Consider the following 55,054-nt stretch of genomic DNA (forward strand, 5'->3'; position numbering starts at 1 on the left):
CAACAACAGCACCAAGATCGAACCGGCGTCCACCGTGGCAGACACCTCCATGATCTGCCGAAACCACCATCCGGGGCCAGAGCCTGGGGCGAGGTGAGGGATCGCTTTCTCCCACCACGGCGCGACAGCGACGCTGAACCGCTAGCCTGAAGGAAGCAGGGCGGCGCAGCCGCCTGCCCTATTCCAGGAGGCATACGGTGGAATCGGCCAAGACAAGCATCATCGCGGGCATCGTCCTGATGGCGATGGGCCTGCTGTTCCTGCTGGACCGGCTCGGCGTGGTGGACAGCGGCGTCTACGTGCCTGCCCTCATGTTCGCCGCGGTGGGCGCGGTGTTCCTGGCGCTCTTCGTCCGCCGCCGGGACTTCTGGTGGGCTGCGATCCCCGGCTCCGTGTTCCTGGGCCTGGCCGCGGTCATCACGGCCACGCAGGTGGCGCCCGGCAGTGCGGCCGGCGCCTTCCTGTTCCTGTTCATGGCAGCCGGATTCGCCGCGGTCTACCTGCGCCAGACGGCCAACTGGTGGGCGGTCATTCCGTGCGGGGTGCTGTTCACTCTGGCCGTCATTGTGGCACTCCCGGCCCTGCAGGGCATGGCCGTGGCCGCTGTCCTGTTCCTCGGGCTGGCGGCCACCTTCGTTGTGCTGTCGGCTGTTCCGGTCCGGACCCCCGGTCGCAACGTTCCGATGAAGTGGCCCCTGATTCCGGCTGCCGTCCTCGGCGTCATGGGGCTGATCTTCGCGCTGCAGGCCACGGCGCTGCTCGTTCCCCTGGAGTTCGCCGTCCCCACCGTCATGATCCTGGCGGGGATCGCCCTGCTGGTCTACGCCTACCGCGCCCGGGGCCACGGACCGCGGACACACTAGCGCGTATCCACGTCCTCGAACACCAGGAACGTCTGGGTGTCCAGGACGCCGGGCATGGACTGCAGCTGGTCGAAGATCACCCGGCGGAGGTCGGTGTTGTCGATGGCGCGCACCAGCAGGATGACGTCGAAGTCCCCGCCCACCAGGGCAATGTGGTGGACCTCCGGGATGGCCTTGAGCTCTTCCCGGAGCTCCCGCCAGGAGTGCTGGCTGACTTTGAGGGTGACGTAGGCGGAGGACTTGAGCCCGGCCTTGATGGGGTCCACCAGGGCGGTGAACTTGGTCAGCACCCCTTCGCCGGTGAGCCGCGCGATCCGGGTGTAGGCGTGGGCCCTGGAGATGTGGACGTTCTGCGCCACCTGGGTGACGGACATCCGGCCGTCGCGGGTCAGCTCGGCGATGATGTGGCGGTCCACGTCGTCCAGCGGCGCCGGTTCGGCCTGGTCTGGTGTGCCTGCCAATCTGTCCACAGCTCCCTGCCATAGTGCTGCCCGTGCTTACGATTCGTCTTCCAGAATAGCCATCCTGCCCTGACTTCTCCATGATTCGGCTCAGGTCTGGATACGAAAGTTCGGTTAGGTCAATACTGGGAAGGAATAGTGGCTACAGAAGGACTGACCAATGACGATCTCCGCGGACCACACTGCGCCCCGAACTGACCCGGGCTCTGCGCCCGGCTCTGCGCCGGACCAGCCCCAACGCCGGCCTGCTGAAAATGCCGTGACCGAAGCCGTGCGCAAGTTCGGCATCACGGTTGAGGACTACATGCTCCCGGCCCGGCACCAGATCCAGATGGTGGACCCGGAGGGACGGCTCCTCGCCGAAGGCGAGCAGGGCACCGAACCCGGCCACGAGTACCCGTTGCCCGGCGATGAGGAACTGCTGGCAGCGTACGAGCAGCTCGTCGTCGGACGCCGCGTCAACGACCAGAACTCGGCACTCGTCCGGCAGGGGCGCATGGCCGTGTACCCGTCCAGCCACGGGCAGGAAGCCTGCCAGGTGGCCGCGGCGCTCTGCCTCGCCAAGGGCGACTGGCTGTTCCCCACCTACCGGGACGCCGTGGCGGTCATGACCCGCGGCGTTGATCCCGTGCAGACCATGACCATCTTCCGCGGCGACTGGCACAGCGGCTACGACCCCGCCAAGCACAAGGTGGGCATCCAGTGCACGCCGCTGACCACGCAGCTGCTGCACGCCGTCGGGGTGGCGCACGCCGCCAAGCTCCGCGGCGAGGACACCGTGGTCATGGCGATGTGCGGCGACGGCGCCACCAGCGAAGGCGACTTCCACGAAGCCCTGAACTTCGCCGCCGTCTTTCACCTGCCGGTCATCTTCTTCGTCCAGAACAACAAGTACGCCATCTCCGTTCCGCTGGCACACCAGTCCGTGGCCCCTTCCCTGGCGCACAAGGCTGTTGGCTACGGCATGGCCGGCGAACGCGTGGACGGCAACGATGTGGTGGCCCTCCTCGCCGTGCTGGACCGGGCCGTTGCGCTCGCCCGCGGCGGCTCGGGCCCGCTCCTGGTGGAGGCGAACACCTACCGGATGCAGGCGCACACCAACGCCGACGACGCCACCCGCTACCGGCAGGACAGCGAAGTTGCCGAATGGCTGGCCAAGGATCCGATCAGCCGGATGAAGACGTACCTCACCGGTCGTGGACTGCTGGACGACGACGGCGCCGCCAGGATCGCCGCGCATGCTGAGGACGTTGCCACTCAGCTTCGTGAAGGGCTGGGTGAGGACGTTCCCGTGGACCCCCAGGAGCTGTTCCGGCACGTGTTCTCCGAACCCACCCCCCAACTGAAGGAGCAGGCCGCCATGCTGGCCGACGAACTTGCCCGCGACGCGGCCTCCGGGGAGGCCTCCAAATGAGCCCGACAGTGACCACGTCCTCCGAAGCGAACGCCAACGTCAGTGCAGCCACCGCCCGGGCCGCCGCATCCGCCGCTTCCGCGGCTGAGGCTTCCGGCCCGCAGCCCATCACCATGGCCAAGGCCCTCAACACGGCCCTGGCCGACGCCATGCACGCCGACCCCTCCGTCCTGGTCTTCGGCGAGGACGTGGGCCAGCTGGGCGGGGTCTTCCGCATCACCGACGGCCTCACCCGCACGTTCGGCGAGCAGCGCTGCTTCGACACGCCCCTGGCCGAGTCCGGCATTGTGGGCATGGCCGTGGGCATGGCCATGAACGGGATGCGCCCCGTGGTGGAGATGCAGTTCGATGCCTTCGCCTACCCGGCGTTCCAGCAGATCGTCAGCCATGTGGCCAAGATGCACAACCGCACCAAGGGAGCCCTGAAGCTGCCCATGGTGATCCGGGTTCCGTACGCCGGCGGGATCGGGGGAGTGGAGCACCACTGCGACTCCTCCGAGTCGTACTACGCCCACACCGCCGGCCTGAAGGTCTTCACGCCCGCCACCGTGGCCGACGCCTACCGGATGCTGCGGGAGGCCATCGACTCGGACGATCCGGTCATGTTCATGGAGCCCAAGAAGATGTACTGGTCCAAGGACATGGTGGACCTGGCGGACCTGCGGGCTGCTCACGATGCGAATCTCAAGGCGGGGACGTCCTCTGAAGGCCGCGCCGCCGTCGCGCGTTCCGGCACTGACGCAACGCTCATCGCCTACGGGCCGTCGGTCCCCACCGCGCTCGCCGCGGCCGCCGCCTCGGCGGAAGAGGGCCGCTCGCTGGAAGTCATTGACGTCCGCTCCATCGTCCCGTTCGACGACGAGACCGTGTGCGCGTCCGTCCGCAAGACCGGCCGGGCCGTGGTGATCGCCGAGGCGCACGGCTTCGCGTCCGTGTCCTCCGAGATCGTGGCGCGGGTCCAGGAACGCTGCTTCCACCACCTCGCCGCGCCGATCCGCCGCGTGACCGGTTTCGACGTCCCGTACCCGGCGCCGAAGCTCGAGCACTACTACCTGCCCGGCGTGGACCGCATCCTCGACGCCGTTGACAACCTCCAGTGGGAAGACTGACCAATGAGCTCTGCACTGCAAGTATTTATGCTGCCCGACCTCGGCGAAGGCCTCACCGAAGCCGAACTGATCAACTGGCTCGTTTCCGTGGGCGACGAGATCCGCGTGGACCAGCCGATCGCCGAAGTGGAGACGGCCAAGGCCGTGGTGGAAGTGCCGTCGCCCTATGCCGGCACTGTGGCTCAGTTGCACGGCGAGCCCGGGCAGACGCTGGACGTGGGGAAGCCTTTGATCTCGGTGGCTCCTGTTGGTGCTGCGGTTCCGGGGGCCGGCGCGGATGATGCCGCCCCCGCCCCTTCGCCGGACGTTATTGCTGAGGAGCCGGTGGTTGAAGCTGCTGCAGCGAACGCTTACCGCGAGGAGGAGAAGGCCGGGTCCGGCAACGTCTTGATCGGCTACGGAACTCCCGGCGGTGCCGGACAGGTGCGGCGTACCCGGGCCCCGCGGAAGCTTTCGGTGGTTGAGCCTGCTGAAACCGATCCTGTGGAAACTCCGGATCTGGACCTCTCGCTGCTCCGCACCCGGGTGCCCGGGAAGCTTGGGGCTGTGATTTCGCCGCTGGTCCGGCGGATGGCCCGGGAACACGGCGTCGACCTGGGCGACGTCAGCGGGTCCGGCGACAGCGGGCTGATCATGCGCCGGGATGTTGAGGCGGCCATCAGTAGCCCCATCGCTGAGCCGAGCCCTGTGGTTGAGCCGAAGCGGGTGGTTGAGCCTGTTGAAGCCCAGGGCGGAGCCGATTCCCGCACCGGCCTGGGCATTTCCGCCCGGACGCCGGTCAAGGGTGTCCGCAAAGTCGTCGCCGCGAACATGACCCGGAGCCGGCAGGAGATTCCGGAGGCCACGGTCTGGGTTGACGTTGATGCCACTGCCCTGGTGGAGCTTCGGGCCGGGCTCAAGAAGTCCGATGCGCACGCCACGCCTGGCCTTCTCGCCTTCATCGCCCGTTTTGTCACGGCCGGGTTAAAACGATTCCCGGAGCTGAACACCCGCATCGAAACCACCGCGGACGGCGCCCAGGAGATCGTGGCCTTCGACGGGATCAACCTCGGCTTCGCGGCCCAGACGGACCGCGGACTGACGGTGCCCTCCATCCGCAACGCCGAGAAACTCAGCGCCCGCGAACTGGACGTGGAGATCCGCCGGCTCACCGCCGTCGTACGCGAGGGAAAGGGGACGCCCGAGCAGCTGGGCAGCGGCACCTTCACGCTGAACAACTACGGCGTGTTCGGCGTGGACGGATCCGCGGCCATCATCAACCACCCCGAGGTGGCGATCCTCGGCGTGGGGCGCATCATGGACAAGCCGTGGGTGGTGAATGGTGAACTCGCCGTCCGCAAGGTCACCGAACTGACGCTCACCTTCGATCACCGCGTGTGCGACGGCGGCACGGCAGCCGGGTTCCTCCGGTTCGTGGCGGATGCGATTGAGAACCCGGACAGCGTCCTGGCCGACATCTGAGACCATGAAGGCTGTGGTGGTGGGTGCGGGCATTGCGGGTCTTGTGGCGGCCCGCCAACTCGGCCTGGCCGGCTGGGACGTGGAGCTCCTCGAGAAATCCGCCGCTCCGCGCCCTGACGGCTACATGATGGACTTCTTCGGTCCCGGAGTGGAGGCCGCGGAGCGGATCGGCCTCTACCCGCGGCTCGCAGAGGTGGCCTACCACGTGGAGGCAGCGGAGTATGTTGACGCCGCCGGGCGCCCCACGTCCAGCCTCGACTACGACCGGTTCGCCAGGCTTGCCGGCGGGAAGGTCCTGAGCCTGCTGCGGCCGGACATGGAACGTGCCGCCCTCGCTGCCCTGGAGGACGTGCCCCCGGGCCGGGTGCGCGTCCGCTACGGGGCGCCGGTGTCCCGGATCTGGGGTGATGACGACGGCGTGCGGGTCGCGGTGGACGGCTCACCGGACGTGACGGTGGCCGCGGACGTCCTGGTAGGTGCTGACGGCGTCCACTCCGCCGTGCGGGCCCGGGTCTTCGGCCCCGAGCCGGAGTACCTGCGCCCCGTGGGCATGCGTGCCGCCGCGTTCATCGTGACCGACCCCATCCTGAATGCCCGTTTCCGGAACCGGTTCGTCCTCACCGACAGCATCAACCGGATGGCCGGTCTCTACAGCCTCCGCTCCGACGAAGTGGCGGCCTTCATGGTCTACCGGGATGCCACCGGCATGCCGGGGCACCAGCGGTCCGGGAGCCCGCGGGAGCGGCTGCGCCGGGAGTTCGCCGGACTCGGCCCCGCGGTGGACCGGCTGCTGGAACTGTGCCCCGAACATCCGTACGACGATCTGGTGGCACAGATTGTCATGCCGCACTGGCAGCGGGGACGGACCGTTCTGGTGGGGGACGCCTGCGGCGCCGTCTCACTCCTCGCCGGGCAAGGCGGCTCGCTCGCGATCGCCGGCGCCGCGCTGCTCGGGGACGTCCTGGGACCCGTGGCCTCACCGGCGGACATCGGTCCAGCGCTCGCCGAGTTCGAGCGACGCTGGCGCCCCACGGTCCAGGAGGCCCAGGCCGCCGGGCGACGCACAGCATCATCGTTCCTCCCCGCCAACCGGACCCAGCGCCTCCTGCGGCAGTGGATCATCCGGGCCACCCATCTGCCCGGAATCGACCGGCTGGTTGCCCGGCAGATCGTGGGACGAATCGCGAAGTAGGCGGGGAATCAGGCACCGCTCCTGGGCCGGACAACCAGCACGGGACATGGTGCATGGTGCATCACCTGGCTGGAGATTGATCCGAGCCGCAGCCCTGCGAACCCGCCATGGCCCCGGGATCCCACAACCAGCAGGTCCGCATCTTTGCTGGCTTCCAGCAAAGCGGTGGCAGCCAGGTCACGGACGAGTATTCCCTCGATGTCCACGCCGTCAGCAGCGACGGCCTTCAGTGCGTCGGCCTGGAGACGCTCAGCGGAGTGAAAGGAGTCGTTACTGCCGCTGTCCTCTACCGTTGACGGCACTGGAGGGTAGTGCCACGCGGTAACGGCACGGACCTTGCCGTGCCGGAGACGGGCTTCATCCACGGCCCACCGAAGAGCGGCCAGAGACTGCTCGGAACCGTCGACACCGGCCACGATGAGGAACCTGCCGCTAGCGTCCATTTCTTCTGCCCTTCCACCCGCCGACTCACTGCCACCGCCCGGCAGTGCCAGTCTGTGCCCGTCGCCCGAACGGGTCAAGGCCACGCGGCTAACCTCCACGGACCCTTCCCGCTAGGGCCAAGGAAGCCGGACTAGAATCCGTTCATGCGTCTGGCGATCATTGGAGCGGTACTGCTGGCGGCCGGCGCGGTGGCGGCGGTCACCGGGACGCTGCCCGCGGCTGACCTGGCCGCGCTGGTTGACCGGGTGGCGCCCATCCTGTTGTTCGTCGTCGCCATGACCGTGGTGACCGAGCTGGCCAGCGAGGCCGGCATCTTCCTGTGGATTGCGCGCCGGTTCCGGCACTGGGGCCGCGGCTACAGCTTCCTGCTCTGGCTGTTCCTGGCGGTGTTCGCCACGCTGAGCACCATCTTCCTTTCGCTGGACACCACGGCGGTGCTGCTGACCCCGGTGGTGGTTAGCGTGACCCGGCAGGCCGGCCTGCCGCCGCTGCCGTTTGCCCTGATGACCGTATGGCTGGCGAACACCGCGAGCCTGCTGCTGCCCATCTCCAACCTGACCAACCTGCTGGCGCAGCACAGCCTGGGCGGGATCAGCCCGGCCGGCTTCGCGGCCCTGATGTGGGCGCCGTCCCTCGCCGCGGTGCTGGTGCCGCTGGTGTTCATTGCCCTCGTTTTCCGCCGCGACCTGAGCAAACGCTATTCGCGGATCCCCGTGGGACGGGTCCGGCCGGATGCGGAAACCGGAAGCCCGACGGCGGCCTCCACGGACCGCGTCCTGCTCGGCGGTACCGCCGTCGTCCTGGCGCTGCTGCTGCCGGCTTTGGTGTCCGGCGTTCCGGTCTGGATCCCCGCCGTGGCTGCCGCGCTTGTGCTGGGCCTGATGTTCGCGCTCCGGCGGCCCCGGGTCCTCACGGTGCAGCTGGTGCCGTGGTCCCTGCTGCTGTTCGCCTCCGGACTCTTCCTGGTGATGGAAACCGCCCGCCACCTGGGCGCCTCGGCCTTCGTGGGCCAGCTCGCCGGGCAAGGCCAGAGCTTCCCTGAACTGCTTCGGCTCGCCGCGACGGGCGCGTTCGGTTCCAATATGCTGAACAACCTGCCCGCCTACCTGCTGGCCGAACCTCTCGCCCAGACGCCGCAGCGCATGGCGGCCCTGCTGATCGGGGTCAACGCCGGTCCGCTCATCACGCCGTGGGCGTCGCTGGCGACGCTGCTCTGGCACGACCGGCTGGTGCGGATGAACGTCCTGATCAGCTGGCGCGGCTACGCGCTCTTCGGCCTGATCGTTGCGCCCGTGACTGTGTTCGCGGCGGTCCTGGCACTGGCCGCCACGGGGTAACTTAGTCCAGACAGGAGGGAACGCCGTGAATCCAGCTAAAGATGAGATTGTGTCCGGATACAGCCGCGTGCGGCAGGAACTCGATGCCTGGCTGGCCGGCGCCAGCACGGAGGATCTTCGCCGCCGGAGCGACGGCACCAAGTGGACCAACGAGGAACTGCTCTTCCACATGGTCTTCGGGTACATGGTGGTCCGGGCCCTGCTTCCCCTGGTCCGCCTGGTCAGCCGACTGCCTGCCCCGGCAGGTAAGGCGTTCGCGGCGGTACTCAACGCGGGAACCCGGCCCTTCGACGTCGTGAACTATTGGGGCTCCCGCGCGGCGGCGACGGTCTTCAACCACCGGCGGATGGCGCGGAAACTCGGGAAGACCATCGCATCCCTGTCACGGCAGCTGGACCGCGAGACTCCCGGCAGCCTGTCCCGCTCCATGCCGTTCCCTGACAGATGGGACCCGTTCTTCGCACCCCTGATGAGCCTGAACGATGTCTACGCCTACCCCACCGTGCATTTCGACTTTCACGCCAAGCAGCTGAGCCTTCCGCCCGTGTAACGCGTTGCGGGGACAGAATAAAGCCAGGCCCCCATTTGCCGGACCACTTCACTCACCAGAAGGAGCGCCCCATGCTCAGCCTGCAGGACATCGATAACATCGTCCTCAACGGAGGCATCGTGGTGGACGCGGACGGGGAGAAGATCGGCTCCGTGGAACAGATCTTCACCAGCGGCGATTCCGGCGAGCCGGCCTTCGTCACCGTACGGACCGGCCTGTTCGGCATGTCCGAATCCTTCGCCCCGCTCACGGGCGCCAGCCTCGAGGAATCCGTGATCAGGGTGGCGTTCACGAAGGACACGGTGAAGAACGGCCCGCGGATCGAGAGCGACCGCGGCGCCATCACGGAGACGCAGGAACAGGAACTCTACAGCTACTACGGGCTTACTGCGCCGACGCAAACTGCGGCCGCAGCCGCGGTTACTGACGGAGGGAACGACGACGACGGCGAACGGCCCGCGGGGCAGGCACCACCGCACCCGCTGCCTCACGGTGGCCCGCCACCCGCGCCGCCGCACCTTCACAAACACGTGCCCCCGCACGCGCACCCGGGTCCGCACCCGCATCCCGGTCCGCACCCGCCGTCGGGTCCCCACTGATGAGAACGGAAGCGGCCATTTGGGCGGAGCGTGTATCGAAATCCCTTGGCGGGTTCCCTGTGCTGGACGACGTAACCCTTCGCGTGGGGCGGTCGGAAATCCACGCCTTAGTCGGGCTGAACGGAGCAGGGAAGACGACGTTGATGCGGATCCTGCTTGGCATGCTCAAACCGGACAGGGGTTCGGCTCACCTGGCGGGACTTCCGGTCTCCGGCGCAGGAGCGCAAGTGTGGTCACGGGTCGGGCAGATGCTGGAGACCCCGTTCGCGTATCCGGAGCTGACCGCTCACGAGAATGTGTACTGTTCCGCCCGCCTGCACGGATTGAGGAAGGACGCCGCCAGTTCCGCCGCGGGACGGGCATTGTCTGACCTGGGTCTGGACGAATATGCGGACCGGCGCGCCGGGACGCTGTCGCTGGGGAACCGGCAGCGCGTCGGTTTGGCAGCCGCCCTGGTCAAGAGACCGGACGTGCTTGTCCTGGACGAACCGACCAACGCATTGGACCCGCGCGGTGTCATCGTTCTTCGGCGGTTGCTCCAGGAAGCACGTACGGATAGGGGCGCGGCGATCCTGGTCTCCAGCCACCACCTTGACGAGGTTGCACGGATGGCTGACAGGATCAGCGTGCTTCACCGCGGAAGGATCATCGGCACGCTGCAGCCCGGGGCCGTGGACCTCGAACGTAGCTTCTTTGACTTGGTCCTGCAGTCCGACCTGAACGAGCAGGAGTAACGGTGGGCGCTTCCGGAACGGCCCGGGAGTTCGAGGCACTCAAGTTCCGCCGGGCACCGGTGGTTTGGACGGTCTCGGCCCTGATCGGCATTGCCCTGCCGGTGCTCGCAGCGGCCTTCATGGTCGCGGCCACCACCGACGGGTCCAGCCAGATCGGCCTCAAAGCCGCCGCCATGCTGACTGGTACGGGTTGGGCCGGGTATCTGGCAATGGTGGGAATGCTGCTGTCCGTCGGGGCGCTGATGGGTATCGGCTTCGTAGTGTGCTGGTGCTTCGGCCGCGAGTTCACCGAAAAAACCGAGGCGTGCCTGTTTGCCCTGCCGGTCACCCGGCGGCGGCTTGCCTACGCGAAGTTCACGGTGATTCTTCTCTGGTCCCTGCTGCTGTGCCTGGTCAGCGTCGCGGTTGCCTTTCTCGCCGGCGCGGTCATCGGCCTCGGCCTGCCCGGCACGGAAGTTCTGGTGGCCGCCGGCAAGGCATGGTGCGGCGGCGCCCTGGCGGCCATGCTCGCGTGCCCGCTCGCCGTAGTGGCCAGCGTGGCACACGGCTATCTTCCCGGCGTCGGCGCCCTGGTCCTGCTGGTGGTCACCACCCAGGTGGTGACGGCATTTGGCGCCGGAGCCTGGTTTCCCTACGCGGCACCCGGGCTGTGGATGGGCATGGGCGGCGCGGCGGCCGCCGAAACGGTCAGCCCTCTGCAGCTCTTCCTGTGCGTCCCGGTCTCCGCGCTCGGCATCGCCGCAACGGGCCAGTGGTGGAAGAACATGCAAATCAGCTCCGGCTGAGGTCAGGTCACGGGCGGTGACCTTCCTCGTAAACGTCCGGGACGCCGTCGTGGTCTGTGTCGATGGCCTCTTCCGCCTCCACGGCGCGGTATTGGCGGTTGCGGGTGACCAGCACTGCCGACGCCAGGAGGGCGGCCAGCAGCGACGCGGCCAGGATCCCCACCTTGGCGTGGTCATCATGGATGCTGCCCTGTCCGAAGCTCAGCTCCGCGACGAGAAGCGAAACCGTGAAGCCGATCCCGGCCAGGAGGGACACCCCGAACACGTCAATCCACTTCAAGGACTTGTCCAGCGACGCCCGGGTGGCCTTGGTGAGGAGCCAGGTTGTGCCCAGGATCCCGGCCGGTTTGCCCAGCACCAGTGCCACGATGATGCCGATGGCCACGGGGTCGGTCACGGCCGCGATCAGGCCGTCCCAGCCGCCCACGGCCACGCCGGCGGAGAAGAACGCAAAGACCGGGACCGCGATGCCGGCGGAAATAGGCCGAAACCGGTGTTCGAAGATCTCGGCGAGGCCGGGACCCGCAGCGGGGCCGCCGCTGGCAGCGGACCGGATCACCGGGATGGCGAACCCCAGCAGGACGCCGGCGACGGTCGCGTGGATACCGGAGGCGTGCACCAACGCCCAGGTGAGCACGCCCAGGGGGAGAAGGATTACCCATGCCGCGGCGGGTCTGGCGCCGAAGAACCGGCGGTATTTCCGGGCCAGGAAGGCATAGACCGCCAGTGGAATGAGGGCCAGCAGCAGCGGGCCGGCCTGGATGTTGCTGGAATAGAACACCGCAATGATGCTGATGGCCAGCAGATCGTCCACTGCGGCCAGCGTCAGCAGGAAGATCCGCAAAGCACTGGGCAGGTGGGAACCGATGATCGCCAGCACAGCCACGGCGAAGGCGATGTCCGTCGCCGTCGGGATGGCCCAGCCCCGCAAAGTCCCGGGACTGCTGAGATTGACCAAGGCATAGACAACGGCAGGGACCGCCACACCTCCGACGGCGGCGGCGATGGGCACCACGGACTTGCTGAACTGGCGAAGGTCGCCGGCCACGAACTCACGTTTGAGCTCCAGCCCCACGAGGAAAAAGAAGACCGCCAGCAACCCGTCGGCGGCCCAGGCCCCCAGGCTGAGGTCCAGATGCCACGGCTCGTACCCGACGCGGAAGTCGCGCAACGCGAAGTAACTCTCGGAAGCCGGCGAATTGGCCCAGATCAGGGCAATGACCGCTGCGGCGACCAGCAGGATGCCGCCAACGGTTTCCTTCCGCAGGATCTCGCCGATGCGCAGCACTTCGCGGTAGCTACCCCGGCCCAAGACGGAGGAACGCGGAGGGGTGGACGGATTCTTAGCCATGAAGGTGTCCTAAACAATGGGTCGACAAAGTACATGCCGACCAGACTTCCCGGCTCACCTCCAGCCAGTTTACCCGCCCGCATCTGCCGGTGTCCGGCAGCCATGGTGCTGCGGCCCGGACAACGGTGCGTAGTGGGGGCTGTAGAACTTGAGTACTGGTTACTCGTGCATCGCGCCGGCCAATTCGATTTACTTAAGCTGCCGGCGGGATTTAGGGTTGGTGCCCGCTACGGTCGCCGCCGGCGCCATTGACGCTTTTCCCTGAATCAATCAAAGCGCCGGCCTGTTGCGACGTGGCCAAGAGCGGGAGGGTCACATGCGAGTCAGACTTTCAACCGGAGACGCCGCAGATCCCATGGACTGCCCCCACCAGTTTGTAGGCAGTTGTGACGCGTGCTCGGCTGCGCCAGCGCCGGCGCATTCTGCCGGACCGTGGGCCGCTAACCCGTGGGAACTTCGCCTGCCCGCTCTTCCCACAACAGGTGCGGGTCCTCATGAGGATTACGCGGATTACGGGGAGCCGCCCAGCTAGGGATTCCTGAACGCGCCGACGATGACCTGTTCGGCGGCGGTGGGCTGCCTCGTGGCGGAGCGGGCCAGTTGGATGCGCCATGACAGTGGCGTGTGAATAGCCCGGATGTCCTTTCCTTGGCCGTGCTGCAGTGCCGTCTCGGGCAGGAAACTCACGCCCAGGCCCTCCCGGATCAGGTCTATGGCCATGGTGAAGGACACCACCTCGGTGTGGACCGTGCGCTGCAGCCCCGACGCGGCGAAGGCGGCGTCCACTGTGGTGCGGTTGCCCCAGCCCTCGGGAAAGTCAATGAAGGGCTCATTCGCGATCTCGGCCAGGCTCACGCGTTTCCGGCCGGCCAGGGGGTGGGATTCCGGGCAGACAAAGACGATTCCCTCGGCGTGCAGGGGGTACAGCTCGAGGCCGGACGCAGCCTCTTCGGGCACGGAAACCAAGGCCAGATCCAGCGCTCCGGACCGGACATCGGCCAGGCTGGTGCGGGTTCCCTGGACGGTCTGGCGCAGCTTAACGACGATGCCCGGATAGTCGCGCCGGACCGTCCGCAGGATCTGCAGCACGTCGACTGAACCGGCATGGGCCAGGATGCCCAGGGCCACGCTCCCGCGCACCGTCCCCCGAACGGCGTCGACGGCGTCCCGCGCGGCCTGCACGTCGGCCAGGATGGCGCGGGCACGGGGGAGCAGGGCCTCCCCGGCGGGCGTAAGGCGGATACTTCGGCCCTGGCGGATGAACAGCTCGGAACCCAGATCGTGTTCGAGCTGGCGGATCCCCGCAGACACGGCGGACTGGACGATATTGACGCGCTGGGCTCCCCGCGTAAAGCTCAGTGCCTCGGCCACCGCGATGAAGTACTCAACCTGAAAAAGCTGCATGGACTCTATTATCGCCGATGACGATGGGTATCAGCGTGAATAAACGTTGGACGCGATGTAACCAAGAGCCAATACTGAAGCAATGACGCAAACTTCAACTTCCCCCTCCCTCCGGGCCGGCCCATCCCATCGGGCGCACCAGCGCCGGTATGGACGCGGCTTCTGGATTGTCACGTTCGTCTTTATGATCACCATGGCGTTCGCCGCCGCCCCGGCCCCGCTGTATGTGCTCTACCAGCAGCGGGGCGGATTCAGTGCCTTTACCATCACGGTCATCTTTGCCGCCTACGCCGTGGGCGTGGTGGTGAGCCTGTTCCTGGCCGGGCACATTTCGGACAGGTTCGGCCGCCGCCGCGTGATCGCGCCGGCCGTGCTGCTCAACGTCGTCGCCGCCCTCATCTTCCTGGTCTGGCCCGACCTGCCCGGCCTGGTGCTGGCCCGGTTCATTTCCGGTCTCGGCATCGGCATGCTGACCGCCACTGCCACCGCACACATGACCGAACTGCACAGTGCGGCACGCCCCGGTGCCGGGTCCCGGCGCGCGGAGGTCATCTCCACCGCCGCCAACATCGGCGGACTGGGCCTGGGGCCGCTCGTCACGGGCTTCCTCGCCGAGTACGTGCCCATGCCGCTCTACACCCCGTACGTGGTGTTCGCGTTCCTGCTGCTCGCCGGCTTGCTGCTGATCGTGACGGTCCCCGAGACCGTCAACAACGTCGACGAAACCTGGGTCTACCGGCCGCAGCGCGTCGTTGTCCCTCGCTCCGCCCGCGGGCAGTATGCGGCAGCGGCCATGATGGCATTCGTCGGGTTCGCCATGTTCGGCTTCTTCACCTCCCTGGCGCCATCCTTCGTGGCCAAGCAGCTGGGCATCACCTCGCACGTGGTGGCCGGCGCCGTCGCCTTCGTGGTCTTTGCGTCCTCGGCGGCGTTCCAGGTGCTGTCCTCCCGCTGGGCACGCACCACGCAGTTGGTGGTCGGCCTGATCCTGCTGGGCTCCGGACTGGTACTGGTCACCGCATCCATCGCCGCCTCCTCGCTGCCCCTGCTGATCGCCGGCGGCATCGTTGCCGGGTCCGGCGTAGGCGTGACTTTCAAGTCCGCGATCGGCACCGTCATCTCCATCTCCGCCCCGGAGACCCGCGGGGAGGCTCTGGCCGGGCTCTTCCTGGTGGGCTACGTGGGCATGGCCCTGCCGGTGGTGTTGCTGGGGCTGATCCTGCAAACTGTGGCCCTGGTTCCGGCCGTGGTGATGTTCGGCGTGGTCATGCTGGCACTGATCATCATCACCGCCCTGACCCTGGCCCGCACCTATGGCCGGAGACAAACCGCCGCGCGCTGACTGAACTCCTGACAAGTACGACGCCGGCACTCGAGGTGAGTGCCGGCGTCGTACGTGAGTGCGAGAGGGTTGCTTACCTTTAGCTGCCGATCGACGGCGTCGCCGGCACCTCCGGGCGCTTCTCGGACCGCTCGTTGGGAACCGTGACCATGATGGCGACGATGGCCACCACCACCATCAGCAGGTTGAACAGGATGCCCACGGCGCCGCCGAACCGCAGGGCCACGTTCTGCTGATTTCCGATGAACAGGCCCCAGGACTGGATGGTGGCGGGGTCCATGGCCTGGGCCGCGACGTAAAGTGCTGCCGAGATCGCCACGCCGATCGCGTTGCCCAGCGACGAGGCCATCTTGTAGATGCCCGCGGCGGCCCCGGCCTCATCGTCGGGCACGTTGGACAGCGCGGCGTCCGTGGACGGCGTCGCGTAGAAGCCCAGTCCGACGCCGAACAAGGTGAAGCCGATGACGGCCAGCACAATGTACTGCCCGATCAGCGTGAACGTCATGGACGTCATGAGGATCCCGACGCCGGCGATCGCGCTGCCCCAGATCATGGGCCGCTTCGGGCCGAAACGCTGGAGCAGTTTCTCACCCACGCGGATGGTGGCCAGGATTGCCACCAGGTAGCCGAGGGTCAGCAGGCCCGACTGCAGCGAGGACATGCCCGCGGCCACCTGGACCAGGCCCAGGGACACGATCAGCGTGCCGGCCGCGCCGTTGAGCAGGAAGTTGGAGAGCGTAGCGCCGGCGAAGGTGGCGTTCCCGAACAGTTTCAGGTTCAGCACCGGGTTGGCGCGGCTCGTTTCAATCCCGAAGAACACCAGCGCACCCACCACGGCCACCACAATCAGCCCGATGCCCGTCAGGCTCAGCCAGCCGATCCGCGGGCCCTGGGAGATGTAGACGTTCAGTGCCACCAGCGCGACGACCAAGGTGATCATGCCGCCCCAGTCGAACCGGCCGCCGGCCTTCGCGGCGGACTTGGACTCCGGGGTGCCGCGCAGCAGGAAGAGTGCCACCACGGACAGCACGATCGAGATCCAGAAGATGGAGCGCCAGCCCAGGAACGACGTCGCCATCAGGCCGCCGAACAGGGCACAGAAACCCGACCCGCCCCACGACCCGATGGACCAGAAGGACAGCGCCCGCTGGCGTTCCTTCCCCTCGTAGTAGAACTTCACCAGCGCCATGGTGGAGGGCATGATGCACGCGGCGGACAGCCCCTGGACCACGCGGCCGCCGAGCAGCGCAGCGGCGGTGAGGCCGCCGGCGTTTTCCGGGGTCAGGGCGATCAGCAGCGAGCCGAGGATGCTCAGGTAGATGCCGAGGTACATGATCTTCACGCGGCCCAGCCGGTCCGCGAGGCCGCCGGCCACCACAATGAAAATGCCGGAGAACAGGGACGTGATGGACACGGCCAGGTTCCCCAGCGTCCGTTCGATCCCCAGCGACCCCTGAATGCCGGGGATGACGTTCAACAGGGTCTGCGCGAACAGCCAGAAGTTGATGACCGCCAGGACGATGCCGATCAGCCACGCATCGTTCGGCTTCCACTGGGTTGAGGTTTTCGCTGACGACTGGACAGTGCTCATGGCTTACGCATCCTTGGCTAAATAGGACATTGCGGCAACAACCTGGGCCTGCACGCCCAGGGACAGCGTCGGATCCAGCACCGGCGCGAAGAAGGGGGAGTGGTTCCCCGGGATGTCCTGGGAAACCGTCCCGCGCTCGACGGCGGCCCGGTACTGTTCCGGGTCATGGCCGCCCAGGAGCCAGAACGTGTAGGGGACGCCGAAGGCGTCGGGGATGCGGCTGAAGTCCTCCGACGCGGTCTGCGGCGTGGCAGGGAGCACGGCGCCCGAGTCGAAGTGCTCCTTGAAGGCGGCCGTGACTTTGTCCGTCACGCCGGCGTCGTTGCTGGTGAGCGGGAACTGGTCGTAGTACTCGAATTCCGGCTCCCGGGGCGACCCGGCGGTGACGCACTCGCCCCGGACGATCCGCTCGATCGCGGCGAGCACAGCGGAGCGGACCTGGTTGTCGTAAGTGCGGATGTTTAGCAGCAGGGTAGCGCGGTCCGGGATGATGTTCGACTTCCTACCCGCGTTCAGCGCCCCGACGGTGACCACCGCGAAATCGCCCGGTTTGGTCTCACGTGAAACGACGGTCTGCAGCCGGAGCACAATCGAGGACGCCAGCACCACCGGGTCCACCGCCATGTGCGGCATGGACCCGTGCGCCCCCTTGCCGTAGACCGTGATCTTCAGCGAATCCCCCGCGGACAGGACAGGACCGGCTGTGGTGGCCAGCGTCCCCGCCGCGATGGGCATCACGTGCTGGGAGAGCGCGACGTCGGGGCGCGGCACCTTGGTGACCAGGCCGTCGTCGACCATTGCCTGCGACCCGGCACCGATCTCCTCCGCCGGCTGGAACAACGCGACATAGGTCCCGGACCACGCCTCGCGGCCGTCCGCCATCAGCTTGGCGGCGCCGAGCAGGGTGCTGACGTGGACGTCGTGCCCGCAGGCGTGCATTACCCCGTCCACTTCCGAGGAGTAGGGGAGCCCCGTGGCCTCGGTGACGGGGAGCGCGTCCATGTCCGCGCGGGCCAGGACGGTGCGGCCGTCGCCGTTCGTGAGGACGCCCACGACGCCGGTGCCTCCGATGCGTGTGACCTCGTAGCCGAAGGAGGTGAGTTTCTCCTGGACGACGCCGGCGGTCTGCTGCTCCTGGAGGCTCAGTTCGGGATGTCGATGGAGGTGGGTGTAAAGGTCCCGGACCCAGCCGAGCTCCGAATCAAGTCCTGCCAAAACTGTGTCGTAGCCGCTCATGCGAATCACTCTCTGAGGAGTCGGGGCGCCTGGGCCAGCCAGACGCAACTGGCGTATTTAGCTTAGACCCGGACACCCCGGGATGTGTTTAGTTCTGAGTAGCGTTCGCTCCGGGGCCCGGCCGGCCCTCCTCGTTGACGCTCACCAGAGCCGCTATTCTTTTCAGCTCCTGCAGTATTTCCAGTTGCTCACGGTTAATGGTGATGAGAAGTTCGATCTCTTCCTTGGCCCTTATGTTGGTGTCGAAGTCGTGCTTGGCCATGGCCGCCGCGATGGCGTCCTGTCGCTTGGCGGCGATGAGGAGAATGGCACCTTGGAGTCCTGCCAGCATGGAGAGCAGCAGGTTCAAGAGGATGTAAGGGTATGGGTCCCATGCCTGGGTCGCCAGCGCCCAGCTGTTGATGGCGGCCCAGATGATCATGAAGCCGATAAAACTTCCCACGAAGGGCCAGCTCCCCATCCCGTTCCGCATGATGTCGGCGGCGCGTTGGCCTTTGGTCAGGGAAGCTTTGTGTCTGTCGTGCCAAGTGTTCTGTTGATCGGTCATCACTCAGACTAAGCCGGGCCGGGGCGCGGTTGCGCCCGATGCGGTTACAGCGTTCACAGGCCAGGGGACAGGCCCGGCCAGTAAGATGTGGCGGGTGACGAGAAACGGCAGGCGCCCCAGGCTGACCAGGCAGGAATGGATCAAGTACGGTGCACTATTTGTGCTCGCTGTGGTTGCCTTCGGAGTGGCAGCTCTTGCCCTGACGAATCCGCGGGGGCCAAGTGAACCCGCCAGCCCCGTGCCGGCAAAGGTGGCCGCGCCAACTGCCACCGCGTCCCCGGCTGCCACGCCGGCGCAGACGCCGACGGCTACGGCGACCGCCGCTGCGACTGCCGCTCGGCTGCGGATTGAGCTTCCCGCGAAGCCCGTCCTCCTGATTCTTGGCGATTCGTACACCGCCGGGGTAGGTGCGGACCGGGAGGATCAGGGGTGGGCGTATGTTGTTGCCCGCGCGCTCGGGTACCCCACCAACATCGACGGTCTGGGCGGAACCGGTTTCGCGTGGGGCGGAGGCCCGAAGGACGACGGTGGGCAGGAGTACGAAGTCCGGTTACGGAAAATCTCCCAGGACACGCGCTTCGTCCCCAACCTCCTCATCCTTCAGGGCGGCCAGAACGACTCCCAGCTCACCAACCCGGATGAACTCAAGACCGCCACGGCGCAGACCATCGAAGCGGCCCGCAGGTTCTGGCCCGGCATCCAGGTGGTTGTTGTTGGACCCTCCGCCCCGCAGCCCCACGCGGAGGAACTGCGCGACGCGAACACAGCCGTCCGCGCCGGGGCAGCAGCGGCCAACGCCCCGTTCATCGACGCCTACGGGGCCGGCTGGTTCACGGGTGCCAACAGCCCGGGGTTCAGTGCTGACGCGGCGCACCCGAACACCAGCGGCCACGCTTATCTTGCGAAGAAGTTCCTGGAGGCGTGGGCCGCGCTGACTAAATCCTGAGTAAGGGCAGCGACGCACCGCTCGATAGCGGGCCATATCAGCCTTGGTTCAGACCCCGAATGATCCGTCCTCGCATTTCGATGAGCTCGTCGATCGAGGCCGTGTGATCCAGCTGTGAGGCCAGTTCCCGGATTTGGACTAGCAGCTCCCGGTCATGGTCTGACAGATCGAACAGCGGATGGTGGATGTCGGGTGTGGCTGCTGCCTGTTCTTCAGTGAACTGATACGGAAAGCACTCTCGAAAGGGGACGCCCGCACCCGGCGGAGCGCCGCCGTCGGACGTTCCCTGCTGGTCCCGCCTCCCGGAAACCCCGGGAAGCCATGGGTAGAATCGAGGCCAGTAGAACGCAAAGTACATCCGGAGGTACGGAGTAACAATGTCAGAATGGCTCGAAGTCGGCGCGGACACGTACGTGCTGGTCACCGAAGGTTCGCTGCTGAACACCGGACTGGTGGTTGGTTCGGAGCGTGCCATGGTGGTGGACACCGGCTGCGGGCCGCGGCAGGGGCGCGAGATCCTGGACGCGGTGCGGGAGAAGACGGAACTGCCGCTGGTCGTCGTCAATACCCACGCGCACTACGACCATTTCTTCGGCAACGCCGTGTTCGCCTCCGACGGCGTAACCGAGTTCTGGGCGCACGAAAACTGTGCGCGCGAGATCGACAGCCACGGGGACCTGCAGCGCCGCTTTGTGGGAACGCTGGAGCCCGAGATGTCCACCGGTGAAGGCGAGAACGTGGAGCTGGTGGTGCCCAACGCGATCGTCCGGGACCAGCCCGTACTGGTGGACCTCGGCGGGCTGACGGTCACCCTCTTCCACCTGGGCCGCGGCCATACCGACGGCGACCTCCTGGTGGGCACGCCCACCACCCTGTTCGCGGGCGACCTCGTGGAGCAGGGCGCGCACCCCTCCTTCGAGGATTCCTACCCGGAGGACTGGGCCGACTCCCTGCGCCACATCTCAGCCCTGCGCCACCGCTACGAATTCCTCATCCCCGGCCACGGCCAGCCCTGCAGCGACCAGTTCGTCAAGACCATGGCCAACACCATGACCACCGCGGTCCGGCAGGCCCAGACTTCCATCCGTGAAGCCCCCTCCGACGCCACAAAGGCCATCCCCGTGCTGCCCTACGGCCCGGAGCAGTCACGCTGGTTCATCAAGCGGCTGCAGGAAACGCGTCCGCTGCACTGAGGTTTCGTTCCACTCCGCTCGTTTCTTATCGCGGCTGCTTATTTGACCGTCAGTGTCCCGTGCATGTTCGGATGATACGTGCAATGGAAGGCATAGGTCCCCGGCTGCGACGGGGCCGTAAAGGTGGCCGTGCCCCCGTTGGCTTTGACCTTCGCATCAAACGCCTGGCCCTGGTCCGCGGTCACGGTATGGTCCGCGCTGTCCTGGTTTGTCACCTTTACCGTAGCGCCGGGGGACACCGTGATCGGATCCCCGTACGCGAAGCTCTTGATGGTGATGGCCGGCGCTGCGGAACTTGTCATCCCCTGGGCCGGCGAAGCCGTTGCCTGCGGCGCCGGCGAACCGCCGCCCGGGGCGCACCCGGCCAGCCCGGTCACAAGCGCGGCCAGAATCAGCGTAGTCCTTACCTTCCCAACATTCATGGCTATGGTCCTCGGTCCCGGAGTGAGTGCTTTGGATAGGTTCCCCCTGCATGCCATTTTGCTCCCGGCCGCCGCGAAATGACACCCGCAAGCCGTGGTTGTCGAAGGGCTACAGCGGGACCACCAGCACGGGGACGCCCGAGAACTCCAGCACCCGCAGGGTGTGGCTGCCGATGTACGGGGTTGCGCTGCCGGGCCGGTCCACCAGCGCCACGACGATCAGGCCGGCATGGACTTCGCGGGCGTCGGCCAGGATTTCGGCTGCCACCCGTCCGGTGCGCCGGCTGATGGACACCTCCAGGCCAGCCGCCGTGCCCAACGAAGCCACATGGCGGAGGGCCGCCTCGGCGGCAAGATCGGCTTGTTTCGCCAACGCGTCCGGGTTGATGCTCGCCGGATGCCCGGCCAACGCCAGGGGGTCCCTGACGGTAACCACCCTCAGGTGCGCGCCCAGCCGTCGGGCATAATCGACGGCGACTTCCGCAGCCCGGAACGCCGCAGGGGAATCGTTCACCGCCACCAGGATCACATCGCTCACGGCGTGGCCTTCCTGTCCGCGGCCCACCGGAGCCGCAGGCTCTCTTCCAGTTCCTGCGCGTCCAGTTGCCGCCGGATGTCCACCAGTTCGTTTTCCAGCCGCGGTATCCACCGGTTCTCCACCGCCCGTTGCCGGGTCCGGGCCGCAGCAAGCTCCGCCGTCACCAGCATTTCGGCCCGCTGGACCGCCGCGTACCGCACCCCGGCCTCCAGCGCCCGGCGGTGTACCGTGGCCGCGTAGGACAAGGCCGAGCTTCCGCCCGTCAGGGGAACAGCCGGGAAACTGCATGCGGGATCGTCGGGATACACCACGCCCATGGTGCTGGCCCAGCGCAGCTGCACCGCGGCGGGCACCGGCGGCGCGGCCGCCTCAATCTGCCCCGTTCCGTCCAGCGCGGCGGAACGGCGCAGCCAGAGCGCCGCTTCCTTCGCCAGCTCCTCCCACGCCGCGCGGGCCCGCTCCGACCGGAACTGCAGCCGTTCCAGCTCGTCAGCCAGGATGTGCTGCTTGCGGTCCAAAAGGCGGGCGCCGTGTTGGGCCGTGGTCAGCCGGCGCTCCAGCCGGACCTTGCCTGCCCGTCCCGTGCTTCTCATGGCCGGTGGTCCCCATAGTTGCCGCCGCCGCGCGCATCATCCGGGCCAGGTTCGTCCGGGTGGGGAAGGTAGCGTTCCAGGAATGCCGTGGACACCATGGTGAGCTCCTGTTCCGGCAAGGCCGCCAGCGCGGCCCAGGCCCGGCCGAGGGTATCGTCCAGGGTCCGGAGCTCGTCGCGGCCCTGGTTGAAGAGCCCGGTTTCGGCCAGGGTCCGGTATTGGATGTAGCTGCGGTCGGTTTCGCTCAGCGCCGCGGTGCCCACGAGCTCAGCCAGTTCGGTGGCCTGCCGGGCGCGTGCCATGGCGGCAAGAACCTGGGCCGCGACGTCCAGATGGTCCTCGCGGGTCCGGCCTTTGCCCGCGCCGCTGCGCATCAGCCGCGACAACGAGGACAGCACGTCCACCGGCGGGTAGATGCCCCGCGCGGCGATCTCCGGCGACAGGACGATCTGACCCTCGGTGATGTACCCGGTCAGGTCCGGGACCGGGTGCGTGATGTCTCCGGCCGGCATGGTCAGCACCGGGACAATCGTCACGGAACCCTGGTGGCCTTTGACCCGGCCGCAGCGCTCGTACAGGGTGGCCAGGTCGCTGTACAGGTACCCGGGGTAGCCGCGCCGGGCCGGGATCTCACGCCGCGCCGCGGAGACCTCCCGCACCGCCTCGGCATAGCTCGTCATGTCCGACATGATCACCAGGACGTCATGGCCCTCGGTGTACGCCAGGTGTTCGGCGACGGTCAGTGCGATCCGCGGGGTGAGGATCCGTTCAATGACCGGATCGTCGGCGGCGTTGAGGAGGAGCACCAATTCGCCGCCCGCAGAGCGTTCCTCCAGCCGGTCCCGGACGTAGGCGATGTCCGCGTGGGTCAGGCCCATGGCGGCAAACACCACGCGGAAGGACTGTCCGCCCGAGGTGGCCTGCGCCGCGATCTGGGTGGCCAGTGTCAGGTGCGGAAGGCCCGGCACCGAGAAGATGGGAAGCTTCTGGCCCCGCACCAGGGTGGTCAGGCCGTCGATGACTGAAATCCCGGTCAGGACCGGTTCCTGCGGCGATTCCCGGAACACCGGGTTCAGCGGCCAGCCGCTCACGGGAAGGGTGGCGGTGCCTGTGACGGGAGGGCCGCCGTCGACCGGTTCCCCGCGCCCGTTGCAGACCCGGCCCAGCCAGTCGTTTCCCACCCGGATATGCAGGGGCCGGCCCTCAAACCGGATCCGGATCCCGCCCAGCGACATGCCGTCGGTGCTTTCCAGCACCTGGAGGGTGGCGAGGTCCTGGTCCACTTCCAGCACCAGGCCGTGGCGGCGCTCGCCGCCGTCCAGGTCGATGGTGGCGAACTCGTCCCAGCCCACGCCGTCGATCCCGCCGGCCACCAGCAGCGGCCCGCGGAGCTCCCGGACGTCCCCGTGCGAAATCTGCCCGGCCAGGCCTTCCGTGCTGCTCACTGCAAGGCCTCCAATGCTTTGAGTACTTGGGCGCTGCGGGCGGTCACAGCGGCAGCATCCCCGGGCCCGGTTTCCTCGCGGGCCCGGAGGACCGGGCCCAGATCGGCCCGTTCCACGGTGGTGGCGGCCACGCCGCGTTCCACGAGTTCCTGGCAGGCATCGACGACGTCGAGCACCAGGTCCAGCAACGCGGCGCCTTTTTCCGCGGAACAGAACGCGTCGTTGGGACTCAGCGCGTTCTGCATCAGGACGCCGTCCCGCAGCAGGCGGCCGCCCAGCAGCACCATCCGTTCGTGGCCGGGCAACGATGAGGTGCCGATGATTTCCGCGAGCTCGGCGAGGCGGTCCGCCTCGGCCAGCAGCGCGGCGGCACGGGCCCGGCGCGTGGCCCAGCCCGGCTGTCCGTTGCTCGCATGCCAGCTGCCGATGGCCTCGGCGTCGCGGGCGAACGAGCCGGTCCAGCTGACAGCCGGATAATGCCGGGAGTAGGCCAGGTCCCGGTCCAGCGTCCACAGGGACCGGACAAAGCGCTGGGTGTCCGTGGTGACCGGCTCGGTCATGTCGCCGCCCGGCGGGGAAACGGCCCCGATCACGGTCACGGACGCGGTCTTCCCGCCGAGCGTGGTCACCCGGCCGGCCCGCTCGTAGAAGGAGGCCAGTTCGGAGGCGAGGTTGGCTGGGTAGCCCTCTTCCGCGGGAAGGTCGCCGTTGCGGTTGGCGAACTCACGCAGTGCCTCAGCCCAGCGGGAGGTAGAGTCCGCGATCACCACCACGTCGTACCCCATGTCCCGGTAATACTCCGCCACGGTGATGCCGGTGAAGATGCTCGCCTCACGCGCCATCATGGGCATGTTAGAGGTGTTGGCGATGATGACGGTCCGGTCAATCAGCTTCCCCCCGGTGCGGCCGTCCTCAAGCTGGGAGAGCCCGTCCAGGACGTCCGCCATTTCGTTGCCGCGTTCCCCGCAGCCCACATAGACAATGACGTCGGCGTCGCTCCATTTCGCGATCTGCTGCAGCATCACGGTCTTGCCGGTCCCGAAACCGCCAGGGACTGCCGCGGCAGCTCCCCGCGCCACCGGAAACATCAGGTCCAGGACCCGCTGGCCGGTGTGCAGCGGCACGGTGCCGGTGTGCCGGGACCGGAAAGGACGGGGGCGGCGCACGGGGCACTGTTCGGACAGGGCCACCTCGCGGCCGTCCACCACCGCCACCGTGTCCAGGACATGGAGCGTGCTTGCCGGGGCTATCCAGCTGAGCTCACCGGACACGCCTGCGGGAACCAGGACGCGGTGCTCCACGGACCCGGACTCGGGCACGGTGCCCAGGACGTCGCCGGCCGAGACCAGGGTCCCGGCCGCCGCCACCGGCTTGAAGGTCCAGTCCCGGGCCAGGACCGTGGGGTCCTCCGCTGATCCTGACCGCACGGGCGTCAGCCACATCGACGCCGACGACAGCGGGCGCATGAGGCCGTCGAAGACCTGGCCCAGCAGGCCCGGGCCCATCAGCCCGGACAGCTCACCGCCGGTGGGGGCAGCGATATCGCCGGCTTTCAGCCCGCCGGTGTACTCATACGCCTGAAGGGTCGCCCGGGTCCCGGCGATGGCCACCGTTTCGGCGCTGATCCGGCTCGGTCCCACGGCGATCAGCTCCAGCATGGACAGCGCCTCCACGCCCTCGATTTCCAGGAGGGGACCGCTGATCCGGACCACGGTGCCCTCCCGGCGGCCCGCTAGCGGCTCCACAGCTGGCTCGCCGCGGGCAGGGAGTCAAGGGTCAGCCCGGCAAGCACGGGAAGGGAGAGGCCCAGGCGGCGTGAACCGGCCTCGGCCACCACTCCGCCGTCGGGGCTCTCGGTCACGCTGGCGTCGGGGCCGAGCAATTCGCGGCACTGTTCTTTCAGGCGGGCCATGAGGTCCGGGTAGCGCGGGTCCGTCTGAAGCCCTACGGCGGCCTGCCGGACCTGGCGGTGGAGTTCGGTCCGCAGGGCATTGCGTTGCGCCAGGACCAGTTCGTGAGCCTGGCGGCGCGCCCGTGCCGAGCGCAGGGTGGTTTCGGAGCGGGCCGCGGCCTCGCCTTCCTGGGAGGCGGCGGCGAGGATGGCTGCGGCTTCGGCCCGTGCGGCATCCAGGAGGGCCGCGGCCTGCCTGCCTGAGTTGTCGCGGAAGTCGGCGGCCTGCTTCTCCGCGGCCGCCCGGAGGGCCTCCCGCACCGGCGCCAGGGCGGCGTCTGAGCCTGGCGGCAGCGCGGGCCTCGCGAGAGCCGTCATTGCGGGAGCACCACGGTCAGGGGCGCCCGCGGATCGGCCAGGACCGGCCCAAGCGCCTGCGCGGAAAGGGGCGTCAGGATGACCACTGCCGTGTCCCGGGGCAACTCTGTCCACGCGGTGCGGACTTCCTCGGGGGTGGTGCCGGCGAAGACGCTGACGCCGGCCAGCCGGAACCCGTCCAGCAGGGCCGGTTCGCCTATCGCGGCAATGGTTTGGGTCATGGTCCGGTCTCCCTTCATGCCTTGCCGATGAGGATGATGGCGATGATCAGGCCGTAGATGGCGATGCCTTCCGCCAGGCCCACCACCACCATGGCCCGCCCGAAGATTTCGGGGCGTTCACTCATCGCCGCAAGTGCCGCGGAGCCCGTGTAGGCCACGGCAAAGGCTGCCCCGATGGAGGACCCCGCCACGGCGATGGCGGCAGCGATCAGGGCTGAACCGCCGGCTCCTGCCGGGGTGTCTGCGGCTGCCGCGGCGAGTGCCGGGGCGGCCGCGGCAGCAGCAGGACCTGCTGTCAGTGCACCGGCCAGTACCGCCAGGGAACCAGCCATCACGGCGATATTGAGTGCCGCCAGGATCTTGAACGCGGACTTCCGCCAGCGCCTGACCGCCAGGATGGCTCCAGTTGCTGCGATGAGGAAGACGGGGATGGCGCCGAACCAAAGGTTCACGGGTGTTGCCTTTCAGCCGGGATGGTGGGGGAGAGGTCTGGGGACCACGGCTTGAACGGCCGGCCTTCGGACTGGAAGATGCGGGAGAACAGTTCGTAGTATTCAAGGCGCAGGGCCTGGATGCCCGCCACCAGCGCTTCAAGGGCGAAGGTGATGATGTTTCCCACGAGGAACAGCAGGATGGCTGCGGCTGCGCGCCAGTCCGGAGCCCACAGGGCCGTGGTGCCGTTCCAGACCACCATCAGCAGGGCAGCGTGCGTCAGACCGAACGCAGCCAGGCGGGCGAAGGAAACCAGGTTGGAGCCCAGCCGGATCACGGTGTCCACGAGTTCGATGACCGCCTGGAAAATGGCCGTTGCCCCGCCGCCGGCCTCAATGAAGAGGCCGATGTAGATGAAGGCCAGCGCACCCAGCGCGATGACGGCTGCCGCCAGGATCAACACCCCCGTGCCGGTGCCCAGGCCCCAGACCAAAAGGCCCACGGCGAGGAACAGCAGGGAACCGGCGACGCCGGAACGGGCATAGAGCGCGTATCCCCAGCCGCCCTCCCGGACACGGTTGACGGTGCCCATGGCGTACGCGCCGGCCAGCAGGAAGGCTCCTACGCCCAGTCCGGCCACCAGGAGCGGGACTGGGTTCGACAGGGGGTTGAGCCAGAGCACGGGCACCAGCCCGGTTGGCCCGAAGGCCTCCCCGTACAGCAGGCCGAAGACCATGGCGGCGAGCCCTGCCCCGCACACGAAGGGCCAGGTCCGTTGCAGCTTGGCCAGTTTCCTGATCCGCCCGCTGCGGAGCAGGAGTCCGGCGGCCAACAGGACTGCACCGTGGCCGACATCGCCGAACATCATGCCGAACATCAGGACATAGGCGAATCCGGCCTGGCGTGAGGGGTCCAGGTCAGCGTAGGGAACGGTCCCATAGGTGTCCACCAGGGTGCGGGAGACGCGGGCACTGCCATCGAGCATGGTGGGCGGCTGGATCCACCGGGGCCGGGGCAGCGGGACCACGGCCCCTCCCAGCGGGGCGATGGCTGCGGAGAGGCCGGGGATCGCGTCCCGTGGCATCCATCCGGCCAGGGCCGCGGACGGACCGGAAACGGTGGCAGCCGCCGCCGCCTTGTCCAGTTCCTCGGGCCCGCTGCCCGGCACGTAGGGCAGATCCAGTTCCACGGTGGCGCGGCGGGCCACCTCCGCGAGCATCCGGAGCCGGTCCTGTTCGGGCACCACCAGGGCCACCCGCTCCATCCGGACCGGGGCCTGCGGTTCACGCCGCGGCATCGAGGACCTCGCTGGATCCGGCGCCGGCGGCGGCAGCGGTGAGAGCCGCCCGGACACGCCACGCATCGGTGGACAGTACGGCGATGGCGCCGAGCACCACGTCCGGCCCGGGCATGGACCCGCGGAGAAGGTGGAAACCGTCCTTTTCCACGGCGGCATGCAGCCGGGCTTCGGCGCGCCAGAGCTCACGGGGGGACGCCACACCTTGCAGGGCCGGCCGAAGGGCCGGAGGCAGCGCTGCTGTGAACTCGGCGAGGGTTCCAGCAGCCTCCCATGAGGTCCCCAGGACGGGGCGCAGCAGGTGGATCACGGGTGGCGCGGGCGTCCCGCCGTCGACCGTCAGGATCCGGGCCGCCGTCAGGGCGCACAGCGCACCGCACCACGGCCGGGCCGGGGGCGCCACTGCGGCCAGCCGGCGGACCCAGGCGACTTTGAGCGCGTCGCGGAGACTGCCCGTGCCGGGAGAACCCGTTCCGGGAGCACCCAGGGCGGCAGCGCCGGCGTCGGCTCCCCACGCGGTGGCAGTGAGGAGAGCTGCCAGCTCCTCACATGATCCGGCGGGGGCCAGCCGGGTCCACGCGGTGGACAGGGCGCCCAGGTGGTAAGGCTCGGGGGCCTTCGGACCGCCCGTGAGCTGGTGGGCGAGGGCCATGATGTTCTCGATTTCGAAAGTCCCGGCGGCAGCCCGGGCGAGCGCTGTGCCGGAGGCCGGCAGCCACCCGGCCAGCACCCGCAGCTGCCATAGGACTGTCTCCTGGACGGCACGTTCGGCAGCCGCAAGCCCGGATGCGCCCCGAAGCCGTTCCGAATAGCCCGATTCATGCAGGGAGGACAACGCGTTCTCCAGGGTGGGTTCGGCAGCGATACCGCGGCTGGCGCCGGCGCCTACGCGGCGGTGCGCCATGGACCGCGCCCGCACGCTGGCAGCCACCCAGTCCGCTTTCATTGGTGTCCGGCGTCATCTGGTGCGGCGGTAACCTGGGCGACGGTCCCTGGTGCGCCCTGCGGCGGGGCCAGGAGGGTTTCCATGACCTCGCCGACGACGGCCGGGATGCGCCCCAGACCAGCATCTTCCAGTGCGGCCGCTTCCTGGCGTGCCTTTTCAAGCACTTGCGCGTCGCTGTTGGAAGCCTCCTGTTCCACGCGGGTGGCGGCCTTTGCCCGTTCGGCACCGGCGTCGAGCCTGGCCTGGGACAGCATGGCCGCTGCCTTGCCCCGAGCACTGAGCAGGGTCTCTTCCGCCGTGCGGCGTGCTTCCTCCACCAGCGCAGCGCACCCGGCGACGTCGTCCGCCAACGCTGCGAACACGGGAGCCAGTTCCGCGGCGGGGCCCTGGTCATCGGCGGCCGGCACTCCTGCCGGACCTGCTGGACCGGGGGCTCCCACGGGCCTGAACCGGTCCAGGATACTCAGTCTCGCCATGACACCCCCTCGGAAATGTCCTTAGAGCCACAGTCTAGGCCCGCGACCTACCGCTTTCCGCTTACCCGGGCGTCCATCTGTCCGTCCGGTGCCCGGCGGATACGGGTAATCAGTGCGTGGACGAGCAGGGCGGCAAAAACGGCCGCGCAGAGGAGTGCCCCGATTTCAAGCGTCGCGCTGATGCCACGCCCTGTGGGGTGGAGGTCCGGCGCCATGTTGGCCGCGAGCACCGCACCGGAGACGGCCGTGCCGAAGGAGCTACCCACAGTCCGCAGGACCTGGTTGAAACTGACGGAACTGCCCAGTTCTTCACTGGCTACGCTGCGGGCGATCAACGCCGGCATGGCGGCATAGCTCGCACCCATGCCCAGGCCCAGCGCCAGCATCCCGGCCAGGAGTTCCCACAGTTGGGTGTGTGCAAACCAGAGCAGCAGCCCGGCGGCGGCCATGATGCCGGCGCCGATGGGCAGCAGCGTGGTGAGCTTGACCCGGTGCGCCAGCCGGCGCACCAGCCGGTTGGCGCTGAAGCTTCCCACCGACAGCGGGAACATCACGAAGCCGGCCCACAGCACGGGCAGCGCCACGCCGTAGCCGGTGGTGGCGGGGGCCTGGGCGATGAGGCTGGAAATGGACAGGCCGATGTACATGGCGGCGCCCAGTCCGATCGCGGTGCTGTTGGCCAGCAGCACATCCCCGTTCCGGAGGACCCGAAGGTTGATCAGCGGGTTCGGGCTGCGCAGTTCAGCCCGGACCCAGGCGGTCAGCAGGGTGGCGGCCACAATGAAGGCACCGATGGTCAGCGGTGACGCCCAGCCCCAGTTGGGTCCTTCGCTGATGCCCAGGAGCAGGACGCCCAGGCCGAGGCCCAGCAAACCCGCGCCGGTGTAGTCGAACGGCACCCGCGGGGCGCGTTCGTCAGGTCCGCCGGGCACTGCGCGGAAGACGACGATGATGGCCGTGACCACAAACAGCGCGGCAAACCAGAACGCGAACCGGAAGTCGAACGTTCCGGCGATGATGCCCGTCAACGGGTAACCGAGCCCCAGGCCGGTTGCCACGGTCACCGACAGGCTCGAAATGGCGAACCGCACTTTGTCGGTGCCGACGTAGCGCCGGGCGAGGGCGATGGTCACCGGAACGATGCCGTAGGTCAGGCCCTGGAGCGCCCGGCCGATCAGGAAGACCGTGAAGTTGGGCGCCAGCGCGGCGATGACGGACCCGAGGAGGATGATCAGCAGGGCCCACAGCAGCAGCTTCTTCTTGTGCGGCCCGTCGCTGAGACGGCCCATCACAGGGGTTGCGACCGCTCCGACCAGGAGGTTGATGGTGAGCATCCACTGCGCCGTGCCCACTGACACGTCCATTTCGCGGGAGATGGTGGGCACCAGCAGCATGCCCAGCGAGCTCACAATGGCGGTGGACAGCGCGGCGTAAACCAGCGCGGGGACCAGGACCGAATCTTTGTTAGTCATTGGACGGCTCCGTTCCAAGCTTCCTGATAGCGGGAATGGCCGCAGCCAGGGATTTCCGCTCGGCTGGACTCAGGCGCTCCGTCACGGCCCGATCGAGCCAGCCTTGTCCGGCGGAGGATTCCCGTGCCAGCTTCTGCCTGCCCGCCTGGGTGATCTCGATCCACACCCGGCGCCTGTCGTCGGCGTCGGGGGCCCGCTCCACGAACCCCAGCCCTTCCAGCTCGCGCACGGCGAGCGAAATGCCCTGGGGGCTGACCTGGACCACAACGGCGAGTTCCGACGTCGTGGCCTTTCCGCGCTCCGCAAGGTGCCGAAGCACACCGATTTTGCCCGGCGAGATGGTGCGTTCGGCGTTGAGCTGCCGGAGGAGGGGGTGCAGGGCTTCGAATAGGGAATGCGTGAGCGCCTGGTCAATCGATACGTCGTCGGTCATTCATTAATTGTACAAGCAAATTGATCAAGTTGCTTGAGTATGTGCGGTGAGCTTGCTCATGTTGTGCGCTGCGAAGGGGATCCTAGGCTCGTGCGAGCCTCATGCTGGCCACCACCGCTCCCACCCCGAGGGCGGAGCACACCGCCATGGATATGGCCATGGGGACCGCGCTGTGCTCACCCGCGATGCCGGTCAGCGGCGACACCACACCGCCGATGAGGAACTGGATCAGGCCCAGCACTGCCGATCCGGCGCCTGCCCTCCCCGGGACGCTGCCCTGGGCGAGTGCGGTGGCGTTGCCAAAGATGAAGCCGATGCCGGCCGTGGACAGGAACAGGTGGACCAGTGTGCTCCAGCCGGTGATTCCGCCCAGGACCAGCCCCATGCCGGCAACGTTGATGGCACACATCACCACCACGGCCGTCCGTAGGATGACTGCCGGTTCAACGCGGTCCACCAGCCGGGTGTTGACCAGGGCGCCCAGGATCACCCCGCCGGCGTTGATGGCGAAGATCACCGAGTAAGCCAGCGCAGAGTAGCCCAGCACGTTCTGCACCACAAAGGATGAGGCGGAGATGTAGGAGAACAGCGAGCCGAAGATGAACCCGAAGGTCAGCGCATAGGCCATGAAGGTCGGCGTGCGGAGTACGGTCCAGGAGCCGGCGGCCACTGCCTTGAGCCCGCCCCGGTGCCGCAGGTGGCGGGGGAGCGTTTCGGGGACCACGAATACCGAACACGCCAGCATCAGCGCCCCGAAGAGGGCCAGCGCCCAGAACACCGTCTGCCACGGAGCCACCGTGGCGATCACGCCGCCCAGCAGGGGCGCCAGCACCGGGGCGAGCGAGGAGATGGTGGCCAGCAGCGAGAACAGCTTCGCGGCCTGCCGCCCGGACGCCATGTCCGACACAGCTGCCCGGGCGATCACCACGCCGGCGGCCCCGGAAACACCCTGGAGCGCGCGCAGCACCAGGACCACCTCGATGCTGGGGGCCAGGGCGATGGCCACGGAACTGAGCAGGAACACCACATTGCCGGCCACCATCAGCCTGTGCCGGCCCAGGACATCCGAGATGGGCCCCAGCAGGAACTGGCCCACCGCCATGCCGATCATGTAGCTGGTCAGCGTCAGTTGGACGACGGACGCGGTCGTTGCAAAGAACTCGCCCATCCGCGGCATCGACGCCAGATACATGTCCGTGGCCATGGGGCTGACGGCACTGAGGATGCCCAACGCCACCACGAGCACCATCCGGTCCTTGCCGCCGATGAGGTTCAGCCGCGACCGAAAGTTGTCGTGGGGGAGCGGGGAGTCCATGCAAATCCTTCGGCTGCGGAGCGGGTTGCAAGCGATTCTAATGCCACCCTGGCAACCGGCTGCCATACTTTACGCCTCCGGCGACGTACCTGCAGCCACCCCAGGCAAACACGGTTACGCATCGGCTGGCGTTCACCGCGCACCCAGCCTCCTGCCGGTTTGACGTTGTAGGCTCGCTCCCCGAACCCACCGATAGCCGGTGGCCCCTGAAACAACGGCGAGCTGAGAAGAAGTAGGCGGGTATGTTCCGAAGCGGTCTGGTGGTGGGCGCCCTGGTGGCATTTTTCGGTGCTGCGGCCGTGCTGGGCGCCATTGCGGTCCTGCGGGCCAAGGGCCGCGCAGCCAAGGGGGACGCGGCGGCAGGTGTCCTGCTGGCGTTCGTGATGCTGGCGGTGGGCCTGGGCTGGGCGCCCCTGGCCACGGTCCCGCTCACAGTGATGCTCGGCGTCGTCTTTCTGTGGTTTGCCCTGCGGCTGGCCGTTTACAGGGCGGTGCTGACGCTATTCGCCGGGCTGGCACTATTCTTCGCTGCCCGTGGTGGAGGATCGACGACGGCCCACCCGCCACACGAGCTGGGCGCCATGTTGGTTCTGCTGATGTGCGCGCTGCTGACATTATTCGCCGCTGCAGGTTGGCTGCTGGCCACCTTTGCCATGCCCAAACAGGGCACAGCGAAGCCAGTGCCGCGCCTGCACGGTCTCGGCCAGGCACTGCTGGCGGCAGGCCTTGCCATCACCTTTTACGCCATTTCCTGACGACGCGGCGTGTCCTGCGCCTCTTCCGGATCTGGGGCCAACCATGGTGGCTAGCCCCCCGTGTTGGCCGTCTGGCAGGTCTGGTCCTGCGCGGTTTGTGCCACCACGCTGCCCGGATCGGAGGTGGGGAGGGTGGGTTTGTCTCCGGTGGCAAAATCTTCGCCCGCGAACAACTGCACGCCCTGAATGTTGGCTACTTGCTGGACGCTGGTTGCGGGGAGCCCAAACATGGTGGCCACATCTGCGGCGACGTCCGCGAACCCGGCGCTGTAATAAACCATGGTCTGGGCACGTGCCGCTGCCTGGACCCGGGTCACCTTGGCAAAACCGGCGTCCGTGAACATGGCAGCAATGGCGGTGCTGCGCCCTGTCACGCCGGTGCCGTTGGCAACCGTGATCGGCTGAAGCGCCTTGTTGTAGGCGGGCGCAGAGGGCGCGGTCGACGACGGCGCGTCGGTTGCCGCGGGCGGGGCCTGTTTCAGGTCGGGGCTATTGCGGAGGGCGGCAAAGAAGTTTGACGCTGCGGGCTCGTCCAGGGTCAGCCGGTTGGGATCCGACGGCGCAGGGATGTTCGGTACCGTGATGAAGTTGACGTTGGCGGGATCTATGTTTTTGAGCCTGTTGGCAATAGTGAGCAGCGACGGGACTGAGGCCAGTCCGGAATCGACCGTTAGGTTCTTGGTCACGGTATCGGCGATGCTGAGCATCTTCTGCGGATTGCCAAGCGTTCCCTCGGACTTGAGTTTGCGCGTCAGGGAGCCCAGGAATGCTTGCTGGGCCTTGATCCTGCCTAAGTCGCCGCCATTCTCAAACCCGTGGCGGGTGCGCAGGAACGCCAGGGCCTGATCGCCCTGCACCTGGGAGGTGCCCTTAGGCAGGTGCAGTCCGGACTCGGGGTCGTTGACGGCGGCACTGACACAGACGTCCACGCCGCCCACCGCGTTGGAGAGTTCCTTGACTGCGTTGAAGTCGGCCATCATGAAGTGGTCCACTTCCAGGCCGGTGAGCTTGTTCACGGTGTCCACGGCGCAGCCGATGCCCGCCTGGGCCATGGCGCCATTGATCATGCCGCTGGGTTGTTCGTCGTAGTGCCGGTTCGTTTTGGTGTCGGTGCAGGCAGGGATGTCCACCATCAGGTCACGGGGAAAGCTGATGACGTTGACGTGGTTGTTGTCCGCGGCGATGTCCAGCAGCATCATGACGTCCGATTGTCCGTAACCGGACGACTGGTCAGCGGTCCCGTACTGGCTGTTGTTGCCGCTCCGGGTGTCGCTGCCCAGGACTAGGATCTGCAGGCGATCCTTGCTGTCATTGACGGCGCCCTCGGACCGATGTCCGCCCGCGCTGAGGTCTGAGCTGCTGATGTTGGACTGCAGCCGCCAGGCCCAGTAACCGCCAAAAGCAACAACGCCTACGAAGAGGACGGCTACAACGGCGGTGACAATCCTGAACCACCGGGGTGACGTGCGGAAGCTGAAACGTCGGCGTGAGCTCGACGAATACAGCTTGCCTTGGCCCGGGTAGGGAACAGGAGTGCCAGGTTCTTGGCTGGGAGCATTGTCGCGACCGAACAAAGTTGTGACTTTCTTTTGGTGGCAGAGACCAGTTAACGCTACGGGTGTTTGCTGGCAATTCCCTGAGGACCTTGTTACGAGAGGGCAGCTGCGCAGCAGGGGCAACGCGGTTGCTCCGCTGGCGCCGGCGGACACGCTATGGGTTGACGCGATTTGTCAACCGCTGTGACGTACGGCTACCGTGACTCGTGATCGCATGGGGGATCACTGCTAACCGACGGAGGCCGCATTGGCTCTCATGGACTATGCCCTGGCGCTCTGCGCGCTTTTGGCTACACTGCTGATTCCTTTCTGTGCGATGTACCAGGTGCTCCGCCTCAAGCGGCGCGCAATAAAGGTGACCGCCACGAGGAGTGACCGCAGCTAGCAATGCCCTATGTTGATATCAACCCGCATAAGGGTCGCCCGAAATGGCAGGCCTACGCCGTCCTGACCGTGTTGTTGGTGCTCACCGCGTGCGTTGTGGTGGCCGCCCTGACCCGCCACTGAGCTCGTCGTCTGCGTCAGCGCCTAGACTGGTTGACTGAAACAGTCCGTATAAAGTGCCGCAGAACCTTGAGCCGAAGTCCTGGGGGACAGACATGCCCGATCCGGCGGATCAGAACGCACGTGCCATTGCAGAGGATGCAGGGCAGCCGCAACCGCCCCGACGACGCCGCGACCTCCGCCGCGCCGACGGAGCCCTTTCGGATGCCCAGACAGGAACCATGCCAGCCGTAACTCCCGAGCCTTCCACCACGCCCGACTCCGGCACTCCGGTGCCGCGCCGCAGCTCCTGGGCGGAGGCCGCGGCCGCCGCCGACCACGGCAAACCTGCGGCGCATGTTCCGGCTCCGACCCGCCGGCCGGCCAAGCCGCCGGTCACCGCGCAGCCGCAGGCTCGGCAACAGCAGGTCCAAGAACCGCAGCCCGGGCAGCCGGACGAGCACAACTACCGCACCACCGCGGTGGCGTACGACGGCGACACTGCCGTGCCGTCGTCGTCGGCGGTTCCTGAACCTTACGTCCCGGACGAAACACCCGCGTTCCGGCGCGTCCGGCCCACGGCGGCGGATGTGATCGCCGAGAGCCCCATGCCTGACTTCATCAGCTCCCCGGGCCTGTTCGTGAAAGAGCAGAAGCCCCGGCCCGTGGGCGGCCTCCGCGGCGCGATCTACGCGCTGACCGGCGGCGCCTGGAACCTCGGGCCCAGCGCCAAGCAGCGCGACGAGGACGAGCTGGCCCGCCGTATTTCCCGGCAGCTGCAGGGCAGCTACAACACGGCGGTGCTGAGCCTCAAGGGCGGCATCGGCAAGACCTCCACCACGGTGGGTGTGGGCCTGACCCTGGCCGAATTCCGCGGCGACGCGCCGTGTGCCATCGACGCCAACCCGGACTCCGGTGACCTCGTGGAGCGTGCCCTGGGCGAGGGGATCTACCAGCAGGCCAGCCCGCGCACCATCACGGACCTGCTCAAGAACATCGAATCCGTGGACTCCCTCACGGCCCTGGCCCGGTACATGCACCATGCCGGACGGCTGCACCTGATCGCGGGGGAGCAGGACCCGGAAGTCTCCGACTCGCTGACGGCCGCCGAATACCTGCGGATCCGCAAGCTGATCTCCAATTACTACTCCGTGGCCCTGACCGACTGCGGCACCGGCGTCACGCACAACGCGATGAGCGGGATCCTGCAGTCGGCCGACAACCTGGTCATCGCCGCCGGGTACGCGGTAAGCGGGGCCAAGCGGGCACGCAGCACCCTGCACTGGCTGGCCAGCCACGGGTACGAGGACCTGGCCCGGAACGCGATTGTGGTCATCACGGACAAGGACGAGGTCTCCTCCCGCGTGGACAAGGACGCCATCGAGGAACACCTCGCCGGGATCTGCCGCCAGCTCATCGCCGTCCCGCACGACCGCGGCGTGGCCGACGGCGACCTGGTCACCCTGGACGTGCTGAAGCCCGATACGCGGCGGGCGTACAAGGAGATTGCGGCGGCCATCGTGGACGGGTACCGCTAGCCCCCTTTCCACCCAACTAAGTAGCAGTAGATGTCGTTTTGAGGCCTCAAAGCGACATCAACTGCTACCTACATTTGCGGGCAGGTGCCGGCCCCTAGGGAATCCCTAGGACCCGCCGGAACACTGGCCGGTATGGCATCGACAGCACTGCTCAGGCGAACGAAGATCCTGGTTCCGGCGATTTTGCTCGCACTCGTTGGGACCCTGGTGGCCGGCGTCCTGACGGCCGCCCCCCGGACGCCCCCTGCCCTTTTGGGCGCCTCGGCCAGCCTTGAAGGCGGACTCGCCCGCATTAATGGGGTTATTCCGCTGGAAGCAGATGGTTGGCAGCCCCCCACACCCTCGGCGGCGCTCGCCGATCCACCCGGGGCGGAACTCCATCGCGTCCGGATACTCCTGGAGCTGACCGCAATGGAACAGGGCGGCCTGACCTTCGACCCGTCCCGGTACGCCGTCTCGGCCCTGGGCGCCGGGGAGTGGAAAGCCATCTGGTTTTCTCCTGCCCCCGCGGAGGCGCGCCAAGGGGAGAGCATCAACGCCACGCTCGTGTTCGAACTGCCGGACCGTGCCATCGATCTGACGCTGGAGCTGCCTGGGGGACCCGGAGCGTCCCTCGGCGCCGGACACCACCGGGGCGGAAAATAACGTGGTTTTTCGTCCCGGGGAAATGCGGCCGGTTGCAGGGTTTCTCCAAGGGCAGCGGAACCCGACGCAGGAAATCTCCAAGCCAGGTCCCCCACAGTCTTTGTATTGAACAAAGGAGACCGGCCATGACCATTTCACGCCGTCAGGTTCTGTTGATCGGGGGACTCGGAGTCCTCGGAGCAGGTGCTGCGATGTTGCCCACAGGATCCGTGGAGGCCAAATCGGCCAGCCGGCTCAGCGACAAGGAGATGCCGCGGCCATTCCAGGTCCCCTTTGTCCAGGCTCCCATCCTCGAGCCTTACGCCACGGACGTTGATCCGGCGGACGGGTTGCCGGTCAACTACTACCGGCTGACGGAGAAGGCCGCCACGGCCAATATCCTGCCGCGGCTGACCACCCCCGTTCTCGGCTACAACGGGTTGTTTCCGGGACCCACCGTCAGCCTCGACCAAGGCACAAAAGCTGTCATCAGGATCCGCAACCAGCTCCCGGCGCAGCATGCCCTGGACGGACACGCCCTTTCCACGTCCACCCACCTGCATGGGTCCGCCTCGCTGCCCCAATACGACGGCTACGCCAGCGACATCACCCACCCCGGGTTCTACAAGGACTACCACTACCCCAACTTCCAGCCGGCCCGCACGCTCTGGTATCACGACCACGGCGTCCACTTCACGGCCCTCAACGCCTACTCCGGCCTTGCGGCGCAGTACCACATGCACGATCCCCTCGAACGGCAACTGCTCCCGCAAGGCCGCTACGACGTCGCACTGACGGTCAGTGATGCGATGTTCGCCGCGAACGGGTCCCTGGGCTACGACGACAACAGCCACTCGGGACTCTGGGGCGACGTCATCCTGGTCAACGGAAAGCCATGGCCGGTCATGAAGGTGCAGAAGCGCGTGTACCGCTTCCGGATCCTGAACTGTTCCATCTCCCGCTCCCTGCGCCCGACCCTCAGCACCGGCGATCCGCTGGTGGTGGTGGCCACTGATGGCGGCCTGGTCCCGGTGGCGCAGAGCGTGCCGAACTACCGCCACGGCGGGGCCGAACGGTATGAGGTCCTGATCGACTTCCGGAAGTACAAGACGGGGCAGCGGATCGAACTGCAGAACCTGTCCAACAAGAACAACGTCGACTATGACTACACCAACAAGATCATGGCCTTCGACGTCACCGACGAGCCGGTGGACACCTCGGACCCCACCTGGAACCGGATCCCCACCACGCTGGCCGCCAGCGAGACCATGTCGCTGACCGCCGGGCAATCCCTGAAAACACGTAATTTCCGGGTCAAGCGGAACGACGCCACCAACATGTGGACCATCAACGAGGACAGCTGGCAGGACGTCATCGCCAGCGGCTACAAGAAGGTGGTTGCCGATCCAGCCCTCAACTCCGTGGAAATCTGGGAAATCCAGAACAACTCCGGCGGCTGGTTCCACCCGCTGCACATCCATCTGGTGGATTTCCAGGTCCTCAGCCGCAACGGAAACGCGCCCTTCGCCCACGAGCGCGGCCCCAAGGACGTGGTGTACGTAGGGGAGGGCGAGACTGTCCGGCTTTTGATGAAGTTCACCCCGAACAAGGGCGTCTACATGATGCACTGCCACAACCTGCCGCACGAGGACCACGACATGATGACCCAGTTCCGTGTGGGCCTTAGCGAGACCGACGTGGACCCCGACGATCCCATGACCGCGGCCAAGGCTGTATGGGATGACGAAAAGGATTAAAGCGGCACGAGAAACGCGCGACGGCGGGCGGCGGCTCCCGCGGCACCGCTCGCTCCTTGTGGTTGCACTGATCCCTGCCCTGGTGGTCATTGCTGCCCGCGCGTGGCTGGTGGAACCCTTCACCGTCTCGTCGGACAGCATGGAGCCGACCATTGCGTCGGGCTCCATGGTGCTCTTGTTCAAGCCGGCTGCCACGGCAGGCTGGATCCGGAATGGCGTGGTGGTCGGTTTCACCAACCCCGCGGACGGCCACACGGCCATCAAGCGGGTCATAGCGGGGGAAGGGCAGACCGTCGCCATCCGCGACGCTGAGCTGTACGTTGATGACATCGCTGTCCCGGAACCCTTCGTTGACCACAGCCGCATCGACGGAACGTACTTCGGCCCCGTCACGGTGCCCGCCGGAAGCGTCTTTGTGCTGGGTGACAATCGCGGTGTGTCCATAGACTCACGGGATTTCGGGGCTGTGCCTTTGACCGCGATCCAAGGAACCCTCTTGACAGGCCAGAAGTAGGTTTGCGGCCTTCGCTGGAAAGTCTGTCAGCGGCGGACACTGTTGGCCGTCTCGATGAACGTGGACAACGTCCTGGCCTCGGTGGGCATCAGGAAGACTTCAAGGGGCTTCAGCTGGCCCGCGATCTCAAGCGTCAGCGTGAAGCCCTTGGACCCGGCGCATAGGCGGGCGGACCAATTCTCCAGGATTGGGGGCAGGTCCTGGCCCATCAGAACATGGCGGCCTTCCATGTCCCACGGGGCACCGGCATCGATCAACGCCCTGTGTTCAGCACAGACGAAGGCCTCGTGATACCCAGTTGTTGCTCGTTGGCTACCCGCCGTGAAGGCGGAGCCGGGATTGCTGCATCGAAGCACTGAGCAAGTAAACATGCCTGCCCTCTCTGTACTGAGTGTTAGCGGGGAGCTACCGCTTGCCGCCTTTGTCGTCGCCGGAACCGTGCCGGGGGCCGTCGTCGGAAACGCCTTTGTCCCTGAGTCCGCCCTTGTCGTCGATCAGGTTGTGGGTGGGCCCGTCGTCGGAGACACCGGCCTCCCTGAGCCCGCCATTGTCGTCAGGTGCCTGTACCGGGGCGAAGGTCTGCAGCTGCGCCGGAACAAGTTGCGTTTGCGGGGCCGCATGGTCAGGTATTGCGGTGATGTCCGCCGTGGAGGTTGCCTCGGGAAGCAGCGACGGCGAGTCATCGGGTTTGGGGGAGTCCTCGGGTTTGGGGGAGTCACTGGCAGTGCCAGGTGCAACGTCGCTGCGGGGCGCGACGTCGGCCACCACCTTCACGCCGGGGGTCACCGCCGTGGGAGGACCCGCAGTAGCAGCTGTCCAGACCGTGAAGCTTGCTGCGCCGGCTAAAACTGCGACGGGGAGATACCAGTTCTTTTTCATCGGATCGCCTTTCTTGGTTGTGTTTCCACTCTGCCGGGCCACGGTGAGAGGGGAATGAGACTTTTATGAGAGACCTCTCATGCTCCGGAGTTGGACTGGGACAGGGGAGCAGGCGTGGCGACAAAGCGGTAGCCGGCGCCCCGGACAGCCAGGAATTTTTCCGGGCCAAGCTTGTTGCGCAGATACCCCACGTAGACATCCACCACGTTGGAGGACCCGTCAAAGTCGTATCCCCACACCCGGCTCAACAGCTGTTCCCGGCTGAGCAGCTTGCCCTCGTTCTCCACAAACGCCCGGGCCATGGCGAACTCCCGGGCGGACAGCGGCACCGTCCGGTCCCGGACCCTGGCACTGCGAAGGTCAACGTCCAGGCTGATGTCGCCGCATGTTGGGTCTGGTGCCTCCTGCGCCTCCGGCTTGTCGCGCAGCCGCAGGCGGATCCGCGAAAGCAGCTCCTCGAAGCGGAAGGGTTTGGTCATGTAGTCATCCGCGCCGCCGTCGAGCGCTGCCAAAGTGTCCTGAAGGGAGTCCTTGGCTGTCAGGACAATCACCGGAACCGTGCACTTCATGGCGCGCAGGGCCGAGAGTACAGCGAACCCGTCCATCCTGGGCATGCCGATGTCCAGAATGAGCAGGTCAAACTCTCCGGAGCTGCCGTAGTCCAGCGCCCGGATGCCGTCCTCCACCGAGGAAGTGGTGAACCCGGCCGCGGTGAGTCCTTTGGCGATGAAGCTGGCGATCCGTGGTTCGTCGTCGGCAATCAGTATCCGTGTCATGAGGTTCCTCCTGGCAGCGAGAGCACAAACCGGCTGCCTTCATCGACCCGCGACGTCACCCGCAGTGAACCGCCGTGTGCTTCGGCTATGGCCTTGACTATGGACAGGCCCAGTCCGGACCCTTCCTTGCCGCGTGATACCCCGGCCCTGGCGAACCGGTCGAAGATGCGTTCCTGGTCCGCGTCGCTGATACCGCAACCCGTGTCTGCCACCCAGATCTCGACGCCGCCTCCAGGCGAATCCTGGCAACCGGGCGGTGCCGTGCCGCCCGGCGTCCCCGTCCAGGCTCCGCCAAGGGAAATTACGTCATGCCGCCGCGTGGACTGCACTGCATTAACCGCCAGCTGTTCAACGGCCTGGGTGAGACGGTTGCGGTCCGCACGGAACCGGCCGCCGGGCATGCTTTCGATCTGCCATCGGCGATCCGCCAGGACCCTGACCCTGTCCATGGCTGCTTCAAGGAAGGAATCGGCGTCGATCCAGTCCAAACGCACGAAGTCCGGGCGGCCGCTTCGGGCCAGCAACAGGAGCTCGTCTACCAGGGACTGCATCCGGTCCAGTTCCTCCAGGAGCAGCACTTGGGTCTCGCTGACATCCTGTGGGTCTCCTGCCTGCAGCAGCTGGAGGTGGCCGCCGATGATGGTCAATGGTGTCCTTAGTTCATGGCTGGCGTCATCCACAAACTGACGCTGGTCTGCGATGCCGGCTTCCAGCCTGTCCAGCATGCGGTTGAAGTCGGTTGCCAGCTGCGAAACGTCGTCATCGCCGGACGGGACCAGGACGCGGCTGCTCAGGTCCTCAAAGCTGATGGATTCCGTGGCCTGGCGCAGGCGGCGGACAGGAACAAACAGCCGGCCCGTCACCGCGAAACCCACCGCCCCTGCCACCAGCAGTGTGCCAAGCGACGCCGCCGCGAAGGTGCCGAAGGACGCCACCATCTGCTCCCGCTGGAGCCCGATTTCACTAGCTGCCACCAACAATCCGGTGGCATCTCCGTTATCCAGGGTCACCGATGTGATGGCCAGGCGCACCGTCCGCCCGTCCAACGTCATGTCATGGAAGACCGTGCTGTTTTCAACACGCTCGGACCGGGCTGCTTGGAGTATTTCGGGTGAAGCGAGATTGCTTGGCTGTTCGCCGGCAGGCAGGAAGGTGTTTCCGCCGCTGACAGTGGCCATCACCGATTCGTACCGGCCGGGGGCATCGCTCTGAAGGAACACTCTAAATAGCGCATCAAGGTCGGTAAATTGACGCCCGCCGGGCGGACCTAGCTCAGCGATGTTCCTGAGCCGGCCGGACTGAAGCAGGAGTTCCTCACTGACACGGCTATTGAGGTTCCGCAGGTCCAGGGTGAACGTGGTGATACCGGTAATCAGCAGGCCGGCCGCCAGGAAAGCCAGGACCGTTGCCAGCACCCGAAAGCGGACAGTGCGCAACCCCGCCCGGACGCCCCGCCAGCCCTGGCTCAACGATGTGGCGTGCAGACGGGCGGAAACCTTGTGGCTGGTTCCCGTCCGCGATGTCATCTTGTTCCTGTCACATTGCTTGCCTGCACCAGGGCTGGACACAAACCGTTGCAGTGCTTGTTCCCTACAAAGTTAGGTAGGCCAGCTTGGGGAAATCTTCGATAGGGGATTCCCTCTTGCGCCGCGCTACCTAGGGTTTCCCCAACCTTTCCCACCGGTACTCAATGGTGGCGTTGACCAGCGAAAACGGTTCCCGTCCAGCTGCCGTTTCCGGCGTGTGGTTGGGGATTCCCCCGCGCAGGCTCTGCGTAGGCGTGCAGAACCCCAGTGGTGCAGGTTCCAGAAGCGAGTACTGCACACTGTTGTTCGCGTGTTTGCCTGGCAATTTCAATGAAAGCCACGAAGCAGAAACTATGTGGGGGGTGCCAGGGATGACCTTGGAACTGGCAAGCGACAGAGGCGATGCGGGTCTTGTGCCTGAAGCGCCGCCGCAGGCACCAACCCTTCAGATTTCAGTTTTCGGCCCATTGACGATTCGCCGCGGCGACACAGAGCTGGGCGCCAACGACCTTGGCGGCCCCAAACCCCGCCAGGTGCTCGAAATTCTCCTGCTGAATTTTGGTTCGGCAGTGTCCAAGACCCGAATCATGGATTTGCTGTGGGGCGGCAATCATCCGGCTGTTGCACTGCCTACCCTTGAAAGTTATGTCAGCGTCCTCCGACGCCACCTGCAGCCCGGTACCGGGCGAACGGGTCCCCTGCGAACGGTCACCGGCGGCTATGCCATAGACCGGTCGCTGGTGGAGCTGGACCTGGACCGGTTCGAAACGCTGACCCGGACAGCCAGCCAGTCGGAGTCCCGCGAGGCAATGGCAATGCTGACGGAAGCCCTTGACCTGGCTTCTGCCCCGCTACTCGGGGACGAACTACTTCCGCCCTGGGCAGAGGAGGAGCGGGCCGCGCATTCAGCGCGCGTCGGGATTGCCCGCGTCAGGGCCGCAGAAACCGCGCTCGCCCTGGGGGAAGCGGGCATGGCAATTTCCTTGGGTGGTGTGGCCGCGAAGGAAGATCCGCTCAATGAACGAGCCTGGACGGCCCTGATCCTGGGGCTTGAGCAGAACGGGGAGAACACGGAAGCATTGCGGGCTTTCGAGCGCTGCCGCAGGGTCATGGACCAGGAATTGGGCTGCGCCCCGGGTCCGGCGCTGAGAGATGCGCAAAGCAGGCTCCTGAGGAGCACAGCTGCAACTTCCGGCCCGGCCGAGCCCGTTCGACCCGCCCACGTGGCAAGAGAGAGTGGCCCGGTTACTGCGATGAGCGCGCAGGGAACGGAGCGCCTCCGAATCCTGATCGTTGACGACCACACCACGTTTTCCGACCTGTTGGCTGGGGCGCTGGACCGCGAACCGGACCTCAAAAGTGTGGGAGCGGCGAATTCCGTGGCATCCGCGGTGACGATGTCCCGGGACCTGCGGCCCGACGTCGTCATCATGGATCTGTACCTTGCTGACGGCTCTGGACTCAAAGCTGCCGAGGGGATCCTCACGGAAGCACCGGGGACCCGGATCGTTATGCTGACAGGCAACCCGTCGCAGGAGGCGCTGCGTGAGGCCGCCCGCCTGGGTATTTGCGGATTTCTCCCCAAAGACGGCGCACTGGGCGTCATGTTGGATACCCTCAGGCATGCCCACGCCGGCAGCATGATCGTGAACCCGGCCCTGGTGGCGAGGTGGGGCACTGTCACGCCCGCGCCAGCACCATCGGGAAAGTGAGCCGGCATTTTCACCGTGCGCAGACTTCACGCCGGGGAGCCCGCCACTGCCGCAAACAGGGGCCATGAAGCCGCTGAGCGGAGGGAAGTCAGGGCAGCTGTTGGACGTTTCCTGTTTGCCGGTTTGGCTGCCCTCGTCCTGGTGGCCACCCCTGTTGTCTTCTGGATCTGGGCCGAAGCGGAACGGCACGCCCTGGCAAATGCCCGGGACATCACCCAGCGTTTGGCCGACAACGTGGTCAGGCCGTTGATCACAGACCAGCTCGTTGCCCACGAACCCGCCGCGCTGGAACTGCTGGACCAGAGGCTGGAGCCGTGGCTTGCTGAGAGCGGCGTGACAAGGATCAAAGTATGGGACGCGCACGGCCGCGTGGTCTACTCGGATGCCGAGTCCCTCATCGGGCAGGTGTTCGAGCAGGAGGAGTGGGCACGCCTGCTTCTTGACGGCGGGCCGGCCACGGCCACCCTTGAATCCCAGACCGGGAAAGAAAATCAGTTTGAGGCGAACGCCGGTGAACTCGTGGAGGTCTATGTCCGCTCCACTTCGCAGAGTGGAGCTCCGATAATCTTCGAAACGTACTCTTCCGGCGATGAGGTCCGCCGGGAACAACAAACAGTCCTCAGGGCTGTGATCCCGCCAATGTTGCTGTCGTTGGCGGTCCTGCAGCTCACGCAACTGGTCCCGGCTGTCCGCCTGGCACGGCGGATCCAGGTCCATCAGGCGGCACGCACCGCATTGCTGCGGTGTGCGATCGAGGCCTCAGACCACGAGCGCCGCCAGATGGCCGGCGAACTCCACGACGAGGTGATCCAGGACTTGTCCGGGCTGGCATATGCCTTGGAATCAGAAGAGCGCCGCGGCCCGCTGGAACTGCAGCCCGTTTTTACGACAGCCCGCACCATGCTCCAAAACAACATCCGCACCCTGCGGGCCATGACCAGTGAACTCTATCCGCCGGACCTTGAGGAGCTCGGGCTGTACGCTTCCCTCATGCGGCTGGAAGCACCCCTGATGGAACGCGGAATAGCCCTGACTGTGGAGATTCCGGAATCGTTTGTGCTGGACCGGGACCGGGCAGTCCTGCTCTACCGTGTGGCACGCGAAGCCTTAGTCAATGTCAGCAAGCATTCCTCGGCGCGATCGGTTGCCATTCGGGTGCGGCAGGCCGGCCAGCGCACCCGGATCGCAGTGACTGATGACGGCGTCGGCTTCAATCCGGGCGAGCCGCGCGCCGAAGGCCACCTTGGCCTCAGAATCCTCGGAGACACGATCCGGCAGGCGGGCGGCGCGTTTGAGGTCCGCTCTGCCCCGGGGGCCGGAACCTCTGTGACCGCGACGTTCGGCGCAGCGGCGCCCGCCCTCCGTCTTGCCGGCCGGCGCCCTGCTGCCGCGGCGTCGAATCCGGACCTAGCGGTACCGAGCCCTACCTAGGTCAGGTTTCTCCAGGTCCTCAACAGCGGGGCCGCGAATCATCACCCTTGTGGGGTCCGACGTCGAAGTAACGGGACGCGCCGAGGCCCGGCGCCCTCCGGAACATTTCCGGAGGCCGCCGGGCCACGGTGGACATTCGTCTATTTATTGATGACAGACACCGGTCCGGCAGTGCCTCCCAGGGTGGATTCGATCCAGACAGAGCCGGGGTTGGTGGTGCCTGCGGCTGCGTCGCGCAGCCGTAGGCTGTAGACGCCGTCGGTTGCCGGGGCGGCTGCCGCCGTGACTGTTGCCTGGCCCAGCACGCGGCCGGTAGGACCGCCAACGCGTACCGTGATGATGCCCCCTATGACGGAGCTGGTGCCGCTGATCCTCAGATCACCGCTCTTCCATTGGGCCTGGTCAACGGTCACCCTGTCCGGAACGGGCGTCACCAGGACCTCATCCGTCCGGACGCTCGCCGTAGCGGGGTCCGCGCCGACAGTGACCGTCAACTTGAAGGTCAGCGGATTGTTGGTCATGGGGGACTTGTAGACCGGCAGGCTGAAGGTTGGCTTCAGCGTGTTGCCGGCATTCAGGGTGACTTTGTCCGGATCGGAAGTCCCGGTCAGAACCTGCTCCCACTTGTAGGTGGCGCCGGGGGTGGAGCCGGTGCCGTCCAGGGTGATTGTGGTTGCCGTGGTACGCCGGGCGACGGTCTGATCCGGTCCGGCGCTGGCCACAACGGGACCCTGGATGGTGACGGGGGCGCTCTTCTCCGATTCGGGTCCGGCACCGTTGGTGTTGGCGGCCCTGACCGTGAACTGGTAGGTCGTGTCAGTGTTCAGCCCGTCATAGATCAGCGAGGTGACGCCGCCGGCGACCGACTTGGGAGCGCCGAACGCGCCACCAGCCGTGTAGGCCTGGACAGTGTAGCCGCTGATGGTGAGTCCCGGCGCGCCGGGGTCCGGCGCTGCCCAGGACACTTCAGCGGTTCCCTGCCCTGCCTTGGGCGCGCCGGTCATGGCCGGGGCAGCCGGTACGGGGTTGTTGGTGATGTTGAATTCGATGGTCTGCTTGTCGGAGGCATTGCCGGAGGCGTCGATGGCAGAGAACGTGTACTTGCTGCTTTCGGTAACCTTGACCGGCCCGGTGTAAAGGGTTGAGCCCGGGACGCTAACGCCGGCGGAAACGGGGTCGGTTCCATCGAGGGTGTAGTAGATGTCGCTGCCCTGTTCGTTGGCTGTCAGCGTCAGCTCCTGCGCGGTGGAGAAGGTTCCGCCGTTGGGCGATGCGGTCACGGACGGGGGTGTAATGTCCTTTTCCGCGAAGGCGTGGGTGGCCGGGAATGTCTCACCCACACTGCTGACGGACGCCACGTAGACGTCATAGTCTTCGTTGGCTGCGAGGCCCCTGATGGTGGTGCTGGCGGCCTTCTGGCTGCTGATGCGGACGCCGGATTCGGCCTGCTCGTTCCCGGTCACCGTCTTTGCGACGGCGGTGACGCGGTAGCCGGTGATGGCCGGCGTTCCGGGGACTGCCTGGGCGGGGGTCCAGTTCACTTTGATTTCGCCGTTGACTTTGGCCGCTTTCACATTCGTTGGCCCGGCGGGGCCCGAATTCAGGGGCCCGTTCGGGCAGCCGCCCATTCCGGGGCCACCCAGCTCGCCGAACTCGGCGATGGTCAGGCCCTGCCGGTTGCCGGCCGAATCCTGCTCTTGCCACGTCATGGCCCGCTCACCGCCAGCGTTGGCCGCCAGCTTGGCTGCGGCTGGATCGGTGAAGATGTACGTGGCGGTGAAGGTGTCCGGGCCGTCAGCCCCGACTTCGAGGCGGGACTGGTACCCGTTTTCCTGTGCCAGCGCTCCGGGGACCGCCCGGACGTCGCGGCGCCCAACATTTGTGTCCTTAAGGGCGGGCTCGATGATGCGTTGTTCCATCTGGTTCGTTTTGACGCCGCTCCCAATGTGCCCTTTGACGGTGAGGGTGTTGCCGGCCAGGGTGGCGTGCTCAGTAACGTAGGCGTCCTGGACGTTTACGGACCCCGCCTCGGTGCCGCCGAATTTGATGGACACGGAATCACCGGGCCGAATGTCGGGGGTGATGTTCAGGCCTGTCCCGGCGCCCCAGCAGACGCCGCCGGGGTGGTTGATTTCAAAGGCGACGTCCCCGGCCGAGACGACGCCCTGCGCGGAACCGACCACCCCGGCTCCGGGGCGGCTTACTTCCACTGTGGCGGTCTGGCCTATTTTTTCCTGGTAGCCCTCAATCGTGACGAAGTCCCGGTCGGGGAACACCACCAGGTTGTTCGGGAACGCCGGGACAGCCGCAGTCGCGGTGGGGATGGCCAGAAGGGAAGTGGCACAGAGTACGGCGGAGACCGATCCAATAATCCCGGCCCTTCCATATCTTTGGATACGGAATCGCGGCTCTCCAGGTTCGTAAAGTGCAGTGTTCATGACAACCTCACTGATCCTTGGTGCGTGCGCAAGAGTTCACGCACAGTCACAAGGTAGAAAGGCCACCTTGGGGAAACGCTGGTTGCTTTCCCGCCGGAAGGGGCCGGCGACTGACAGGGGGACCGGGTTTTCCCAAGGATCGGCGAGGCCGACTCCGGCTCCTAGGGAATCCCTAGGAGCCGGCCGCGAGTTGCATGGAGTTTCCAGCAAACTGAAGAGTGCAGCTACCCGTCTATTCGGATACAGCTGCACTCTCAGTTCGTGGAAAGTGGTAAGTCTTCGGCTGGCATTCTGGCCCGATTGTTGGGCGCTGCGGGTGCCTTGCCTGGATGCTTTAGGCGGCGATCAGTTCGCGCCGTGCGGGTGCCTGCTCCCGGCGCGCCGCCAGGACGCTGATGGTGCAAGGCGCCTGCTGCGGATCGATCCTGGCCGGCAGGTGATGGGTGACCGAAGCGTTCTGGAGCATATCCAGGGCTTCGTCATCCACCCACGCATGGGTGAGGTCCAGCTTCAGGTCCAGGCCCTCCCTTAAGGAATTGGCCCGTTTAACTACTACATAAAGTGCGTTCACGCTGTGGACGGTGATATGCCCCTTTGCAATCACCAGAGCTGTGGCGTGGTCGAGATCTATACGGACAACGATGTTTAGCTTCGAGTTCAAGTTGTAAAGCCTTCCCCGGCAGTGGCTGCGACGCTGCAGCTTCTTGCTATTTCTTGCTATGGCCCGCTTCTTAAGCCTTACTCAGAGTAGGGAGTGAATGTGACCCACGCAACATGTTCGTATTTATGACGCCGAATTGTGACCTGACTCACGGACGGTCTTGCGCCGATCCTGAGCTTTGGCCGTTAGCGTCAGCGGACAGCCAGATGAAAGGTGCGTCAACGATGACCATTCTTGAATACGTCTCAGGTCTCAGTATCATCCTCGGATCCCTGGTGGGCGCCATGGGGCTCGTGGCAGGGGTTATGCGCGTCAGGCGAAGTCACTAGGGCCGCCGGGCGCGGAATCTAGGTTCCCTGCGTCCCGGACTCCAGCCACTCACTGAACTTTTGGCGCCCGACGGCGGCGCCCGCCTCCGGGATGAGGCTGCCGTTCCGCATCGCGCGCCACAGCGGCCCGGGTGCGGTGAACTCGATGACGCGTTTCTTCTGGCCGTGCATTCGCGCGTAAGCGCGGACCAGGTCCGCCATCTGTTTGCGTTCCGGGCCGCCAAGGTCAGGAGCCCGTCCCTGCGGTCCCGCCTCCGCGGCGTCAACCAACGCTTCCGCCACTTCGCGTGCGGCCACGGGTTGGGTTGCCATCCGGGGGACCAGCACCAGCGGGCCCAGGGAACTGCGCTGCAGCATCTGTTCCGCGAACTCATGAAACTGGGTGGCGCGAAGAATGGTCCACGGCACATCGCCGCTGCGGACCAGGCGCTCCTGGGCCAGCTTCCCGGCGTAATAGCCGGCGGCAGCCTTGTCCGCGCCCACGATGGAAAGTGCTACGTGGTGCCGAACCCCGGCCGCCCTTCCCGCCCGCAGGAGGTTGCCGGTAACGGCCGTGAAGAAGTCCACGGCCTTTTTTCCGTTCAGCGTCTGAATGTTGGCCACGTCGATCACCGCATCCATGCCTTTGAGTGCATCGGCCAGGCCGTCGCCGTTCACCAGGTCCACGCCCTCCGCGCGGGAGAGGCTGACTACGCGGTGGCCGCGGGCGCGGGCGATGGTGACCACATGGCGTCCAATTGTTCCGGTTCCGCCTGCAACTGCAATGTTCATGCTCCGAATCCTAGGGCACCGGCGTTTCAGGCCGCGGGCTCTCCGGGGCGCGGGCTCTCAGGGCGCCCAGGGAAGGATGCTTCCGACACAATCCGTGTAGATATTGCGCCGATCACGTGGCGTTGCCTAGCCTGAATATGGCTGCTGAAGCGCGGCCACTGGCCGCCGCGTCGCGGCCTCCCCGGCTGCAGCGTAGCAGCCATGCAAGGAAGGCACCTGACCTTGACCGACAAGCTCAGCATTCTTGTCCGCGTAGATCTCGACCACGCCAAAGCCCAGGTTCTGGCCAAAGGCCACGTCACTGTTCACAGCATCCAGGCCCTCTATGTTGTGATGAGGCGAGCCAACGCCCTGAGGCACAACCTTGTCCTCGAACTGGATATGCGACATGCCCGCGTCGACCCCGACGCCCTGCGCCAGTTGGAGACCTGCTCCGAAGCGCGTCACCTCCCGGCCAGAATCGACCCGCAGCAGAGCCCGTGCACGCTTAGCATCCTCCCGCCGCGGCATGCGGTGCATACGGCACACCAGGCGCCAGTTCGCGTGGCCGCCTGAACCGGCTCTGTCCGCTTAGAAGTTGACCCACCTAAGAAGTTAGCTGCCGGCGGAAATCCTGCCGGCCAGCTCCGCCGCCGGGGCGAGGGCCCAGCGCTCCGTTTCGGGTTCGAAGCAGACCACTACCGAGGCGTGAGCCTCCCGGGCCTCGTCGAGGGCGAACAGCAGTGCGTCTTCCAGATGCCGCGCATAATCCTGCCGTTCGGTGGACGAGCCCGGCAGCCCGCCGTCGTCAATAATAACGTGGGCCTTGCCGTCAACGATGACTTTCAGCGCGTAACCCTGGTCGTCGTGAAGTGATCCCCGGGTGGACGCGATTTCCGTGATCTTGTCTGCCCGGACCAAGCTGTTGCTGATGGTGCGGATCCACACCTCACCCATGAGACCTCCTTGGCTGGGAGGGGCGCGTGGAAACACCCCACAAGGCAAAGGTTAGTCCTCACAAGGCCGCTTGTGACCCCCTGAAATGCGCGGAATCCTCTCGCCTAAGATAAATCTGATGACTTCGCCAGAAACCCCGCCGCCGTTCAACTTCCGAAGCATCGCCATACCCGCGTTCGGGCCTGCGCTGCTGTTCTGCATCGGCGAGGGCGCAGTGCTGCCGGTGGTGGTCCTCTCCGCGCGGGACCTCGGCGCCTCGGTGGCGGTTTCCGCGCTGATTGTCACGCTGATCGGGCTTGGTTCCTGGTTCTTCAACCTGCCCGCCTCCCTGATTACGCTCAAGTACGGCGAACGCTGGTCGATCGTGGGCGCCGCCGCAATTGGAGCCCTCGCGCTCGCGGCCGCCGCCATGTCCTCCCTGATCCCCAACGGACTCTGGCTGCTTGCGGTGGCGATGATCGTCGTCGGGATGGCGGCAAGTGTCTTCAGCCTGGCGCGGCAGAAATACCTGACCGAGGCCGTGCCCATCCAGTTCCGGGCGCGGGCACTCTCCACGCTGGGCGGGGTCAGCCGGATCGGCGTCTTCATGGGGCCGTTCATTGGTGCCGGCGTCATGCAGTTCGCAGGGATCGCCGGAGCCTACTGGGTGGGTGTGGTGGGGATGGCGGCGGCCGCCGTCCTGGCCGTCACCATCCCGGATTTGGTTGTCCCGCCAGCGCCCGACGGCGGCCACAAGACTCCGGAGCCGACGCTGCGGAATGTTGCGGTCTCGCATGCCGGGGTGTTCCTGACGCTGGGGGTGGGGATCCTGCTGCTTAGTGCGCTGCGCGCTTCCCGCCAGGGGGTGATCCCGCTGTGGGCGGAGCATCTGGGGATGGATCCTGCCCAGGCGTCGGTGATCTACGGGTTGTCCGGGGCCATCGACATGCTGGTGTTTTACCCTGCCGGCAAGGTGATGGACCGGCGCGGCAGGCTGTTTGTGGCCATCCCGTCCACCATCATCATGGGCATCGCGATGCTGCTGATTCCTTTGACTGCCTCTTTTACGGGGCTGCTGCTGGCTTCGCTGCTGATCGGCTTCGGCAACGGCATCAGTTCCGGACTCATCATGACCCTCGGCGCTGATTTCTCGCCCGACCGCGGCCGCGGCCAGTTCCTGGGCCTGTGGCGGTTTATCGCCGACGCCGGATCAACCGGCGGGCCTGTGCTGCTCTCCGGGGTCACGGCCCTGGCGACGCTGGGGGCCGGGGTCTCGGCCACCGGATTTCTGGGCTTTGCCGCGGCCGGTGTGTTCGCGGTGGTGCTGCCGCGGCTGAAGCACCGGCGGAATTACTAGGGCCGATTTTGTCACTTCGATTGATTAGCTACTCGCGGGTAGAAGTCCATCGATTGGAGAGAACCCGCAGGTCAGGGCCCCTTTTTCTTCGCCATGATTTCCTTGAGGAAACCTTGACAAAATTCGCCCAAACCTTGACGAATTCCGTTCCTAAATCCTGATTTAGGCAGTGCATTGTTGTTTTCAGCAAGACAACCAAGCACACAAAGTCTGAGGGGACACATCATGAAGAACACCACACTCATCAAGGGATCCGCAGCCATCGCCCTAGGCGCAGCACTGTTGCTGGGCGGCGGCGGAACGCTCGCCAACTGGAACGCAGAAGCCACCACGGCTCCGGGCAGCATCGTTTCCGGCGACCTGAACGTCCAGACCGCTGCCGGCACCTGGAGCGACCGCAACGGAACCACCATCCCGGACATCACCGCCTACAAGGTGGTGCCGGGTGACAAGYTCACCTTCAAGCAGGACCTGACCGTCACGCTCCACGGCAACAAGATGGCCGCCAACGTGGCCACCACCGGCGTCACCCCGACCAACGGCTTCACCGCCGCCAATGTGGCAGTTTCCCCGGTGGCACTGACCGTTGGATCAACCGCGCTTGCCAACCCGCTCGTATCTGCCGCCGGTACCCAGACGGTTACCGCGACGGTTTCCTTCGAGTTCCTGTCCGGCACCACCGCCCGCGACGATGTGAACAAGTCCTACAACTTCAACACCGTGGCGTTCCAGCTGACCCAGGTCACCCAGTCCGGTCTGTCCTAGTCTGAAGAGGGCGGCCGGCTGACCGGCCGCCCTCACAGGGCAGAATCGGACACGGACCAGGAGGAACGATGCGGATCCCGCGGACGCTGCGAGCAAGTTTGCTCATCGCAGCGGCGGTGGTCCTTGGACTGCTGGCAGTCCAGGGCACCTACGCCCTGTGGAAGGCCGGCACAACGGCCACACCCGGCACCGTTTCCTCGGCATCCTTCGACGTCAGCCTCAAGGAGAACCCATCCGGGACTCCCGTCAACATGACCCTTCCCAGTGGGGGCCAGGCCACCATCGGCCTGGCCCCAACCGGAACGCTTTCGCCGGGCAGTCCCGTGTATGCGGGCATTGTGGCCGCCAACAACAGCAACGCCGGCGGCACTTTCAGCACCCACCTCACGGCAGGACAGCCCACCGTATCGAATGTGGGGACTGGCACCCTGGCGCAGTACGTCATTGTCAGCGCGGTGTTCGCCCCGACGGGAACTTCCTGCAGCGCGGCAACGGGATACACGTCCCTGATGAGCACCGGGCTCACCACAGCGACGGCGGTACCCAAGGCCGCCTCCACGCTCCTTTGCTTCCAAGTCAGCCTCCAAGCCAATGCACCAGCCGCCGTGAAAGGCCAAGCCGTGAACATTTCTCTGCCCATCACCGCTCGCCAGCTCTGCGGGGTGCCCAGTGGCTGCTGACCTGTCCTTCATAAGCCCCGGAGGCTCGGGCCTTCGGCGCAACACCTCGGTGGTTGCCAAAACTGCTGACGCAAAGCCCGGCCGACGCGGTGCATGGGCCGCGGCCGGACGAATCCTGAACATGGTTGTGCTGATGATCGCAGTCTTCGCCGCCCTGGTGTTGATCGTGGTTCCCCATGCCACCGGTTCCGGAACATACACGGTTCTCACCAACTCCATGGCGCCAAAATTCCCGCCCGGAACCTTTATGGTGATGAAGCCGGTCGCGTTCGATGAACTCAAGTACGGCGACGTGGTCACCTTCCAGCTGCACTCCGGCCGGCCCGAGGTGGAGACCCACCGGATCGTCGGCTTCAGCGCAACCCAGTCCGGCGAGAAGACCCTGGTGACCAGGGGCGACAACAACGGCACCAACGACGCTGAGCCGGTCCGCGAACTGCAGGTCAAGGGCAAACTGTTCTACGCCGTTCCGTACGTGGGTTATGCCGCCAACGCCTTGGGCAACGCCGACCGCAACATGTGGGTAACTCTCGCCGCAGCCGGGCTGATTGGCTACGGCGGACTGCTGGTCATCAAGGGCGTCCGTAGCCGCGGCCGGTCGTCGCGGGCCTCCGCTGAAGCAGCCGCGTGAAGAAGTTCGCGCAGCTTCCTGGAGCTGCCTTGGCAGTCGGAGCCTTTGTGCTGACGGTTCTCCTGGGCGTCGGCGGGGCTTCGGCCTCGGCGCTCTGGCAGCAATCCTCGACAGCCACCATGACGGTGACGGCAAACGGCACGTGGTCCGGATCGCCAATCACAACACTCACCTGCACAAATGACAGCCCCCAGAAGAGCGCCACACTCAGGGTGACGGTCCCTGCGACGGCCACCATCACCTACGCTGCTCTGCAAGCCAACGGGAGCTATGGCGCAAGTTATCCATGGACGGTTATCCCTGTTTCGCTGACTCCCGGGACCATCGCACTCGATGCCAACTCACAGGTCATCAAGGATAATCCAGCTACCGGTCCGCTGACTCTGCGCGTCACGGCCACCTACCAGGATCAAGGGACAGCATCAATGAACATCACTCTGAACTGGACCTCCACCAACCAGAAGCTGGTCTGCCCGGTCTAGCTTGCGGCTTGCTGGGATGCAACTGATTGAGCGAGTGCAGGCGTCGTAACTTCCAG

The 55,054-nt window shown here is 66.4% G+C and carries 56 protein-coding genes; 26 read left to right on the top strand and 30 right to left on the bottom strand.

All coding sequences use genetic code 11. The annotated features are described in order from the left end of the window. Positions 1 to 197 precede the first annotated feature (197 nt). Positions 198 to 863: a hypothetical protein gene (locus tag AC1DIM_RS11630; protein ID WP_477710640.1), complete on the top strand. Its 666-nt coding sequence runs from the start codon at positions 198 to 200 to the stop codon at positions 861 to 863. Here AC1DIM_RS11630 and AC1DIM_RS11635 read toward each other — a convergent pair. After that, positions 860 to 1,324, bottom strand: coding sequence for an Lrp/AsnC family transcriptional regulator (locus tag AC1DIM_RS11635; RefSeq protein ID WP_477710641.1), 465 nt, complete (start codon positions 1,322 to 1,324; stop codon positions 860 to 862). The genes AC1DIM_RS11630 and AC1DIM_RS11635 overlap by 4 nt on opposite strands. Positions 1,325 to 1,484: 160 nt before the next feature. Between AC1DIM_RS11635 and pdhA the strand changes: the two genes are divergently transcribed. The 4 genes from pdhA to AC1DIM_RS11655 are packed head-to-tail and all read left to right on the top strand — an operon-like array spanning position 1,485 to position 6,500. Next, a complete protein-coding gene (pdhA, locus tag AC1DIM_RS11640; RefSeq protein WP_477710642.1) occupies positions 1,485 to 2,738 on the top strand; it encodes a pyruvate dehydrogenase (acetyl-transferring) E1 component subunit alpha in 1,254 nt (417 codons plus the stop codon). Further along, positions 2,735 to 3,847, top strand: a complete 1,113-nt coding sequence (locus AC1DIM_RS11645; protein WP_477710643.1) for an alpha-ketoacid dehydrogenase subunit beta — start codon at positions 2,735 to 2,737, stop codon at positions 3,845 to 3,847. Before pdhA ends, AC1DIM_RS11645 begins: the two co-directional genes overlap by 4 nt. Positions 3,848 to 3,850: 3 nt before the next feature. After that, positions 3,851 to 5,308 carry a dihydrolipoamide acetyltransferase family protein gene (locus AC1DIM_RS11650; RefSeq protein ID WP_477710644.1) on the top strand — a complete coding sequence of 486 codons (1,458 nt, stop codon included), beginning with the start codon at positions 3,851 to 3,853 and terminating at the stop codon, positions 5,306 to 5,308. A 4-nt stretch (positions 5,309 to 5,312) separates the two neighbouring features. Then, entirely contained in the window at positions 5,313 to 6,500 is a 1,188-nt protein-coding gene (locus tag AC1DIM_RS11655) for an FAD-dependent monooxygenase (RefSeq protein WP_477710645.1), read from the top strand. 8 nt (positions 6,501 to 6,508) lie between these two features. Here the strand turns inward: AC1DIM_RS11655 and AC1DIM_RS11660 are convergent, their stop codons facing one another. Beyond that, a complete protein-coding gene (locus AC1DIM_RS11660; RefSeq protein ID WP_477710646.1) occupies positions 6,509 to 6,943 on the bottom strand; it encodes a universal stress protein in 435 nt (144 codons plus the stop codon). A 144-nt stretch (positions 6,944 to 7,087) separates the two neighbouring features. Here AC1DIM_RS11660 and AC1DIM_RS11665 point away from each other — a divergent pair, with 144 nt between their 5' ends. From AC1DIM_RS11665 to AC1DIM_RS11685, 5 genes are all read left to right on the top strand, one after another. After that, positions 7,088 to 8,281 carry an SLC13 family permease gene (locus tag AC1DIM_RS11665; RefSeq protein ID WP_477710647.1) on the top strand — a complete coding sequence of 398 codons (1,194 nt, stop codon included), beginning with the start codon at positions 7,088 to 7,090 and terminating at the stop codon, positions 8,279 to 8,281. A gap of 25 nt (positions 8,282 to 8,306) precedes the next feature. Further along, positions 8,307 to 8,831, top strand: coding sequence for a DinB family protein (locus AC1DIM_RS11670; protein WP_477710648.1), 525 nt, complete (start codon positions 8,307 to 8,309; stop codon positions 8,829 to 8,831). 71 nt (positions 8,832 to 8,902) lie between these two features. Then, positions 8,903 to 9,430 carry a PRC-barrel domain-containing protein gene (locus AC1DIM_RS11675; protein WP_477710649.1) on the top strand — a complete coding sequence of 176 codons (528 nt, stop codon included), beginning with the start codon at positions 8,903 to 8,905 and terminating at the stop codon, positions 9,428 to 9,430. Beyond that, positions 9,430 to 10,164, top strand: a complete 735-nt coding sequence (locus AC1DIM_RS11680; protein WP_477710650.1) for an ABC transporter ATP-binding protein — start codon at positions 9,430 to 9,432, stop codon at positions 10,162 to 10,164. Before AC1DIM_RS11675 ends, AC1DIM_RS11680 begins: the two co-directional genes overlap by 1 nt. 2 nt (positions 10,165 to 10,166) lie before the next feature. Then, positions 10,167 to 10,949 carry an ABC transporter permease gene (locus AC1DIM_RS11685; RefSeq protein ID WP_477710651.1) on the top strand — a complete coding sequence of 261 codons (783 nt, stop codon included), beginning with the start codon at positions 10,167 to 10,169 and terminating at the stop codon, positions 10,947 to 10,949. 7 nt (positions 10,950 to 10,956) lie between these two features. On the opposite strand, the gene nhaA is transcribed toward AC1DIM_RS11685, so the two are convergent. Together nhaA and AC1DIM_RS11695 are read right to left on the bottom strand one after the other, a co-directional pair. After that, entirely contained in the window at positions 10,957 to 12,300 is a 1,344-nt protein-coding gene (gene nhaA / locus AC1DIM_RS11690; protein ID WP_477710652.1) for a Na+/H+ antiporter NhaA, read from the bottom strand. 528 nt (positions 12,301 to 12,828) lie between these two features. Continuing rightward, positions 12,829 to 13,704 (bottom strand): LysR family transcriptional regulator, encoded by an 876-nt coding sequence (locus tag AC1DIM_RS11695; protein WP_477710653.1) that lies wholly within the window; start codon positions 13,702 to 13,704, stop codon positions 12,829 to 12,831. 82 nt (positions 13,705 to 13,786) lie between these two features. Between AC1DIM_RS11695 and AC1DIM_RS11700 the strand changes: the two genes are divergently transcribed. Then, positions 13,787 to 15,046: an MFS transporter gene (locus AC1DIM_RS11700; RefSeq protein WP_477710654.1), complete on the top strand. Its 1,260-nt coding sequence runs from the start codon at positions 13,787 to 13,789 to the stop codon at positions 15,044 to 15,046. A gap of 79 nt (positions 15,047 to 15,125) precedes the next feature. Here the strand turns inward: AC1DIM_RS11700 and AC1DIM_RS11705 are convergent, their stop codons facing one another. From AC1DIM_RS11705 to AC1DIM_RS11715, 3 genes are all read right to left on the bottom strand, one after another. Continuing rightward, a complete protein-coding gene (locus tag AC1DIM_RS11705) occupies positions 15,126 to 16,637 on the bottom strand; it encodes an MFS transporter (protein WP_477710655.1) in 1,512 nt (503 codons plus the stop codon). Positions 16,638 to 16,640: 3 nt separating this feature from the next. Further along, on the bottom strand, positions 16,641 to 17,873 hold the full coding sequence (locus AC1DIM_RS11710) for an amidohydrolase (RefSeq protein WP_477710656.1): 1,233 nt from the start codon (positions 17,871 to 17,873) through the stop codon (positions 16,641 to 16,643). Positions 17,874 to 17,961: 88 nt separating this feature from the next. Beyond that, the gene (locus AC1DIM_RS11715) at positions 17,962 to 18,420 is read right to left on the bottom strand and encodes a DUF1003 domain-containing protein (RefSeq protein WP_477710657.1); all 459 of its coding nucleotides are present in this window, start codon (positions 18,418 to 18,420) and stop codon (positions 17,962 to 17,964) included. 85 nt (positions 18,421 to 18,505) lie between these two features. Here AC1DIM_RS11715 and AC1DIM_RS11720 point away from each other — a divergent pair, with 85 nt between their 5' ends. Continuing rightward, positions 18,506 to 19,366 (top strand): SGNH/GDSL hydrolase family protein, encoded by an 861-nt coding sequence (locus AC1DIM_RS11720; protein WP_477710658.1) that lies wholly within the window; start codon positions 18,506 to 18,508, stop codon positions 19,364 to 19,366. A gap of 377 nt (positions 19,367 to 19,743) precedes the next feature. Then, positions 19,744 to 20,559 (top strand): MBL fold metallo-hydrolase, encoded by an 816-nt coding sequence (locus tag AC1DIM_RS11725; RefSeq protein WP_477710659.1) that lies wholly within the window; start codon positions 19,744 to 19,746, stop codon positions 20,557 to 20,559. A gap of 38 nt (positions 20,560 to 20,597) precedes the next feature. On the opposite strand, the gene AC1DIM_RS11730 is transcribed toward AC1DIM_RS11725, so the two are convergent. The 14 genes from AC1DIM_RS11730 to AC1DIM_RS11795 all read right to left on the bottom strand — a co-directional run bounded on the left by AC1DIM_RS11730 (position 20,598) and on the right by AC1DIM_RS11795 (position 32,418). Beyond that, positions 20,598 to 20,981, bottom strand: a complete 384-nt coding sequence (locus tag AC1DIM_RS11730) for a cupredoxin domain-containing protein (RefSeq protein WP_477710660.1) — start codon at positions 20,979 to 20,981, stop codon at positions 20,598 to 20,600. Between the two features lie 109 nt (positions 20,982 to 21,090). After that, positions 21,091 to 21,519 carry a universal stress protein gene (locus tag AC1DIM_RS11735; protein WP_477710661.1) on the bottom strand — a complete coding sequence of 143 codons (429 nt, stop codon included), beginning with the start codon at positions 21,517 to 21,519 and terminating at the stop codon, positions 21,091 to 21,093. Next, on the bottom strand, positions 21,516 to 22,112 hold the full coding sequence (locus tag AC1DIM_RS11740) for a V-type ATP synthase subunit D (protein WP_477710662.1): 597 nt from the start codon (positions 22,110 to 22,112) through the stop codon (positions 21,516 to 21,518). The genes AC1DIM_RS11735 and AC1DIM_RS11740 overlap by 4 nt, the downstream gene beginning before the upstream one ends. After that, positions 22,109 to 23,557, bottom strand: a complete 1,449-nt coding sequence (locus AC1DIM_RS11745) for a V-type ATP synthase subunit B (protein WP_477710663.1) — start codon at positions 23,555 to 23,557, stop codon at positions 22,109 to 22,111. Before AC1DIM_RS11745 ends, AC1DIM_RS11740 begins: the two co-directional genes overlap by 4 nt. Continuing rightward, a complete protein-coding gene (locus tag AC1DIM_RS11750) occupies positions 23,554 to 25,269 on the bottom strand; it encodes a V-type ATP synthase subunit A (protein ID WP_477710664.1) in 1,716 nt (571 codons plus the stop codon). The genes AC1DIM_RS11745 and AC1DIM_RS11750 overlap by 4 nt, the downstream gene beginning before the upstream one ends. Before the next feature lie 20 nt (positions 25,270 to 25,289). Further along, on the bottom strand, positions 25,290 to 25,826 hold the full coding sequence (locus AC1DIM_RS11755; RefSeq protein WP_477710665.1) for a hypothetical protein: 537 nt from the start codon (positions 25,824 to 25,826) through the stop codon (positions 25,290 to 25,292). Continuing rightward, complete coding sequence (locus tag AC1DIM_RS11760) at positions 25,823 to 26,047, bottom strand: V-type ATP synthase subunit F (RefSeq protein WP_477710666.1); 225 nt, start codon at positions 26,045 to 26,047, stop codon at positions 25,823 to 25,825. The genes AC1DIM_RS11755 and AC1DIM_RS11760 overlap by 4 nt, the downstream gene beginning before the upstream one ends. 14 nt (positions 26,048 to 26,061) lie before the next feature. Then, on the bottom strand, positions 26,062 to 26,499 hold the full coding sequence (locus tag AC1DIM_RS11765) for an ATP synthase subunit C (protein WP_477710667.1): 438 nt from the start codon (positions 26,497 to 26,499) through the stop codon (positions 26,062 to 26,064). Further along, positions 26,496 to 27,776 (bottom strand): V-type ATPase 116kDa subunit family protein, encoded by a 1,281-nt coding sequence (locus AC1DIM_RS11770; RefSeq protein WP_477710668.1) that lies wholly within the window; start codon positions 27,774 to 27,776, stop codon positions 26,496 to 26,498. The genes AC1DIM_RS11765 and AC1DIM_RS11770 overlap by 4 nt, the downstream gene beginning before the upstream one ends. Beyond that, a complete protein-coding gene (locus AC1DIM_RS11775; RefSeq protein ID WP_477710669.1) occupies positions 27,763 to 28,722 on the bottom strand; it encodes a hypothetical protein in 960 nt (319 codons plus the stop codon). The genes AC1DIM_RS11770 and AC1DIM_RS11775 overlap by 14 nt, the downstream gene beginning before the upstream one ends. Then, a complete protein-coding gene (locus AC1DIM_RS11780) occupies positions 28,719 to 29,198 on the bottom strand; it encodes a hypothetical protein (protein WP_477710670.1) in 480 nt (159 codons plus the stop codon). The genes AC1DIM_RS11775 and AC1DIM_RS11780 overlap by 4 nt, the downstream gene beginning before the upstream one ends. A gap of 47 nt (positions 29,199 to 29,245) precedes the next feature. Continuing rightward, on the bottom strand, positions 29,246 to 30,670 hold the full coding sequence (locus tag AC1DIM_RS11785; RefSeq protein WP_477710671.1) for an MFS transporter: 1,425 nt from the start codon (positions 30,668 to 30,670) through the stop codon (positions 29,246 to 29,248). After that, positions 30,663 to 31,103: a MarR family winged helix-turn-helix transcriptional regulator gene (locus tag AC1DIM_RS11790; RefSeq protein ID WP_477710672.1), complete on the bottom strand. Its 441-nt coding sequence runs from the start codon at positions 31,101 to 31,103 to the stop codon at positions 30,663 to 30,665. The genes AC1DIM_RS11785 and AC1DIM_RS11790 overlap by 8 nt, the downstream gene beginning before the upstream one ends. 82 nt (positions 31,104 to 31,185) lie before the next feature. Beyond that, positions 31,186 to 32,418: a multidrug effflux MFS transporter gene (locus tag AC1DIM_RS11795; RefSeq protein ID WP_477710673.1), complete on the bottom strand. Its 1,233-nt coding sequence runs from the start codon at positions 32,416 to 32,418 to the stop codon at positions 31,186 to 31,188. Positions 32,419 to 32,660: 242 nt separating this feature from the next. Between AC1DIM_RS11795 and AC1DIM_RS11800 the strand changes: the two genes are divergently transcribed. Further along, on the top strand, positions 32,661 to 33,173 hold the full coding sequence (locus AC1DIM_RS11800; protein WP_477710674.1) for a hypothetical protein: 513 nt from the start codon (positions 32,661 to 32,663) through the stop codon (positions 33,171 to 33,173). Positions 33,174 to 33,223: 50 nt separating this feature from the next. On the opposite strand, the gene AC1DIM_RS11805 is transcribed toward AC1DIM_RS11800, so the two are convergent. Next, entirely contained in the window at positions 33,224 to 34,747 is a 1,524-nt protein-coding gene (locus AC1DIM_RS11805) for an LCP family protein (RefSeq protein ID WP_477710675.1), read from the bottom strand. 707 nt (positions 34,748 to 35,454) lie between these two features. On the opposite strand from AC1DIM_RS11805, the gene AC1DIM_RS11810 reads away from it, so the two are divergent. From AC1DIM_RS11810 to lepB, 4 genes are all read left to right on the top strand, one after another. Next, positions 35,455 to 36,750, top strand: a complete 1,296-nt coding sequence (locus tag AC1DIM_RS11810; RefSeq protein WP_477710676.1) for a MinD/ParA family ATP-binding protein — start codon at positions 35,455 to 35,457, stop codon at positions 36,748 to 36,750. A 132-nt stretch (positions 36,751 to 36,882) separates the two neighbouring features. After that, on the top strand, positions 36,883 to 37,395 hold the full coding sequence (locus tag AC1DIM_RS11815; RefSeq protein WP_477710677.1) for a hypothetical protein: 513 nt from the start codon (positions 36,883 to 36,885) through the stop codon (positions 37,393 to 37,395). Between the two features lie 125 nt (positions 37,396 to 37,520). Then, complete coding sequence (locus AC1DIM_RS11820; RefSeq protein WP_477710678.1) at positions 37,521 to 39,131, top strand: multicopper oxidase family protein; 1,611 nt, start codon at positions 37,521 to 37,523, stop codon at positions 39,129 to 39,131. Further along, complete coding sequence (gene lepB / locus AC1DIM_RS11825; RefSeq protein ID WP_477710679.1) at positions 39,115 to 39,645, top strand: signal peptidase I; 531 nt, start codon at positions 39,115 to 39,117, stop codon at positions 39,643 to 39,645. Before AC1DIM_RS11820 ends, lepB begins: the two co-directional genes overlap by 17 nt. Before the next feature lie 26 nt (positions 39,646 to 39,671). On the opposite strand, the gene AC1DIM_RS11830 is transcribed toward lepB, so the two are convergent. The 4 genes from AC1DIM_RS11830 to AC1DIM_RS11845 all read right to left on the bottom strand — a co-directional run bounded on the left by AC1DIM_RS11830 (position 39,672) and on the right by AC1DIM_RS11845 (position 42,826). Continuing rightward, positions 39,672 to 39,902, bottom strand: coding sequence for a hypothetical protein (locus AC1DIM_RS11830; RefSeq protein WP_477710680.1), 231 nt, complete (start codon positions 39,900 to 39,902; stop codon positions 39,672 to 39,674). Positions 39,903 to 40,050: 148 nt separating this feature from the next. Beyond that, the gene (locus AC1DIM_RS11835) at positions 40,051 to 40,524 is read right to left on the bottom strand and encodes a hypothetical protein (protein WP_477710681.1); all 474 of its coding nucleotides are present in this window, start codon (positions 40,522 to 40,524) and stop codon (positions 40,051 to 40,053) included. Positions 40,525 to 40,601: 77 nt separating this feature from the next. Then, on the bottom strand, positions 40,602 to 41,300 hold the full coding sequence (locus AC1DIM_RS11840; protein WP_477710682.1) for a response regulator transcription factor: 699 nt from the start codon (positions 41,298 to 41,300) through the stop codon (positions 40,602 to 40,604). Beyond that, positions 41,297 to 42,826: a sensor histidine kinase gene (locus AC1DIM_RS11845; RefSeq protein ID WP_477710683.1), complete on the bottom strand. Its 1,530-nt coding sequence runs from the start codon at positions 42,824 to 42,826 to the stop codon at positions 41,297 to 41,299. Before AC1DIM_RS11845 ends, AC1DIM_RS11840 begins: the two co-directional genes overlap by 4 nt. A 467-nt stretch (positions 42,827 to 43,293) precedes the next feature. On the opposite strand from AC1DIM_RS11845, the gene AC1DIM_RS11850 reads away from it, so the two are divergent. Then, complete coding sequence (locus AC1DIM_RS11850) at positions 43,294 to 44,538, top strand: BTAD domain-containing putative transcriptional regulator (RefSeq protein ID WP_477710684.1); 1,245 nt, start codon at positions 43,294 to 43,296, stop codon at positions 44,536 to 44,538. 15 nt (positions 44,539 to 44,553) lie between these two features. Continuing rightward, complete coding sequence (locus AC1DIM_RS11855) at positions 44,554 to 45,969, top strand: sensor histidine kinase (protein ID WP_477710685.1); 1,416 nt, start codon at positions 44,554 to 44,556, stop codon at positions 45,967 to 45,969. A 140-nt stretch (positions 45,970 to 46,109) separates the two neighbouring features. Here AC1DIM_RS11855 and AC1DIM_RS11860 read toward each other — a convergent pair whose 3' ends face one another. The 3 genes from AC1DIM_RS11860 to AC1DIM_RS11870 form a co-directional block, all read right to left on the bottom strand. Beyond that, positions 46,110 to 48,407: a fibronectin type III domain-containing protein gene (locus AC1DIM_RS11860; RefSeq protein ID WP_477710686.1), complete on the bottom strand. Its 2,298-nt coding sequence runs from the start codon at positions 48,405 to 48,407 to the stop codon at positions 46,110 to 46,112. Positions 48,408 to 48,741: 334 nt separating this feature from the next. Further along, complete coding sequence (locus AC1DIM_RS11865; protein WP_477710687.1) at positions 48,742 to 49,068, bottom strand: hypothetical protein; 327 nt, start codon at positions 49,066 to 49,068, stop codon at positions 48,742 to 48,744. Between the two features lie 347 nt (positions 49,069 to 49,415). Then, positions 49,416 to 50,168 carry an SDR family oxidoreductase gene (locus AC1DIM_RS11870; protein ID WP_477710688.1) on the bottom strand — a complete coding sequence of 251 codons (753 nt, stop codon included), beginning with the start codon at positions 50,166 to 50,168 and terminating at the stop codon, positions 49,416 to 49,418. Positions 50,169 to 50,369: 201 nt separating this feature from the next. On the opposite strand from AC1DIM_RS11870, the gene AC1DIM_RS11875 reads away from it, so the two are divergent. Continuing rightward, the gene (locus AC1DIM_RS11875; RefSeq protein ID WP_477710689.1) at positions 50,370 to 50,723 is read left to right on the top strand and encodes a hypothetical protein; all 354 of its coding nucleotides are present in this window, start codon (positions 50,370 to 50,372) and stop codon (positions 50,721 to 50,723) included. A gap of 39 nt (positions 50,724 to 50,762) precedes the next feature. Here the strand turns inward: AC1DIM_RS11875 and AC1DIM_RS11880 are convergent, their stop codons facing one another. Beyond that, positions 50,763 to 51,104 carry a hypothetical protein gene (locus AC1DIM_RS11880; RefSeq protein ID WP_477710690.1) on the bottom strand — a complete coding sequence of 114 codons (342 nt, stop codon included), beginning with the start codon at positions 51,102 to 51,104 and terminating at the stop codon, positions 50,763 to 50,765. Positions 51,105 to 51,222: 118 nt separating this feature from the next. On the opposite strand from AC1DIM_RS11880, the gene AC1DIM_RS11885 reads away from it, so the two are divergent. The 5 genes from AC1DIM_RS11885 (at position 51,223) to AC1DIM_RS11905 (ending at position 54,998) form a co-directional block, all read left to right on the top strand. Continuing rightward, a complete protein-coding gene (locus AC1DIM_RS11885; protein WP_477710691.1) occupies positions 51,223 to 52,440 on the top strand; it encodes an MFS transporter in 1,218 nt (405 codons plus the stop codon). A gap of 225 nt (positions 52,441 to 52,665) precedes the next feature. Next, the gene (locus tag AC1DIM_RS11890) at positions 52,666 to 53,205 is read left to right on the top strand and encodes an alternate-type signal peptide domain-containing protein (RefSeq protein ID WP_477710692.1); all 540 of its coding nucleotides are present in this window, start codon (positions 52,666 to 52,668) and stop codon (positions 53,203 to 53,205) included. 68 nt (positions 53,206 to 53,273) lie between these two features. Beyond that, positions 53,274 to 53,885 carry a hypothetical protein gene (locus tag AC1DIM_RS11895; RefSeq protein ID WP_477710693.1) on the top strand — a complete coding sequence of 204 codons (612 nt, stop codon included), beginning with the start codon at positions 53,274 to 53,276 and terminating at the stop codon, positions 53,883 to 53,885. A 49-nt stretch (positions 53,886 to 53,934) separates the two neighbouring features. Further along, entirely contained in the window at positions 53,935 to 54,516 is a 582-nt protein-coding gene (locus AC1DIM_RS11900) for a signal peptidase I (RefSeq protein ID WP_477710728.1), read from the top strand. Next, positions 54,513 to 54,998, top strand: coding sequence for a hypothetical protein (locus tag AC1DIM_RS11905; RefSeq protein ID WP_477710694.1), 486 nt, complete (start codon positions 54,513 to 54,515; stop codon positions 54,996 to 54,998). Before AC1DIM_RS11900 ends, AC1DIM_RS11905 begins: the two co-directional genes overlap by 4 nt. Positions 54,999 to 55,054: the final 56 nt, after the last annotated feature.

This window comes from Pseudarthrobacter sp. 01T43, assembly GCF_056398665.1.

Excerpts from the sequence above, each read along its gene's own strand:
- AC1DIM_RS11660 (WP_477710646.1), bottom strand. The coding sequence starts at position 6,943 with ATGGACGCTAGCGGCAGGTTCCTCATCGTGGCCGGTGTCGACGGTTCC.
- AC1DIM_RS11680 (WP_477710650.1), top strand. The coding sequence starts at position 9,430 with ATGAGAACGGAAGCGGCCATTTGGGCGGAGCGTGTATCGAAATCCCTT.
- pdhA (WP_477710642.1), top strand. The coding sequence starts at position 1,485 with ATGACGATCTCCGCGGACCACACTGCGCCCCGAACTGACCCGGGCTCT.
- AC1DIM_RS11725 (WP_477710659.1), top strand. The coding sequence starts at position 19,744 with ATGTCAGAATGGCTCGAAGTCGGCGCGGACACGTACGTGCTGGTCACC.
- AC1DIM_RS11815 (WP_477710677.1), top strand. The coding sequence starts at position 36,883 with ATGGCATCGACAGCACTGCTCAGGCGAACGAAGATCCTGGTTCCGGCG.
- AC1DIM_RS11875 (WP_477710689.1), top strand. The coding sequence starts at position 50,370 with ATGCAAGGAAGGCACCTGACCTTGACCGACAAGCTCAGCATTCTTGTC.
- AC1DIM_RS11770 (WP_477710668.1), bottom strand. The coding sequence starts at position 27,776 with ATGCCGCGGCGTGAACCGCAGGCCCCGGTCCGGATGGAGCGGGTGGCC.
- AC1DIM_RS11740 (WP_477710662.1), bottom strand. The coding sequence starts at position 22,112 with ATGAGAAGCACGGGACGGGCAGGCAAGGTCCGGCTGGAGCGCCGGCTG.
- AC1DIM_RS11645 (WP_477710643.1), top strand. The coding sequence starts at position 2,735 with ATGAGCCCGACAGTGACCACGTCCTCCGAAGCGAACGCCAACGTCAGT.
- AC1DIM_RS11840 (WP_477710682.1), bottom strand. The coding sequence starts at position 41,300 with ATGACACGGATACTGATTGCCGACGACGAACCACGGATCGCCAGCTTC.
- AC1DIM_RS11860 (WP_477710686.1), bottom strand. The coding sequence starts at position 48,407 with ATGAACACTGCACTTTACGAACCTGGAGAGCCGCGATTCCGTATCCAA.
- AC1DIM_RS11800 (WP_477710674.1), top strand. The coding sequence starts at position 32,661 with ATGTTCCGAAGCGGTCTGGTGGTGGGCGCCCTGGTGGCATTTTTCGGT.
- AC1DIM_RS11870 (WP_477710688.1), bottom strand. The coding sequence starts at position 50,168 with ATGAACATTGCAGTTGCAGGCGGAACCGGAACAATTGGACGCCATGTG.
- AC1DIM_RS11785 (WP_477710671.1), bottom strand. The coding sequence starts at position 30,670 with ATGACTAACAAAGATTCGGTCCTGGTCCCCGCGCTGGTTTACGCCGCG.
- AC1DIM_RS11755 (WP_477710665.1), bottom strand. The coding sequence starts at position 25,826 with ATGACGGCTCTCGCGAGGCCCGCGCTGCCGCCAGGCTCAGACGCCGCC.
- AC1DIM_RS11710 (WP_477710656.1), bottom strand. The coding sequence starts at position 17,873 with ATGAGCGGCTACGACACAGTTTTGGCAGGACTTGATTCGGAGCTCGGC.
- AC1DIM_RS11790 (WP_477710672.1), bottom strand. The coding sequence starts at position 31,103 with ATGACCGACGACGTATCGATTGACCAGGCGCTCACGCATTCCCTATTC.
- AC1DIM_RS11720 (WP_477710658.1), top strand. The coding sequence starts at position 18,506 with ATGTGGCGGGTGACGAGAAACGGCAGGCGCCCCAGGCTGACCAGGCAG.
- AC1DIM_RS11895 (WP_477710693.1), top strand. The coding sequence starts at position 53,274 with ATGCGGATCCCGCGGACGCTGCGAGCAAGTTTGCTCATCGCAGCGGCG.
- AC1DIM_RS11760 (WP_477710666.1), bottom strand. The coding sequence starts at position 26,047 with ATGACCCAAACCATTGCCGCGATAGGCGAACCGGCCCTGCTGGACGGG.
- AC1DIM_RS11700 (WP_477710654.1), top strand. The coding sequence starts at position 13,787 with ATGACGCAAACTTCAACTTCCCCCTCCCTCCGGGCCGGCCCATCCCAT.
- AC1DIM_RS11715 (WP_477710657.1), bottom strand. The coding sequence starts at position 18,420 with ATGACCGATCAACAGAACACTTGGCACGACAGACACAAAGCTTCCCTG.
- AC1DIM_RS11885 (WP_477710691.1), top strand. The coding sequence starts at position 51,223 with ATGACTTCGCCAGAAACCCCGCCGCCGTTCAACTTCCGAAGCATCGCC.
- nhaA (WP_477710652.1), bottom strand. The coding sequence starts at position 12,300 with ATGGCTAAGAATCCGTCCACCCCTCCGCGTTCCTCCGTCTTGGGCCGG.
- AC1DIM_RS11675 (WP_477710649.1), top strand. The coding sequence starts at position 8,903 with ATGCTCAGCCTGCAGGACATCGATAACATCGTCCTCAACGGAGGCATC.
- AC1DIM_RS11795 (WP_477710673.1), bottom strand. The coding sequence starts at position 32,418 with ATGGACTCCCCGCTCCCCCACGACAACTTTCGGTCGCGGCTGAACCTC.
- AC1DIM_RS11880 (WP_477710690.1), bottom strand. The coding sequence starts at position 51,104 with ATGGGTGAGGTGTGGATCCGCACCATCAGCAACAGCTTGGTCCGGGCA.
- AC1DIM_RS11655 (WP_477710645.1), top strand. The coding sequence starts at position 5,313 with ATGAAGGCTGTGGTGGTGGGTGCGGGCATTGCGGGTCTTGTGGCGGCC.
- AC1DIM_RS11695 (WP_477710653.1), bottom strand. The coding sequence starts at position 13,704 with ATGCAGCTTTTTCAGGTTGAGTACTTCATCGCGGTGGCCGAGGCACTG.
- AC1DIM_RS11810 (WP_477710676.1), top strand. The coding sequence starts at position 35,455 with ATGCCAGCCGTAACTCCCGAGCCTTCCACCACGCCCGACTCCGGCACT.
- AC1DIM_RS11820 (WP_477710678.1), top strand. The coding sequence starts at position 37,521 with ATGACCATTTCACGCCGTCAGGTTCTGTTGATCGGGGGACTCGGAGTC.
- AC1DIM_RS11780 (WP_477710670.1), bottom strand. The coding sequence starts at position 29,198 with ATGGCGAGACTGAGTATCCTGGACCGGTTCAGGCCCGTGGGAGCCCCC.
- lepB (WP_477710679.1), top strand. The coding sequence starts at position 39,115 with ATGACGAAAAGGATTAAAGCGGCACGAGAAACGCGCGACGGCGGGCGG.
- AC1DIM_RS11775 (WP_477710669.1), bottom strand. The coding sequence starts at position 28,722 with ATGAAAGCGGACTGGGTGGCTGCCAGCGTGCGGGCGCGGTCCATGGCG.
- AC1DIM_RS11845 (WP_477710683.1), bottom strand. The coding sequence starts at position 42,826 with ATGACATCGCGGACGGGAACCAGCCACAAGGTTTCCGCCCGTCTGCAC.
- AC1DIM_RS11730 (WP_477710660.1), bottom strand. The coding sequence starts at position 20,981 with ATGAATGTTGGGAAGGTAAGGACTACGCTGATTCTGGCCGCGCTTGTG.
- AC1DIM_RS11665 (WP_477710647.1), top strand. The coding sequence starts at position 7,088 with ATGCGTCTGGCGATCATTGGAGCGGTACTGCTGGCGGCCGGCGCGGTG.
- AC1DIM_RS11705 (WP_477710655.1), bottom strand. The coding sequence starts at position 16,637 with ATGAGCACTGTCCAGTCGTCAGCGAAAACCTCAACCCAGTGGAAGCCG.
- AC1DIM_RS11835 (WP_477710681.1), bottom strand. The coding sequence starts at position 40,524 with ATGAAAAAGAACTGGTATCTCCCCGTCGCAGTTTTAGCCGGCGCAGCA.
- AC1DIM_RS11650 (WP_477710644.1), top strand. The coding sequence starts at position 3,851 with ATGAGCTCTGCACTGCAAGTATTTATGCTGCCCGACCTCGGCGAAGGC.